Source organism: Streptomyces sp. NPDC026589, assembly GCF_040638385.1.
GTDB lineage: Bacteria > Actinomycetota > Actinomycetes > Streptomycetales > Streptomycetaceae > Streptomyces.
Window position 1 is genome coordinate 169,050 of the sequence record NZ_JBEZYG010000011.1, and the last position, 57,671, is coordinate 226,720.

A 57,671-nucleotide genomic window follows, 5' to 3' on the forward strand; every position below is an offset into this window, starting at 1 on the left:
ACTGGCGGACTCCTCGGATCAGAGCCAGGCATCGAGCCCGCCACTGAGATAGAGCCGCCGGGTCTCGCCGCGCTGGACCTTTCCGCTCGTGGTCCGCGGGAGGCGGCCCGGGTTGAGGAGCACGACGTCGCTCAGCCCGACCTGGTGTTCCTCGGCCACCTCACGGCGCACCGCCAGCACCACATCGCGGCGTGCCGGTGTGTCCGCTGTTCCGGCCGGTTCCGTCGTGCGGCGCCGCTGCGCCATCTCGGCCACGGCGATCACCCGCGTCTCCTCCTCACCCGGAACCATGAACACCGCCGCCACGGCGGCATTGACGGCCGGGTGGCTCGCGGTCACGGTCAGCTCGACGTCGTGCGGGTAGATGTTGCGCCCGTCGACGATGATCAGATCGTCCGCGCGTCCCGTGACGTAGAGCTGACCGTCCCGCAGGAAGCCGAGATCGCCGGTCCGCAGGAAGGCGTCTTCTTCCCCGCGCAGCACCCCGCCGAACGCGGACCGGGTGGCCTCCGGGTTGCGCCAGTAACTCCGGGCCACGTTCGCACCCGCCAGCCAGATCTCGCCCACACGCTCGGGCGAGCACGGCTGTCCGGTCTCCCGGTCGACGATCCGGAGGATGGCGTTTCCGGGTGGGCGACCGCAGGAGACTACGCTCCGGGCCGGCCGGCCGTCCTCGGCCTCGCGTGCCAGCCCTTGCTGTTCCAGCGCCTCCACGTCGAGACGGGCGACCTCGTGGGTGCCGTGCGTACCGGTCGCGAAGACGTTGGCCTCGGCAAGCCCGTAACTCGGCATGAACACGGACGTACGGAAGCCGTGGGGGGCGAAGGCCTGGGTGAACCGGGCCAGCGTCGAGGAGCGGACGGGCTCGGCGCCGCAGATGGCCACCTCCCAGCTGCTCAGGTCGAGGCCGGCCCGGTCGGCCGGCGCGATCCGGTCCACACACAGGTCGAAGGCGAAGTTGGGGCCCGTGGTCATCTGGGCCCGGTAGGACGACATCACCTCCAGCCACCGCGCCGGGCGCATCAGGAAGGTGGTGGGGGACATCAGGACGCAGCGGCCGCCGACGAGAACCGGGAAGATCAGGGTGGCCAGGCCCATGTCGTGGAAAGGCGGCAGCCAGGTGACGCTGGTGAAGTCGGAGCCGTTGCCGGAGAGCCAGGTGTGCCGTGCGAGGCTGCCCGTAAGTCCGGCGAAGTTGTCCGTCACGTTGCTCTGGGTCAGCACGACCCCTTTGGGGTCGCTCGTCGACCCCGACGTGTACTGCAGCAGCGCCACCGTCTCCGCCGTGCTCAGCGGGTCCTGCCACTTGTCGGCGAGTTCCGTTGCGACGGCCGGCACGCCGATCGCCCTCGCGGCGGTACCCAGGGATCCGTCCTCGGCCTCGGCGGTGTCCTTGGACGTGGTGAGGATCACGGACGGGGCGGCGTCCTTCACGATCTGCCGGAGCCGGTGTTCCTGCCGCCGGTTGCTGAACGGCGAGTCCGGATACGGCACGGGGACCGCGATGACGCCTGCGAAGGAGCAGGCGAAGAAGGCCGTGATGAAGTCCAGCCCGGGCGGCAGGAACACCAGGGCCCGTTCCCCGGGCCGACTGGTCTGCTGGATATCCGCAGCCACGGCTCTCACACGCCGTTCGAATGCGCCATAGGTGATGCTCGCGCGTTCGCTGCCGTCCTGCGCCAGCTCCGTGTACACGACCCGGGCGGGTGAGGCGGCAGCCTGGTGGCGCAGCACCCCGGTGAGGGTGTCGCCGTAGGGGTGCCGGTGGACCGGGGGAGTGGTGGACGTCATCTCTCATCCCTCCTGGGCCGTGACGGCGGGCGATTCGGGCCTTGCGGTGAGGGCGTCGACCAGTTCGACGAACCGGAGCTGCATCCGCCTGACCGTTGCCTCGTCGAAGAGTTCGGCGTCGTACTCCCAGAACGCGTCGATGCCCGCACGGTCCTCCCGTAGTCGGACGGTCAGGTCGAACCGGCTGGTGTCGGCGATGTCGACCACGAACGGTTCGACCTCCAGGCCGGGCAGGCCCTCCTGGTGCCGAGGTGTGTTGTCCAGTGTGAGCTTCAGCTGGAAGAGCGGGCTCTGATTGCTTCCGCGCCGTGGGTTCAGCGCCTTGACGACGTCCTCGAAGGGCAGGTCCTGGTGGGCGTAGGCGTCCACGGTGAGGGCCTTCGTCCGCCGCAGCAGCTCCCGCCAGGTGGGTTCGCCGGACAGATCGCCTCGCAGGACCACCTGGTTGACGAAGAACCCGATCAGATTCTCCACGGCGGCGTCCGAGCGGCCGGCGACATCCGCACCCACGACGATGTCCGTCCCTCCGGTCGACTCGGCCAGCAATGTGTGGGTGACGGCCAGGAACGCCATGAAGAGGGTGACGTCCTCCTCCTTGCACAGCGCCCGCAACCGGTCCGCCACCGCTGCGTCGATCCGGAACGGCAGAGACCCGCCCCGGTGGGTGGCGCCGGCCGGCCGGGGACGGTCCAGGGGCACGGTGGGGAGGGACAGGATCCCGTCCAGCTGCGTTTGCCAGTAGGAGAGCATGCGGTCGTACTGACCGCCGTCGCGCAGCGAGCGCTGCCACACCGCATAGTCCGCGTACTGCACGGGGAGCGCGGCCGGTTCCTGCGTACGGCCCTCGCACAGGGCCGCATAGCACTCCGTGATCTCCCGCATGAGCAGCCCCACCGACCAACCGTCCAGCACGATGTGATGGGCCGTCAGCACCAGGACGTGTTCGTCTGCGGCGAGCCGGAGCAGACTCACCCGCACGACCGGTGGGTGCGCCAGGTCGATCCGCTGGTCGTACTGCTCATGGGCGAGCCGCAGCGCAACCTGCTCGCGCGTGTCGTCCGGAAGCCCGGTGAGGTCCAGGACGGGCAGAGTGACAGGGGCCGGAGGCATGACCATCTGGTAGGGGACACCTTCGTCCGACCTGATGAGGGTGCGCAGCACCTCGTGCCGGCCCGTCACCTGGTTAAGGGCGTGCTCCAGATGACCGATGTGCAGCACACCGGTCAGCAGCAGATAGGTACCGTAGTTGTACTGCCTGCTGTCGGGAGCCAGTTGGGTGACGAACCACATGCGTTCCTGCGCGAAGGAGGGCACCGTCCGCTCGGCGCGCGGCACCGGTACCAGCGGGGGCAGGGCCGAGGTCTCAGGAGAGGGAACCGTCCCCCCCAGTCCGTCCAGCATCCGGCCGAGGTCACGCAGGACCGGTGTCTCGAAGGGGGCGCGGATGGGCACGCCGGTCCCGAACTCCTCGCGGAGCCGGGAGACCAACTGGAAGCTGAGCAGCGAGTGACCTCCGAGGTCGAAGAAGTCGGAGTCGGACCTGATACCGTCGCGGCCGAGTATCTCGGTCCAGATCCGGGCGATCCGTACCTCGGTGGGGGTCAGCGGCTCCACCGCGGGCGCCGGACCGGTCGTCGTTCCGATCGCCAGGGCCAGGTCCTGCCGCAGCTCGGCCCGGTCGACCTTGCCGTTCCGGGTGAGTGGGAACCGCGGCAGCGGCAGGAAGCGAGTAGGAACAAGAGCAGGCGGGAGGACCTCCCGCAACCTTGACTCGACCGCCGAGAGCCGTACCGCGCTCCTGGCTTGCCACAGCGGATCGTTGGCCGTGGTCCGCTGCGCCGGGACCCTGCCGGTGACGGGCGCCGGGGCCGGACTGACGGTCCGCTCGCCGGCCGGCCGGCCCAGCACGACGTCGAAGCTGCCGTCGACGCTCCCGGTGTCCCAGGTCACCCTGGCCTTGACCCCGTACCGTTCGGCGAGCTCCCACAGGTCCTCGGGATGCACTCCCGGTTCCCCCGCGGCGTCTTCGGCGCGGGCGCGGACCTCCTCCACGGGGGCCTGCGGGAGTGCGTCGGCAAGGGCGTCACGGAAGGCGATCGCCGTACGGGTACGGGCGTTCGGCACGCCGGAGAACGCGAGCACGCCATCGGTGGGCCAGCCCTCGGACAGCTGCTTCTCCAGTGCCGTCAGGTCCATTCCGGCCGCACCCCAGTCGGTGCCCGCCGCAGGCGGCCGGGGAGCGCCGTCGACGGTGAGTACGACGTCGTACCGGAACGCGCTGAGTTCGTTGTCGTACCGCCCCCTCTTCGGCAGGACGCTGACCCCGGTGATCCGCGGCAGTGTCCCGCGCAGATCCTGGAAGAAGCCCGGTTCCAGGCAGAGTTCGGGTTCCAGCGCGATCTGGCGTCGCAGTTCCGCCCGCAACCGGCCGGCCTTGGTGCCGGGCTGGGCGCGGTGGGCGAGGACCGACGCGTGGAAGGCGTCCAGGAGCCCGAGGCTTCTGACGTCGCCGACGAACACCCGGCCGCCCTCGGACAGCGCGGACACCGCCTCTGCCAGCACCTCGCGCAGATAGTCGGCCGACGGGAAATACTGGACAACGGAGTTGAGGATGACGGTGTCGTACCGCCGCCCCGCCTGGATGCTCTCGTGCGCGGGTGCCGCGGTGAGCGACACCGTGCCGTCGGCAATCGGGACGGCGGGGACGACCGTGTCCCGCACGTACCGGATGGCCGGTGCGGACTGGTCGGTGCCGTGGAACGTCTCGCAGGCCGGGGCGACGCGGGAGAGGACCATGCCGGTTCCGCAGCCGATCTCCAGGGCGTGCCTGGGTTCCAGCGCCGTGATCCGGGCCACCGTCGAGTCCAGCCACTCCGACATCTCCGGCGGATCGATGGGGCCGCCCGTGTAGCTGCTGGTCCACCCGGCGAGGTTGAACGACGGGTCGGCGTCCGGGGAAGTACCGAGGTCCGCGTAGGTGTCCTGGTACAAGTCGCGCCAGCGGTCCAAGAGGCCGTCGGCCGAGTCGCCGCCGTCCGCCGTGGCGGGATCCGCGGGGGCAATCTCGAGGAACGCCACGAGTTCCGCGTTACCGGGAGCACGCCGGTCCACGTCCACGAGCGCCTGTCGTACGCCGGGCAGGGCCGACAACACGGACGTGACCTCGCCGAGCTCGATCCGGTGGCCTCGGATCTTCACCTGGTCGTCCAGACGGCCGAGGTACTCCAGCGAACCATCCTGCAGGACGCGGGCCAGGTCGCCCGTCTTGTAGAGGCGGGCTCCGGAGTCTCCCCCGAAGGGGTCCGGGACGAACCGTTCGGCCGTCAGCCCGGGGCGCTTCCAGTAACCGTACGAGACGCCGGCTCCGCCCACATGGAGCTCGCCGGGCGCACCCACGGGAACCGGGTTCATATGGGGGTCGAGAACATACAGCTGCGTGTGGTGGATCGGCCGTCCGATGGGAATGGTCCCCAAGGGCGTTGTCCGGCCGTCGTCCTCGTGCGCCGCGCAGGCGACAGCGGTCTCGGTGGGGCCGTATTCGTTGAACAGGCGGCGAATCGTTCCGCCTGCCCGCCAGGCCGCGATCTGCTCCTCACGCAGTTCCTCGCCGCCGATCACCGCGATGTGCGACCAGGGCCCGCCCCGGTTCGGGTCCGCGGTGTCCTCGAGCAACTTGAGGTGGGACGGCGTCAGCTTGACGAAACTCAGGCCCCGCGCGGATTCCGCCGAACGCACCAGCGCCTCGCCCGGAGCCCCCTCCTCGTCGAGCAGGATCAGGCGCTGGCCGCGCAGCAGCGGAGCGAACAGGCTGGTGACCGTCAGGTCGAATCCGATCGAGGAGTGGACGGGCACCCCGCTGCCCCCGGCCGTGCCGAAGGTGTCAGCGGCCCAGAGAAGATAGTTGGCGACCTGCCGGTGGGAGAGCACCGCGGCCTTGGGAACGCCGGTGGAACCGGACGTATAGATCAGGTACATGACGTCCGCGTCGTGGCCCGCCGCCGTCGGCGCGGGCTCCGCGTCAGGCGAAGTCCGCGCCCCCGGCGTGACGGCCGACAGCGCCGCCGCAGCCACGGCCGGCACCCCGGCCAGGGTCTCCTCGCCGGCGTCCGTCACCACCAGGACGGCCCCGCTGTCCTGGAGCATCTGCTCCGTACGCGCCGTCGGATGGCCGGGATCGACCGGCAGGTAGGCGGCACCCGCCTTGAGGATGCCGAGGAGCGCCGCGACGAGTGCCGGCGAACGCCGCATCCGGACCGCGGCGGTCGTCCCGCCGCGCACGCCCAACTCCGCGAGGCGGGTGGCCGCACGGTCGGAGGCGGCGTCCAGTTCCGCGTACGTCATCTCCCCGAGATCGCAGGACACGGCGACGGCGTCCGGGGTGCGCCGGGCCTGTTCACCGAACAGCCGGTGAACCCGCATGTCGGCCGGACGGTCCGCCTCTGCCCCGTACAGACCGGCGGCGATGCCCCCGGTGGTGCCGGGAGAGGTCATCGGCAGCGTTGCCAGCGGTGCGGCCGGGTCCGCCAGCACTCCGTCCACGAGCACACGCAGCGACTCCAGGACGCGTTCCGCGGTCACTCCGTCGAACAAGTCCACCGCGTGGATCAGCTGACAGTCGAGGCCCTCGGCGCCGTCCCAGACATTGAGGTCGAGATCGAAACGGGCCGCATCCAGGTCCAGCGTCAGCGGGGAGAGCGTGAGCCCGCCCACCGTGTCGACGGGCTCGGGGGTGTTGTGCAGCGTGAAGTTCACCTGGTACAGCGGGTTGCGGCCGAGGTCACGCTCCGGATGCAGCCGCTGGGCCAGTAGATCCAGCGGCATGTCCTGGTGGTCGTACGCCGCCAGGCAGGTCTCGCGCACCTGTCCCAGGAACTCGCCGAACGGCAGCCGCGGGTCGACCTCGGACCGCAGCGCCACCGAGTTCGCGAAGAACCCGACGAGATTCTGCAGGTGGTTGCCGCGGCGGGCGGCTACCGGGGTTCCCACGACGATGTCCTGCTGGCCGCTGTAGCGGCTAAGTGTTGTCTGGAACGCGGCGAGGAGGACCATGAAAAGGGTGCAGCCCGACCGCGTGGCCAGGTCGGCAAGGCCGTCGCGGACCGACGGGGGAAGGAGCACACGCACGCTCGCGCCGACGGTGCTGGGCCGTGCCGGACGCCGCCGGTCCAGCGGCAGGGACAGCAGCTCGGGGGCGCCGGCCAGGCGGTCCACCCAGTAGTCCAGCTGGGCCTTGGCCTCGTCGCTCTCGACCCACTCCCGCTGCCACAGCGCGTACTCGGCGTAGTCCGGGCCCAGCGGAGCGAGCGCTGCCGCCCTCCCGCTCGAGCGGGCCTCGTAGCAGTGGGCCACGTCCTGGACGAACACACTGATCGACCAGCCGTCGAACACGGCATGGTGGAAGGTCAGGAGCAGCACCGCCTCCTGTTCGGCGACCAGGAGCAGGCGAAAGCGCACCAACGGCCCGGTCGCCAGGTTGAAGGGGGCCTGTTGTTCGAGCCCGGCCAGCCGGATGCTCTCGGCGCGCGCCGCATCCGGCCCGAGCCCGGTGAGGTCGGTCACGGGGAGCTCGCGAGGGGTGGGCGCGTCGATCTGCTGGACCACCTCCCCGTCGCGGACGGGGAGGCTGGTGCGCAGGACGGCCTGCCGGACCAGTACGTCGTTCAGGGCCCCTTCCAGGGCCACGGGGTCGAGTGGCCCGGTCAGACGGCAGGACATCGGGCTGTTGTAGGCCGCGCTCTCAGGCGTGAGTTCCTGGAGGAAGGCCAGACGGCGCTGAGTGAAGGAGGCCGGGAGTGCCTCGTCGGGCTTCCTGAGGGCGGCCGTCGGGATACCGCGCTCCCACAGGAGTTCACGGAGCTCGGCGCGCTTGCCGACGGGCAGCGAAGCGATGCGGTCGGTCAGATCGTTCACTGGGGTTCCCTCGTGTGTGTGGCGTCTCCGTCATTGGCGGAGAGCCGGCTCAACTCGGCGGCGAGCGCATCGAGCCGGCTGTCCGCCGCCGGGGCCGGGCCGGCGGCGACGAGCGGTGCCAGTTCGGCGATGGTGGGGCGGTCGAAGAGGTTCCGCAAACCGAGATCGACACCCAGCCGTGTGCGTACGGCGATGACGGCGCGGCTGGCGAGCAGGGAGTGACCGCCGATCGCGAAGAAGTCGTCGTGCACGCCGAACCCCTGGATCTCCAGCAGCTCGGACCAGATCTGCCAGAGGGCGCGCTCGGTCGCGTTCCGCGGCGGGGTCACGGCCGCCGGCCGGTCCTCGGCAGCCTCCAGTCCGGGGAGAGCGCCGGCGTCGAGCTTGCCGCTGGACGTGACCGGGAGCGTGTCGAGGATGACGAAGTGATTGGGTATCAGATGAGCGGGCAGGCGTGTGCCGAGCTCGGAGCGCAGAGCGGCCGGATCCGCCGATCGGAGGCCCTGCGGGACCAGGTAGGCGACCAGACGCTTGTCCCCGGAGACATCCACGACCTGCACCGATGCTTCCGCGACCTGGCCGGTCGCGGCGAGAGCGGCCTCGATCTCGCCGGGTTCGATGCGGTACCCGCGGATCTTGACCTGGTTGTCCACCCGCCCCAGGAACTCCATTTCGCCCGTGGGCAGACGCCGGACCAGGTCCCCGGTCCGGTACAGCCGCTCACCGGGCATGTCGGGGAACGGGTGGGGGACGAACCGTTCGGCGGTCAGTTCCGGCCGGCCGGCGTATCCGCGGGCGAGGCCCGAGCCACCGACGTAGAGCTCGCCGGGCGCCCCGATGGGAAGCGGGCGGAGACCGGCGTCCAGGACATGCAGGGTCGTGTTCGTGACGGCCGTGCCGATGGGGATGTTCGCCAAGGGTTCCGGCGGCGTCCGGATCAGGTGGCACGCGGAGAAGGTGGTGTTCTCGGAAGGCCCGTACCCGTTGAGGAGGTGCTGCGGAGCGCCCTGTTCCATGAGCCGCCGGGTAACCGCGGGGTTCATCACCTCCCCGACGACGAAAAGGAAACGGAGCGAGGCCATGGCCGTGGCATCGGTCTCCACCACGCGGTTGAACAGCATGCCGGTCAGACAGAGCGTCGTGGGGCGGTGGGTCCGCACGGCGGCTATGACCTCGTCCGGCCCGAGCGGCTCGGCACCGGGGAGTACGACCAGTTTCGCGCCGTTGCAGAGAGCTCCCCACACCTCCAGCGTGGTGATGTCGAACGACGGGTCGCCGAGGTGCACCAGGACGTCTTCCGGGCCCAGTGACACGTAGTCGGTGTCCCGGATGAGCCGGGCGACGGCTCTGTGGGGTACAGCGACCCCCTTGGGGCGGCCGGTGGATCCGGAGGTGAAGACGATGTTCGCCAGCCCGTCGGGATCGCTGTGCCGGCGCGGCCCGGCGACGTGCACAGCGTCAGGGGAACGGAGGGCCACAGCAGGGATGCCCGAGGCGGCCGGCCAGCCGGGCGGATCACCCTCGTACAGCACGGCGGCCGTTCCGACGTCCTCGGCCATCAGCCGGAGCCGGTCGTCGGGGTAGCGGGGGTCCAGTACGAGGTAGCAGGCGCCGGCCTTCAGCACTCCCAGCATGGCGGCCACCATGGCGGCCGAACGGTGCAGGTGGACACCGACGGGGCGGTCCGGGGAGACGCTCGCTGTCCGCAGCGACTCGGCGATGCCGTCCGACCACCGGTCGAGATCCGCGTAGGTCCACTGTCCCGTGCCGTCCTGGAGCGCGACGGCCGTGGGACGTTCGAGCGCTCGGTCCCGGAACAGTCCGTCGATGGTCGGCGGACCGGTCTGCGGGCGCGCGGTGCGGTTCCACCCGGCGATCTTCCGGAGGTGCTCGGGAGGGGTGAGGGAAACGGAGCCGACGGGCCGGTCGGGGCCCTCGGCCACGGCGCGAAGGGCCTGGAGCCACATCTCGGCCTGGGCCGCGGCCGTCTCGGCGCCCCAGGCACCGGACCGCAGGCTCACCTGGCCGCTCAGCGTTTCCCCGGTGGGGGTCTCGACCGTCCAGGTGAGACTGGCGCCGGGGTCCCGGTGAGCCAGGGCCGGTATCCGGCTGAGCGCTCCCTCGAAGTGCGGCAGGGGAGGGGCCGGGAGCATGCGGAACGCGATGTCGCCCGCGCCGGCGAAGTGCTCGGCTTCCTCGACGGCGGTGTCCAGGACGTGGTGCCGGGAAACGGCCCGGTGCTTCTCGACCTCTCGGCGCAGCTCCGCGACGCGCCGGACGAGAGCACGGAAGGATTCGTTCCGGTCGATACGCAATCGCAGGGGGAGCACGTCGGTGTACGGGCCGATCGTGCTCCGGGACACGGGGTCGGCGGGAGCGGCGCAGTGCAGCAGGACATCCCCCTCCGGTCCCGCGAACGGCGCAGCCGCGAGGTACACCGCGGTCAGCAGATGATCGGAGAGATCGACACCGTCCGCGGAGGCGAGGCCGCGCAGGCGGGCCACCAGGCCGGGCTCGAGCCGGAACGGGATCGCCCGGACGGGACCGAGGGCGGGCTCGTCCGGGGCCGCGTGCCGTGCCGGAGCCAGGGGCGAGAAGTCCGTCTGACCTCCACGCCGTAACTCTGCTGCGGAGGGGCCGGGTGAGCCGTGCGTGAGGCGTCCCTCGCCGGACGGCCCGGAGTCGGCCGGCAGGGGCGGAAGGGACCGGCCCGCGTCGGCGTAGGCCACCGACAGGTCGCGGGCCAGCACGGCGACCGATTCCTCATCGGCGATCAGGGAGTGCAGGACGATCTGCAGGATGTACCGCTCCTGCCCGGTCCGTACGAGCCTGGCCCGGACGAGTGGTGCCCGGTCCGGCGCGAAGGGGCTCCTGCGGTCCTCGTCGAGCAGACGCGCGAGATCCTCCTCGGCGCCGTCGGCACGGAATCGCTCGCGCAGGTCGGTCAGGACCAGCGGACAGGTGACACCGACCGGTGCCGTCCGCAGCCGGAGCTTGCCCTCGACACCCTCGAAGGCGGCGCGCAGGAAGGCATGCCGGCCTACGCAGGCGTTGAGTGCCTGCTCGACAGCGACGGGGTCCAGGGCGCCCTCGACCTCGACGGTCAGGCAGGGGTGCCCGATCTGATCGCTGGCACTTCGGTCGGGCAGCCAGGTGTGTTCCTGGGACAAGGGCAGAGGGCGATGGGTCCCCAGCAAGGGTCCGCTTCCTTCGGGTCGGTGGGCAGGGAGGGCCGCGTAGGGGCGAAGCGTCCGACAGCCGGAACGCCCAGGGGTCAGAGGGGCGTTGCGAGGTTCGCGCTGCCGGTGAAGCCCAGGGAATCGGTGCAGAACGCTTCCCACGGCGGGTTCACCGTGTCCCACAGCACCTCTGCCTCGGTGTTGACCGGACTGCGCACCACGGTGAAGTCGTCCCAGAGGAAGACCACCTCGTCCGGGTCCAGGCCGGAGGCGGCCTCGGCCGCGTGATCGGACCATCCCTCGAACGCGTGCAGCCGGCCCAGGGGATAGGCCCTGCAGTAGGCCTTCACTGGGCGGAGCCTTCGGCCCGCGACTCCTGTTCGGCCATGCGGCGGCGCAGGCTGAGCGGCCGCATGTCGGTCCAGACCCGCCCGATGTGCGCGAGGCACTCGGCCTTGGGGCCGCTGACGCCCACATCTGACCAGCCGGGGGCGTTCTCCTTGCCGAGCGGCCAGACGGAGAACTGCTCCTCGTGGTTCACGACCACCTTGTACGGGGTGTGGTCGCTCGTTGCGTCGGTTGTCATGGGACGCCCCTCCTATCGCAGGTCGCTGGATGGCTCGGCCATGGCGACGGCAACGACGCGCGGGCCGGTGAACGGCTCACGGCCGTGGGCGGTGAGCATGTTGTCGACGAGGACGACGTCGTCCTTGCGGTAGTCGAAGCGGGTGGAAGCGCTCCGGTAGGAATCCCGCACATGGTCGAGCACCGAACCGGGGATCGGTGCTCCGTCGCCGTAGTAGGTATTGCTGGGGAGGTTTTCCTCACCGCACATCTCCAGCAATCCGTGCTGGACGACCGCCGGGAGCGTGGAGACGTGGAAAACCGTCGCATGGTTGAACCAGACAGCGTCCCCGGTAACCGGGTGACGGTGCACGGCATCCCGCACGGCTTTCGTACGGAGTCGGTGAGGACCGAGCCATTCGACGGCAATCCCATTTCGGGCGCACTGCTGTTCCACGGCTTCCCGGCTGTTCGTTCCGAAGACCTCCTGCCAGGGAAGTCCGAGTGCATCCGAGTAGTTGCGGACGACCAGCCACTTGCGCCGGATGAACTCGGCGCGCACGTCGGGGTGGATGAGGTCGTGGATTCTCCGGGTGTCGGCGAGGGGCGTGGCGCCGAGGGTGGTGGGCGGCTGCGCGCAGTGGAAGAACAGCAGTCTTGGCCATACGGCCTGGTAGGAGTTCTCGTTGTGCAAGAAGATTTCCTCGCCGGCGGGGTACTCCGTCGAGGTGTAGACGTGGCCGTGGATGGGCTTCCTCGGCGAGGAGCGTTCGGTGTAGTCGAGAGGCGCCGAGCCGGCGAACTGCCGCACGACGGCGTCCAGCCCTTTCGCACCGCCGACGGCGAAACCACGGAGGAGAATCGCTCCGTGTTTGTGCAGTGCCGTTCGCAGAGCGTCCCTCTCCCGCCCCACATACTCGGCGAGCGGCACGGGAGCATCCGCTTCGATGACATGAGCAAGGGTGGTATTGGCGTTCATGGGCAGGTCCGCCTTTTCGCGGGAGCGAACGCTGCCCCTAATAAGGGCTGTGGCATCGGAATAACCCCTGAAGGAGTGTTGGTAAACCGAGGACGATGAAGAGCCGGAAAGCAGCCAGAGTATAGTTTCGCCAGTCGACGGATTGGATATCGCCGACGAAAGTGGCACGCTAGTTCCTCACCTTGACTCACCTGCACCCGCCGGGTCAAGTGGCAATGTTGGAACGTTCAGCGTATCGCGCGAAAATGGAGCGAGGTGCTCCACTTTTACGCTGCGGAACAATTAGAATCAGCTTGCTCTCGCCGAGAGGACCTGCCTAGGCTCTCCCTCGGTTCCCGCTATCGACCTTGAGGTGGAGTGTGTCAAGCATGGACGAGGGTGCCTCGGCGGGCGATTCTGAATTACCTCGACAGCTGCGTAAAAATCGGGCATTCAATATCTTTTGGCTCGGTCAGGGGCTGTCCCTCCTCGGCGGCTCCATGACGCTGCTGGCCCTGCCCATTCTGATCCTGGACGCGACCGGCTCCATCGCGCAGATGGGTGCACTCACGGCGGTTTCCGCGGCCTTCGGTATCGGTGCTGGAACCTTCGCCGGTCACATCGTGGACCGGATGGACCGGCGCAACATCATGATCTTTTCTGAAGTGGCCAGGGCTGTGGCACTCGGCCTGGTTCCTCTGATCTGGCTGATTGAGCCACAAATATGGCTCCTTTATGTCGTTACCGCCGTCGCGGCAGTCCTGAAAACAGTCTTTGATGTTGCGTATGTGACCGCGGTGCCCAATCTGGTGGACGCGGATGACCTCACCGCGGCGAATAGCCGGCTTCAAGGCACCTATGCGGTGGCCGGAATTCTCGGCCCCGTCCTCGCCGGAATCATGGCCGCCGGAGTGGGGCCCGCCTGGGCGCTCGGCGTCAATGGGGCGACCTTCCTGGTCTCGGCCGTGACCCTCGTGTTCGTACGCCTGCGCAAGACTGATGAGCTGAAGAGAGCCACGGAGGAGGACCCCAGGGGGCCGGTTCGAGACAACTTCCTCGTCGGTTTCACGTTTCTGTGGAACCACTCCGCGATGCGGGCTCTCACCCTCTTGCTCACCGCCCTGACGTTCCTCACACTCGGCGCCACCGACCTGCTCATCTTCAGGGTTCAGCAGGACCTGGAGCAGGGAGCAGACGTCCTCGGCTACGTCATCGCGGTCAGCGGCCTCGGGTCGATCGTGGCGGCGGTCCTGGCCAGCGTGCTCCGACGTGTCGTCGGGTTCGGCGCCTGCTGGCTGGCCTCGGTGCTCCTGATCGGTGCCGCCGTGGCGCTGATCGGGAACAGCCGGAATCTCGTGATCATCGCCCTGATGTCCGCCGTCTTCATGTTCGGCATCACCCTCGCCGGGATCCTCTCCATGACCCTGCGTCAGCAGGTCACTCCCGACCATCTGCTCGGCCGGGTGACCGCGGCCTTCTGGACCGTGCACAACGCGTCGGGACCCGTGGGCGCGGCCGTGGTCACGGTCGGCGCGGCGCGACTGGGCGTGCCATCGGTCAGCCTGATGGGCGGTCTGTTCTGTCTGGCGATCTTCCTCGTCGGGATCTTCACGCCCCTGCGCGTGGCACGTCCTGAACTGATTCCGCCGGGATCCCCCTCGAAGCCCGGCAGCGTGCCGGCCCCGGGGCCGGCCAAGCCATCTTTGGAGAAGGACAGATGAGCCCCCTGCGTGACAGCGGCGCCGGATCATTCGCCGAGCTGGTCTCATGGATGACCGACCGCATCGCACGGCGGACGGGCATCCTGGCGGCGGACATCCGCCCGGACGACCGGTTCGCCGAGTTGGGCCTCTCCTCACGAGTAGCGGTCGGTCTCCTGGGAGAGGTCCAGGACCGCCTCGGCCGGGATCTCTCTCCTGCCCTCCTCTGGGAGTACCCGAGCATCGAGGACCTGTGCCGCCACCTCGTTCCGGAACCACCTCAGCCCCGGGTGGCCGTGGGCGCACACCGGCAGGAGGAATCACCCAGGAGCTCCGTGCCCGATGAGCAACCGCCGGAGGGGATCGCCGTCATCGGTCTCGGCTGCCGGTTCCCCGGCGCCGACGGCCCGGACGCGTTCTGGCGGCTGCTCTCCTCCGGAACCGACGCCGTCACCGATGCCAGGCCGGATCCCCCCGCTGGGCTGGTGCCGCTCGGCCGGCAGGGTCACCTGTCCGGCGTCGACAGGTTCGATGCCGAGTTCTTCGGCATCAACCCCCATGAGGCACGCCGCATGGACCCGCAGCAGCGGATCCTGCTGGAGGTGGCCTGGCAGGCGTTGGAGGACGCGGGAATCGCTCCCGGTCTACTGAAGGGCACCTCGGCCGGGGTGTTCGTCGGAATCAGCAACGCGGACTACGGCCGCCTCACGCCGGCCGGCCCCACCGCCGCGAATACGTACTCGGGCACCGGTCAGGCGCTGAGCATCGCGGCCAACCGGATCTCCTACGCGCTGGACCTGCGCGGCCCCAGCATCGCCGTGGATACGGCCTGCTCCTCCTCCCTGGTGGCTGTGGACCAGGCGTGCCGGGCGCTGCGCGACGGAGAGGCGGAACTGGCTCTGGCCGGCGGGGTGAACCTCGTCCTCGACGGCTTCGCCACCGAGATCTTCTCGCAGGCGGGCATGCTCGCTGCCGATGGCCGGTGCAAGACGTTCGACAGCTCGGCCGACGGATACGTCCGCGCCGAGGGCTGCGGTGTCGTCGTCCTCAAACAGCTTGCGGCGGCGCGCCGCGACGGCGACCGCGTCCTTGCCGTCGTCCGCGGTACGGCAGTCAACCAGGACGGCCGCAGCAACGGGCTGACCGCCCCCAACGGCCTCGCCCAGCAGGACGTCGTCGCCACCGCCCTGGCCCGCGCGGGCGTGCACCCGTCCGAGGTCGGCTATGTCGAAGCGCATGGCACCGGGACCCCGTTGGGCGATCCGATCGAGCTCCGGGCATTGTCCGCGGCCCTCGGGGAAGACCGTACGGACGACAGCCGGTGCCTGGTCGGCTCGGTCAAGACCAACATCGGCCACGCCGAGTCCGCCGCCGGCATCGCCGGACTGATCAAGGCGGTGCTCGTCCTCCGGCACGGTGTGGTGCCCCCGCATCTGCACCTGCACCAGCTCAACCCGAGGATCGAGCTACCGGCCTGGATGTCCGTGCCCACGGCAGCGGTGCCCTGGCCGGCCGGTGACCGCCGCCGTGTCGTCGGCGTGAGCTCCTTCGGATTCGGCGGAACCAACGCGCACGTCGTTATCTCCGACCCGCCACCGGGCCCGTCCGAACGGCCGGGGGCCGCGGTGCCGCCCCGACCGGTACAGATCCTGACGCTCAGTGCCCGGACGCCGAGTGCCCTGCGCCGGCTCGCGCGGTCCCACGCCGATGCCCTTTCGGGACAGACCGGCACCGGCGGGACAGCCGACATCTGCCACACGGCGAACACCGGTCGGGACCTCCATGCCTGGCGGGCCGCCCTCGTCGCGGACAACGTCACCGCCCTGCGCGAGAGCGCCGAGGCCCTCTCGGCAGGCGGAACCCACCCCGGGGTGATCACCGGGAACGGCGATCCCACGACCGGAGGCGTCGCCTTCCTCTTCACCGGACAGGGATCCCAGTACGCCGGAATGAGCCGCGGACTCCACTCGGCGGAACCGGTGTTCCGGGACGCGCTGGAGGAATCCGCGGCGCATGCCGACCCCTTACTGGAACGCCCGCTCCTGGAGGTGCTGTTCGCTGAGGAGGACGGGGCCCGGCTGCTCGACCGTACGGAGTACGCCCAGCCGGCTCTGTTCGCGGTGGAATACGCCCTCGCCTGCCTCTGGCGGTCCTGGGGCGTCGAGCCCGCCGCACTGCTCGGGCACAGTGTGGGCGAACTGGTCGCGGCATGCGTGGCCGGGGTCATGGACCCCGCGGACGGCATCCGGCTGGCCGCCGCCCGCGGCCGGCTGATGCAGCGTCTCCCGGAGGGCGGGGGCATGCTCGCCGTGCTCGCCGGTGAGGACGAGGTGCTCCGCGCCATCGGTGACGCACCGCTGGACATCGCCGCCGTCAACAGCCGCACCGACACGGTCGTTTCCGGGCACCACGCCGCGTTGCGAGCGCTGGCGGACCGGCTGGAACAGCACGGCGTCCTGTCCAGACCCCTGCGGACGAGCCATGCCTTCCACTCCCGGTTGATGGAGCCGGCAGCCGCGGAACTGGCCCAGGAGGCAGCCGGGATCGCCTACCGGGAGCCGGCCATCCCCCTGGTCTCCGATCTCGACGGCGAGATGTTCACCGGGACCCGGCTGCCGGACGCCGGGTACTGGGAACGCCACGTACGGCAGCCGATCAAATTCGCCGACGCCCTGCGCACGCTGACCGGACTGGGCTGCCACACCTTCGTGGAGATCGGTCCGGGCCGCACCCTGACCGGACTTGTCCGTGCCGAATCGCCGGGCTCCACCGTCGTCTCCTCACTGAACCGGGACACCGGGGATCAGACACACGTCCTGACCGGACTGGCCCGGCTCCACGTGGCGGGCGTCCGGGTCGACTGGACCTCGTTCGAGAAGGGCCTGCACGTGCGGAAGACCGCTCTCCCCACCTATCCCTTCGAGGGTGACCGCTACTGGCATCCCACCGTCACCGCGGAACAGCCCGCGCCCGCCGCAGCCCCCGCCGCTGTCCCGGACACCCGCCCGGCCGGCGCCGAGGCCGTCGTACGTGAACTGCTGCTCGACCTTCTCGGCCTCGAACCCGGCGAGCTTTCGCTCGACCGCCCGTTCGTCGAGCTGGGCGCGGACTCCATCATGCTGATCCACGCTCTGCAGAAGATCCGGTCCACATACCAGGTGGACATTCCTGTCAGCAGATTCTTCGAGAACCTCGACACCGTGCGGAAACTCGTGGCACACATCGAGGAACACGCACCGCCCCAGGCGCTCGCTGCGGCGTTGCCCGAGGACCCGGCTGTTCCACCGGCCCCGCACAGCCTGCTCCTCGTGGAACCGCAGGTCTCCTCCGGGGCCGAGGGAGCAGGCCCGGCCGAACGGTCACTGGCCCAGCTCCTCGACGTCCACAACAACGTGATGACCCAGGCGATGGCCCTGCTGCGCGGCGACGGCCCGGCCCCGGTCGGCCTCGCCGAACGGGCCGCGCCCGCTCCGGCCGAACCCCCGGACGCACGGACCGCGCGGAGCGACGACACGTACGTGGCCTTCCACACCGGTCCCCCCACCACCTCCAGCCGCCTCAGGCCGGTACAACAGGACTTCCTGCGGGCGGCCGTCACCCGTCACGAGCAGCGCACGGCACGATCCAGGGAGCACGCCCGACGCGAACGCGGCGTCCACGCCGACATCCGGCATGTCCTCAACGTGCCGGACAGCCTGCGCGGGACGCGCTACCCGCTGACCGTGGTCGGCTCTTCCGGATCGCGGCTCCGGGACGCCGACGGCAACGAGTACATCGACCTCACCATGGGCTTCGGGGTCAACTTCTTCGGTCACGGTGAATCCTTCGTCAACGAGGCGGTCTCGGCGCAGCTCGCGGAAGGCATGCAGCTGGGGCCGCAGTCACCCCTCGCGGTGGAGCTGGCCGAACTGATCTGCGAGATGACCGGGGCCGAGCGCGCGGTGTTCTGCAACACCGGGTCCGAAGCCGTGATGACGGCCGTCCGACTGGCCAGGGCGGCCACCGGCCGCAGCCGCATCGCACTGTTCGCCGGCTCCTACCACGGCTCCTCGGACCCCATCCTCGTCCGGTCCGCGGTATCCGGTCCGCTCGGTGAGGCGACGCCGCTCGCCCCCGGCATCACCGAGGGGATCGGCCGGGACACACTGGTCCTGCCCTACGGCAGCCCCGCGGCCCTGCGCGTGCTGCGCGAGCACGCCCACGAGTTGGCGGGCGTACTCGTCGAACCGGTGCAGAGCCGCAAACCGGACCTGATTCCACGGGAGTTCCTCCACGATCTGAGGGAACTGCTGACGGAGATGGACGTCCCGCTCATCGTGGACGAAGTCATCACGGGCTTCCGCATGCACCCGGGGGGAGCGCAGGCCCTGTTAGGAGTCCGGGGCGACATCGCCACCTACGGCAAGGTCGTCGGGGGCGGTCTGCCCATCGGCGTAGTGGCCGGGAGCCGTCGCTACATCGACGCCGTCGACGGCGGCGCATGGCAGTTCGACGACTCGACCGACGTGGAGAGCACCAGGACGTTCTTCAGTGGGACCTTCTGCAAGCACCCCCTCTCCCTCGCCGCCGGTCTGGCCGTCCTCAGGCGCATGCGCGAAGCGGGACCCGATCTGCAGAGCGGGCTCAACGCCCGTACCGCGGAACTGACCAGCCGGCTGGAAGCGGCTGCCGCACGCCACGGTGCACCGATGAGGGTGATGACCTTCGGTTCGCTGTTCCGGTTCCACTTCACCACCGAGGCGCCGCTCGGATCGGAGCTGGTGGAACTCTTCTATCTGCTCCTCGGCGAGCAGGGCATCTACCTGTGGGAGGGGCGGAACTGTTTCCTCTCCACTGCCCACACCGACGCGGACTGCGACGCCATCGAGGCCGCGGTGGACGCCGTGCTCACGGCGATGGCCGGGACCGGATTCTTCATGGACCTGCCGGGCGTGCCCGAGGGCGCGGACACGGAAACCGCGACGGTCCCCCGCCCGCTGCCGACGGCCACCGGTGACCGTCAGCTGTCGGACGTGCAGCGGGAGATCTGGTTCCTCGACCAGCTCGGTGCCGAATATTCGCTCGCCTACACCGAGATGATCGCGGTGGACTTTACCGGGGAGCTGAACCGCGACGCCCTGTCACGGGCGCTCATTGCGCTGATGGACCGTCACGAGAGTCTCCGCTCGGTTCTCCTGCCGGACGGCAGCGGTCGGCGTATCCTGCCGGCGGACCGCTTCCCCCTTCACCACGCCGACCTCACCGAGGGCGACGGGGATTCCCCCGAGGAGCGGGCCGAGGCGTGGATGGCGGACGCGGCGGCCACCCCGTTCGAACTGTTCCAGGGCCCCCTGGTACGGATGACGTTGCTGAGGCTGGGGCCTTCCCGGCACCGGCTCGTACTGGGCGCCCACCACGCCGTTGTCGACGGCTGGTCCTTCAGCGTCCTCCTGCCCGACCTCGCCGAGCTGTACCGGTCGCAGCTCACCGGCGCCGCCCCGTCCCTGCCTCCCGCGGTTCCCTACGACGACCACGTCGCCGCCCTGGCCGGGGACACCGCTTCGCGGGACGCGGACGACGCGTACTGGCGCCGGAGGCTCGCCGACGGGATACCCGCGGTCGAGCTGCCCGCCGACCGGCCCCGCGGCCCGAGGGTCACCCACCGCGGGGCAAGTCTCTCCTTCAGCCTGGACCGCGACACCCACACGCGCCTGCGCAAGGCGGCGGCGGCGCGCTCCGTGACCCCGTTCACCCTGATGCTCGGCGCCTTCGCCGGGCTGTTGCACCGGATCACCGGACAGGACGACCTGGTCGTCGGCGTGCCCGTGGCCCTGCGCACCCACCCGGGCGGAGAGCGGGTGGTGGGCAACTGTGCCAATGTGGTGCCCATCAGGTCGGGCACCTCGCCGGACCACACCGTCGCGGACTTCGTCGACGGCACCCGGCGCAGCCTCCTCGAAGGCCAGGACCACGTCCGTTTCCGGGCCTCGTCACTGGCGCGGGGAGACGGCGCGGGCCGCGGACAGCTCCTGCGCGTGCTGTTCAACCTCGATCAGGAGATGGCCGCTCCCGCATTCCCGGACCTCACCGCGACGGTGGTCGTTCCGGACCGCAGGTACGTCAAGTGCGACCTGTTCGCCGACATACGCGCCTCCCGCACAGGTCTGCACATCACCTTCGAGTACAACTCCGAGCTGTACGACGAGACCACGGTCCGGGGATTCGCCACGGCCTACCGCAGCGTGCTCGACGCGTTCACGGACGATCCGGCCGTGCGGCTCTCCGCGATCCCCCTCGTGGGCCCGGCCGAACAGGAGAGCCTCAGCCGACTGGGGCGCGGCGCGGTGCTGCCCGGTTCCGATCTGTCCGTGGTGGACCTGTTCGAGCGCCAGGCAGCCGAGACCCCGCAGGCCGAGGCGCTGGTGGATGGTGACACCCGGATCCGCTACGGGGAGCTGAACCGGGCCGCGAACCGGCTCGCCCATCACCTGCTCTCCCACGGGGTGGGTCCCGAGGTCCGGGTCGGCCTCGCGGTGGAGCGCTCGGCGCGCCTGGTCACCGCGGTGCTGGCCGTGCTGAAAGCGGGCGGTGCGTACGTACCGGTGGACGTGGCGGGCCCGCCCGAGCGCGGCCGCCGGATACTGGCCGACGCCGGGATCGCGGTGCTGATCACCGACGGGGGCCCGGACCGCACCGAGGGAACCGGGTCCGGTACCACCGTGGTGGACCTCGTCCGCGACCGAGCCGAGGTGGAGGAACGTCCGGACCACGACCCGGCGGTCGACATCCTGCCGGACAGCCTCTGCTACGTGCTCTTCACCTCGGGCTCCACGGGACGGCCAAAGGGCGTGATGGTCACTCACCGCGGCCTGGCCAACGCCTACGCCGGCTGGGACGCGGCCTACGGGCTGCGGGCCGACGGGATCCGCAGCCATCTGCAGATGGCCAACGTCACGTTCGACGTCTTCGCCGGCGACCTCGTCCGCGCCCTGCTGTCCGGTGGAAGGCTGGTGCTCTGCCCGAAGGAGACCCTGCTGCGTCCGGACAAGCTGCTGGAGCTGTTGGAGCGAGAGTCGGCCGAGTGTGCCGAGTTCGTCCCGGTGGTCGTACGCGGTCTGCTGGCTCACGTGGAGGACCAGGGGCGCGACCTTTCCTTCATGCGCCGCATCGTTCTCGGTTCGGACACCGTCACCTCCGAGGAGCTGGACGTGCTCGCCCGGGTCGCCGGTCCCGGATCGGTGGTCGTGAACTCCTACGGGCTGACCGAGGCGACCATCGACAGCACGTACGTGAGTTACCTGCCCGGCGACGAGAAGCAGTGGTCCGGCTCGGTGATCGGCGCCCCGTTCGGCAACGTGGCGGTCCACATCCTCGACTCCGGACTCCGGCCGGTGCCGCCCGGAGTGGTCGGCACCCTGTACGTCGCGGGGGACGGCGTCGCCCGCGGATACCTGTCGGCGCCCGGGCTGACCGCCGAGCTGTACGTACCGGACCCATGGGCCGACGTCCCGGGCGCCCGCATGTTCGACACCGGAGATCTCGCGCGGTTCCGGTGGGACGGCGACCGGGCCGTGGTGGAGTTCATCGGGCGTCAGGACGGCCAGGTGAAGATCCGCGGCAACCGGGTGGAGACGGGGGAGGTCGAGGCAGTTGTGACCGGCCTGCCCGGAGTCCGGGCGGCGGCGGTCGCGGTCGACCGCTCCGGCGGCGAACCGAGGCTGGTGGCCGGCCTCGTCCTCGAACCGGGGAGTCCGGGAGATCCGGAGACCGGGCCCGAGGGCTGGTACCACCGCTTGCGGTCCGCCCTGCCGATCCCCATGATTCCCGACCTCTTTCTGGCCCTCCCGGCCCTGCCGGTCACCGCGAACGGAAAGGTGGACCGGACGGCGCTCCTCCGTACTCCGGGCGAGGAGATCGTCCTGTCGGGCGGGGCCGAGGCGCCGCGGACACCGCTGGAAGCCGAACTGGCCGAGATCTGGAGCGAGGCGCTCGGCGCCGGCCCCCGGAGCGTCCACGACGAGTTCTTCGCCGTCGGTGGCAACTCGCTGACGGTCATCCGGATGCTGTCGCAGGTCAACTCCCGGTACGGGGCCGACGTGGCGATCGGCGACTTCTTCGGCCGCCCCACCCTTGCCGCACTCGCGGAGAGCATCGAGAAGCAGCGGACCGGCACCATCGCGCCGCCGCACGATCTAGCGCCTCCCGCACCGGAAGGCGGGGCACACGCCACGGTGCGGGCAGACGGAACGGTCCTGCTGTCCTCCGCCCAGAGCCGCTTCTGGTTTCTGGAGCAGCTGTGGAGCGGTACCCCCCTCTACACCGTCTCCAGCGCCGCGCATATCTCCGGTCCGCTCGACACCGACGCCTTGATCTGGAGCATCGGCAGGCTGGTGGCCCGGCACGAGGTCCTGCGCTCCCACTACCCCGTCACGGTCAAAGGGCCCGGGCTGCGCGTGCGGGAAGAGCTGGAGGTTTCCGTTCCCGTCGTCGACCTGACCGGTCTGACCGAGGCGGAGTGCGCGGCGGAGGCCGAGCGGCTGACCGCAGACCACGCCTACCGGCCCTTCGACCTGGAGAAGGGCCCTGTTCTACGGGTGTCTGTCCTGAGGATCGCCCCCGCGCGGTTCCGCATGCTGTTCACGATCCATCACATCGCGGCGGACTTCTGGTCCGTGAGGATCCTGCTGCACGAGCTCATGGAGCTGTACGCCGCCAGAACCGAAGGGCGCCCCGAGGCGCTGCCCCCGCTGATGACGAGGTTCGCGGACGCCGCGATCCGTCTCGACACCTGGCTGGAGAGCGGCACCGCGCAGGCCCAGCTGGCCTATTGGAAGGACCGGCTGGAAGGCATACCCGCCCGACGGTCGCTGACCCCCGACCGCCTCCCCGAGGAACACTGGAGCGCGGAGGCCGGCGTGGCCACGATCAGGCTCGGCGAGGAGCTCGGCGAGCGGATCGCCGCACTGGCCTCCCGGCGGGGCGCGACGACGCACATGGTGCTCGTCACTGCGCTGAAGGCGGTGCTCGCGGTGTCGGGTGCCGGTGACGACGTGGTCGTCGGCACCCCGGCCGCCCAGCGCCTCGACTCCGGCCTCCAAGGGCTCGTGGGGCCGTTCATCAACACGCTCGCCCTGCGCACCGACCTCGGGGGAGACCTGACCCTGGCCGAGGCGTTCGAACGGGTGGGCTCGGTGTGCCGGGCCGCCTACAACCACCAGGACGTGCCCTTCGACAAGGTGGTCGAGGCTGTCGGCGCCGGCCGCGGCCGGGGCAACCACCCGCTCTTCACCGTGATGTTCCAGTACCTGCCGGACAACTTGGAACATGCCCGCACGGGTGATGTGGAGATCACGTTCGACGAGGTCAAGACCCGGTTCGTGGAGTTCGACCTGCTCTTCGAAGCGGCCGGTACCCCACGCGGAATCGAAGCCGTCATCCGGTACAAGGCAGTGCTCTACGACAGCGCCACCATCGACACCCTGCTGCGTCGGTGGCAGGCGGTGCTGGTGGAGATGACTGAGTCGCCGGACCTGCTGCTGTCGCGGTCCTCACGCACCCGGACTGCCGCCGAACTGCCGGCGGTGGCCCCCGCCATGCGCAATCCGGTCCTCGGCGCGCCAGAAGCGGCCCGAGACCCGAAGGGAAACCAGCATGTCCGATGAAACACCCCTCAAGCCCAGTGGGATCAGGTCGCTCAGGCCGCGGAAGGTGACCATCGGCCGGCCGGAACCGGTGCGCCGTACCGTCATCGGAGGTGCCGGGACCACCCGTCTCGCCGTGTACGAATCGCACGCGGACGTGGCGCCGGCCGAATGGGCCGAGCACCACCGGGAACAGCTGACGGCGGACGTGCACGAGCACGGAGGCGTCTACTTCCGAGGGTTCGGCATCGACGCCCCGGAGGCCCTGGAACGGTTCGCCTCAGTGTTCGTGACGGACCTCTTCAGCGAGAACGGGGAGCATCCGCGGGTCTCCGGGAACGGCAGGATCTACACGCCCGTCTTCCATCCGCCCGAGGAGCGGCTGCTCTGGCACAACGAGAACACCTTCAACCTGTCCGGGCCGACGCGGATCTGGTTCGCCTGCGTCAGGCCGGCGGACCAGGGAGGCGAGACACCGGTCGCCGACAGCCGCACCGTGTACGAACGCGTCCCCCACGCGGTCCGCGAGCCGTTCGAGCGCAAAGGCGTCATGTACACCCGCAGCTACGGGACCGGCCTCGGCGTGCACTGGCGTGACGTGTTCCGGACGGACAGCAGATCCGCGGTGGAGGACCAGTGCCGCGCCGCCGGTCTCTCCTACACCTGGCGGGGAGAGACACTGCACACCAGCTGTGTGCGATCCGGAGTGATCGCGCATCCGGTTACCGGTCAGCCCACCTGGTTCAACCAGGCACAGCACTGGCACCCGTACTGCCTCGGTGCCGAGATACGCCAGGCCGTCACCGCGGTCTTCGACGAGGACGGCATGCCCCGCAACTGCTTCTACGGAGACGGCTCCGTGATCCCGGACGAGGACATGGCGGAGATTCTGCGGGTCTACGACGAGGCCGAACTCGCCCTGCCCTGGGCAGCCGGCGACGTGATGATGCTCGACAACCTCCTGATGGCGCACGGCCGCAACCCCTTCCAGGGCGAGCGTCGCCTGCTGGTGGCCATGGGCGGAATGACCACCTACCCGGTAGCGGAGGTGCGGCCGTGACCGACGTGACGGAAAGCGTCGAAGGCTACGGCGTCTCGAGTCGGCAGCGCAGCGTCCACCACTTCGGGCGGGCGGGATTCCACGCCACCGCGCAGGCCATGCTGGCGGTGGACCGGCCGCTCACCGGCCGGGAAGCCGCCCAGGCGGTCGACGCCCTTGTGGCCCGCCACGACATCCTGCGTACCGGCATCGCCGTTCCGCCCGGCACGGAGACCCCGCTGCAGGTGGTGGCGGACCGGTGCGAGGTCGGCTGGGACCACCACGACCTCCGCGCCACGGACGAGAAGACCCGGCGGGAGCGGCTGGCCGCGATCGCCGCGCACGCCCGGCATCACGTCCCTGCCCCGGACAAGGCCCCCGCTATGCATTGCGTTCTGGTCGACCTTCCCGGGGACCGCTGTGGCCTGCTGCTCACCACGCACGCCGTGCGCGCGGACCGGAGGAGCTTCGCGATCCTCGCCGAGGAACTGGCCGGCATCCTGCGCGGCGAGGGCCCGGCCGACGAACCCGTGCAATACGTCCAGTTCGCGGAATGGGAAGGGACGCTGGAGGTACGGTCCACCGCGTCGGCGCCGGACCCGGCCGGGGTGGCGGAGCACGGCCGGCCGGAATGGCCGGAGGCCGCCGGGGGCCACGACACCGGTCACGGCGTCGTACGCGTGCGCATGGACGACGGGCTCGCCACCCGGCTGAGGCGGTACGCGACCCGGCACGCGGTGTCTCCGCGGGCCGTTCTCTTCACCGCGTTCCGCGTCCTGCTGGGCCGGACCGCCGGAGCCGTGGGCTCCGAGGCCGCCTTCCTGATCGACGGCAGGGAACAGCACGAGGACCTCAAGGACGCGGTGGGCCCCTACACGGCGTGGGCAGGGAAGGCTCCTCTCTCCACGCTCGCCACGCCTTTCGGGCGGCTGGTCACCGAGACGGACGCCTGGTTGGACCGGGCGCTCCTGGGAGAGGAACCCGCCGTGGACGGCAGAACGGTCGCCTGGGACCACGCCTTCGAGTTCCACGACGGCGAACCCGCCACCACGGCCGTCTCCCTGGAGTGGACCGACGTGGTCCTGGAGCCGTATGTCCTGCGGCTGGTCGTCCGGGAATCCGGCGGCAGCCCTGCGGCGGAACTCGTCCTGGACTGGCACCACGACCGCGCCAGGCTCGCCGGGCGGTTCACCACCATGCTGGCGGAGCGGCTCTTCACCTTGCTGTCGGAGGCACTGGCCGATGACACACGGCCCGCCGGGGCCATCCGCCTCCTCGGTGCGGAGGAACTCCACTTCCTCACCGAGGAGTTCCACACCTCCGTCGGCTCCGGGAGCGGTGGCACCGGCCTTCCGGTCCACCGTGCCGTGCACGCCCGCGCGGCGGCGGATCCGGACCTGACCGCGGTCGTCGCCGCCGACCGGGCGCTGACGTACGGCCGACTCGACGGTATGGCGCGGCGGCTCGCGGCCGGCCTGCGGGAGTTCGGCGTCGGTCCCGAGACCCCCGTGGGTATCCGGCTGGAACACCTGGCCGCGCTACCCGTCGCCGTGCTGGGCGTGCTCAACGCCGGCGCCGCCTACGTACCCCTCGACCCCGGCCATCCCACGGAGCGGGCGGCCCGCCTCCTCGCCCACACTTCCTGCGAGGTGCTGCTCACCACCGACCGGCTGGACCGGCCCGAGTTCGACGGCACCGTCCTCGTGCTCGACGACCTCGACGCTCTCGCCGGACGGCCGGAGCCGGGCCGCCTGGCGGGGGACTCGGTCGGCGACGACCACCTCGCCTACATCATGCACACCTCCGGCTCCAGCGGTGTGCCCAAGGGCGTCATGGTCCAGCACGGAGCCCTGGCGAACTATCTGACGTGGAGTGCCGGGCATTACCTGGACGGCTCGGACGGAGGCTCCGTGGTCCACTCGTCCATCGCCTTCGACCTCACCGTCACCAGCCTGCTGAGCCCGCTGGTCGCGGGGCGATCCGTCCGGCTCCTCGCACATGCGCAGACGGACCCGCTGGAGCTCGCCCGTGTCATCGAGGCGGACCCGACAGCCACCCTGATCAAGCTCACCCCGTCCCATCTGCGCATCCTCAACCAGGCGCGGAAAGACCTGCCGTTCCCGGTCGCCGGACGGACCCTCGTCGTCGGCGGTGAGGCGCTGACCGCGGATCTCCTCGAGAACTGGAAGGACTGCCGGATCGTCAACGAGTACGGACCGACCGAGACGGTCGTGGGGTGCTGCGTGCACGAGGCCGTGCCGGGCGGTGAGCCGTCCCTGTCCGTCCCCATCGGCAGCCCGATCAGCGGTGCCAGGCTCCACGTGCTGGACGAGGAGATGGAACCGGTCCCCGTGGCGTCCCCGGGAGAGCTGTACATCGGAGGGGACGTGGTGTCCCGCGGGTACTTCGGCGCCCCGGATCTCACGGCGGAGCGGTTCGTGCCCGACCCCTTCGCGACCCGGCCCGGCAGCCGGCTCTACCGGACCGGAGACCTGGTCTGTCACCTCCCCGAGGGCGGACTTCGCTACCTCGGCCGTTCGGACGCCCAGCTCAAGCTCCGCGGCTTCCGGATCGAGCCGGGCGAGGTGGAGGCGGTGCTGCGCCGGCACGAAGCGGTGGCCGACGCCGCGGTGACCCTGACGGGCCCGCCGGAGGCACCGGAACTCTGCGCCTACCTGGTCCAGGCCGGTGACATGCCCCCATCCGCCGAATCCGTACACCGACATGCGGCGGAGCAGCTGCCGGAGCATATGGTGCCGACGCGATGGCAGTGGCTGGGCACCCTGCCGCTGACCCGGAACGGCAAGGTGGACACCGCCGCGCTTCCCACGCCCGGCCCGGCCGCGGCCGGCACCGCCGATGACGTGGACGCAACGGCGTCGGTCGTGGCGGCGCCCAAGGACTCGGTCGAACTGACGCTGCTCCTCATCTGCGAGGAGCTGCTGGGCCGGACCGGGCTGGGCGTGCGGGACGACTTCTTCGACGCGGGCGGACACTCCCTGCTCGCGGTACGGCTGGTCGCGAAGGCGGAGGCTGTCCTCGGGGTGAGCATCCCGCTGAGCGCGCTGTTCAAGGACGAAGTGGTCAGCGTCGAGCGGCTGGCCGCGATGGTACGCGAGCGTTCCACGCCCGGCGGCCGGCCGGACCCCCTGGTCAGGCTGTCCTCCGCGAAAGGCCCCCGCCCCCCGCTGTTCCTCGTCCACCCCGGTGGCGGGCACGTGCTCGGCTATCGGGATCTCGCCCTCGCGGTCGGCGCGGACCGGCCCGTGTACGCCTTCCAGGACCCCTCCGTGGGCTCCGGGCCGCACCAGAGCGTCCCGGAGCTGGCCGAGACGTACCGTACGCGGCTGCTCGAGGCCTGCCCGGACGGTCCGTTCCTGCTGGCCGGCTGGTCCTTCGGGGGACTCGTCGCCTTCGAGTTGGCCCGGCGGCTGACGGCTGGAGGCCGTGCACCACAGGGCCTCGTCCTCGTCGACAGCTACCCGGCACAGCCTGCGGCGACCGGTGCCGAACTGGTCCGCGGGTTCGCGGAAGAGGCCGGCCGGGTTCTCGGCATCGATCTGGACCCCACCGGCGCGGATCTCGACGGTCTTGCCGCCGAGGAAGCCGTGCACACCATGATGACCCGGGCAATACGGGAAGGACGCGTACCCGGGGACCTCGGAGTTCGGCACGTGACCGGGATGTTCCGGCTCCACGTGGCCCACCTCCGTGCGGCCGAGGCGTTCTCTCCCACCGGGGCGGCCCAGGTGGGAGAGACCCATCTCGTGCAGGCCGCCGCCCAGGACCTGGCCGAGCGAGACCGCGCGGCACGGCTCTGGCAGGAAATGACGGACGGCCCGGTCGTTCGGCACCTGCTGCCCGGCGGCCACTACTCCCTGCTGCGGGCACCCCAGGTGCGAGCGTTGGCCGAACTGATCGCCGCCCTGGGCGGCGCCGGGTCCGCCTCGTGATGCCGGCCTGCGTCGTGGAACGCGTCGCGGGATGGGTGCCGCCCCGGCGCGTCACCAACGACGACCTGCCCGCGTCCTGGCAGGTGACGGACGACTGGGTCCGCTCCCGCACCGGGATCGGGAGCCGGCACCGGGCGGACCCGGGGATGGCCACGTCGGACGTTGCGCTGGAGGCGGCCGCGCGGGTGCTGGAGGGCGCCGAGACGGTCGACACCGTGCTCCTCGCCTCGTCCACCCCCGACCATCCGATTCCCGCCAGCGCGCCCGCTGTGGCCGCCCGCCTCGGGCTCGGACCGGTCGCGGCATTCGACATCGCGGCCGTGTGCAGCGGATTCGTGTACGGCCTGGCGACCGGGGCCGGGCTGATCGCTTCCGGGGTGTCCCGCAGGATCCTGCTGGTGGGAGCCGACGTGTACTCCAACCTCCTCGATCCGGCGGACCGCTCGTCCGGGATCCTCTTCGGGGACGGTGCCGGAGCGATGCTGCTACGGGCGGGCGAACCAGGGGAGCCCGGTGAGCTGCTGGGCTGCGACCTGGGAAGCGACGGCGGCAACGCCGGGCTGATCACCGTTCCGGACGGCGGCGCACGTTCCCGGGCGTCCGGCGTCCCGCCCGGCCAAGGCGACCACCACTTCCGGATGCAGGGGGCGGACGTCTACAAGCATGCTGTCGTGCGGATGACACAGTCGGCCAGGAGCCTGCTCGATCGGCTCGGCTGGGAACCGCTGAATGTGGACCACTTCGTTCCGCACCAGGCCAACACCCGCATCCTTGAGGCCGTCTCCTTGCGGTTGGGGATCCCGTACGAGCGGTGCGTTCTCAACCTCGCCGAGGTCGGCAACACCGGGGCCGCGTCCATACCGCTGGCCCTTGCCGATGCCCAGGAAGCCGGCCGGCTCCGGGAGGGCGAGCGGGTACTCATCACCGCCTTCGGCGGCGGCCTGACCTGGGGTTCCGCCGCTTTCACCTGGCCTTCGGCTCCAGCCGGGCCCACCACTTTGACCACTGCGCGAAGGGAACGATCATGACTGCGACCTACGAGGACGTGTACGGCCTGATCCAGGGCGCTCTGACGGAGACCTTCCAGGTGCCCGCCGAGGACGTGCGTCCCGACGCGGCCATCAGCACTCTCGAACTCGACTCCCTGGCCGTCGCGGAACTCACGGTGATGCTCAGCGAGCAACTCGGCGTCGCCGTCATCGAGGGCGAAGTGACCGCCGAAACCACACTGGCCGAGTTCGCGCAGCAGATCGAGAGCGCCGCCGCGGGCCAGGACCCCGCGGGGCACCTGGAGAACCGGTGACGAAGACCCCGACGATCGCTGTGACCGGCCTGGGGATGATCACCCCGGCCGGGGACGGCGTCGAGGCGACGTGGAACCGGGTGTGCGAGGGCCTGCCGACAGCCACGCCGGACCCAGCTCTCGCCGGACTGCCCGTGGACTTCTCCTGTCGGCTTCCGGCGGACGTGGACGGGAACCGGGCCGTCGGAAGGCGGGACGCCTGGCGGATGAGCCGGGTTACCAAGGTCGCGGTCGCCGCCGCCCGTGATGCGGTAGGCGATGCCGGCCATGATCCGGAGACATGGGAATCCAGGCGCGTGGCCGTGGTGATGGGCTGTGGCGTCGGGGACCTCGGGCTCTGGGCGGACCAGACGCACCGCCTGCGGGACAAGGGACCGGGCAGCGTCTCCCCGACCTCGATGCCGCGGGCGCTGGCCAACATGCCGGCCGGCGAGGTCGCCCTCGCGCTCGGCGCGCGCGGACCGAGCATGGCCGCGGTGACCGCCTGCGCGTCCGGTGCCACGGCACTGGCGACGGCACGGAGACTGCTGCAACTCGGCTTGTGTGACATCGCGGTGGCGGGGGGCGTGGAAATGGCAATCGCCCCGCTTCCGGTGACCGCCTTCCACCAGATGGGGGCCCTGTCCGTGCGCCGCGACGACGTGGCTGGGGCGTCCCGGCCGTTCGCCGCCACCCGGGACGGATTCGTGATGGGCGAAGGAGCCGCGGTGCTCGTCCTGGAACGCGCCGAGGACGCGGCAGCCCGCGGGGGCCGCGCCCGGGCCGTGCTCGCGGGCTCCGGGGAGACGACGGACGCCCACCACCCCACGACGCCCCACCCGGACGGGCTCGGCTCCGAGGACGCGCTGAGGCTCGCGCTGGAGGACGCCGGACTGGCGCCCGGAGACGTGGACCACGTCAACGCCCATGCCACGTCGACGCCCGCGGGCGACGCCGCGGAAGCCACCATGATCGCCCGAGTCCTGTCGCACGCGCCCAGTGTCACGGCCGTCAAGGGTGTGCTCGGACACACCCTCGGCGCGGCGGGGGCCATCGAGGCCGCGCTGACCGTGCTCAGCGTCGAACGCGGCATCGCGCCGCCGATCGCCAACCTCACCGACGACACGGTCGAGTTCGACCTCGACTACGTGACGAAGGCCTCCCGGACCCAGCGGATCCGCACCGCCGTGACCAACTCCTTCGGATTCGGCGGCCACAACGTCGTACTGGTCCTCACTTCGGGAGCCACCCGATGAACCGCCCGGCGTGCGCGACCGCGCGATTCTGTACGCCCTCATCGGCCTGCCCTTCGCCGCGGTCCTTGCCGCCGTATCGGTGGCCTGGGGGTGGGGCATCGGTTGGACCGACGTGCTGATCGCCGTGGAGATGTACTGACATCACTGTGCCGGGCGTCAGCATGGGCTTCCACCGGTACTTCACCCATGGCGCGTTCAAGGCCGACAAGGCCCTGCACACCGGGCTCGCCTTCTCCCGCCGGACGTGGAGGTCTGGCAGCATCCTGGACGACTGCGGCGACACCATCCGGTGGGTCGGCGATGACAGCCGAGGCTGCGTGGCTGGCTGCATGCGGGGATGTGGACGGCCACCGTGACGCTGTCCGGCCGCGCTCCGACCGGATGTGCCCAGCTGCGGGCGACGGCCCTGGTCGGGTGTGCGGGGCTTGGCTGCGGATGACTCATCTGCGCTCTGCCGGTGGCTCAGACAGAGAGCCTCTCTCGCTAGCGTCTGAAAACCTGTGCTGGCTGAGGTAGACATTGGGGTGCGGGGTGGTTATGTTTTCTCTCGTAAGCAAGAAGGACAGCAGGGCCTGGCAGAGATGAACCGCCAGGCAGCAGTACTCAGCAGTTGCAGTGCGCAGGTCGGTGCGGTGGTGGAGTTCCGAAGCCAGGGTTCTTGCAGGATGGCGACGGGGCTGGCGACCGGACCGGGCAGCCCGCCGTTTTCAGGGGCTGCCGTGAGCAGGACCGCAGGAAGCAAGTGCAGTCCGCAGTACCAGTGGTCCCTCGGTAAATGGCGTCAGGCTGCGGCGCGCGTACCGGGAAGTTCGGCAGTGGGGTTCCAAGCCAGAGCAGATGCAGGACGGGCGACGGGGCCGGCTGCCGGAGTGGCGCTGTGAGAGGCCACCAGGAGTACAGAAGTAGTTTGTCCAGAGGGAAGAACGGAGGAGTTGGGCGCCATCAGGATCGCCCGGGCGAACGACGTGTGCCCGGGTACCGCAGGACATCGATAGTGAGGTGGTCTCCGGTCAAGCAACCGCGATCCCCGCAGCCCCCGGACCTCTTCCCGGCAGGCATGCGGAAACACAGAGCCGGCGTAGCCGATCAAGGCCGGCTGATGGTGTAGCAGTTCCTTCGGGGCCCGGGTGCCGTATGGCACCCGGGCCCCTCCAACACGTTTTCCACAGGACGCCCCTGCGCTCCGCGGGCGGCCATCGCCGCTACTCCCGTTACCAGCTCCGCATCGCCGCACGCGCCCGCGAGCTCGTCGACGGCGGCACCCCGATCGAGGCGGCCTGCCGCATCGTCATCCTTGAGGACCAACTCGAGGAAGCCCAGCGGATCAACGCCGAACACCACCGAGGCACCAAGCCGCCCGGCACGCCGACCTCGGCCTGAAGCGCTGCGGCATCCCGCGCTGTGACGGGTGAGGACCCTTCCGGCAATGCTGCGCTCGGGGCGGACCGATATCTATGGCCACGACGTGAGGGTTCAATGCGCCGCGCGGGGAATGTTTTTACCGCAGCGAAGAGGCTGGAATTTTTCACCGTACGCGGACCATTACGGCATGCTACTGTCGATCTCGGTTGCAGTTGTGGTTCCCAAAACTTCAAGCTTCTGCGTGGGTGTTTTCGACCATGGAGAAGCTTCATTGTATATCCGGGTTTCTCCGGGCGGGGCATCATCGCGGCGACGCGGAATCCGTACATGACGGATCCCGACGTACCTGCCCCGAAGGAGATATGACATGGCGACAGGCACTGTGAAGTGGTTCAACGCAGCCAAGGGTTTCGGCTTCATCGAGCAGGACGGTGGCGGCGCTGACGCGTTCGCCCACTTCTCGAACATAGCCGCCCAGGGCTTCCGTGAGCTGCTCGAAGGCCAGAAAGTCACCTTCGACATCGCACCGGGCCAGAAGGGCCCGACGGCCGAGAACATCGTTCCCGCCTGACGCTGACGCGCACTTCGTAGCTGGGGCCCGCATCCTTAGGGGTGCGGGCCCCAGCTACGGGCATTCTTCCGAGTGGTGCCCCCTGCGGTGAAACATTCGCCCGCAGAGTTTTCTCGCTGCCCACTCTTTCCGAGTCCTGCCTACCGGTGGGACCGGTTCCCCGCCGCAATGGCGTCGCCCTTTCCATGGCCTGCGTCCCTGTCCGGAATCATCCGCAGGTTTTATGTGATTCCCCATTCTGCTCGGCCCGTTCTTGTGATTCCCCGCGCTGTTCTTCCGCTGCGGGAATTCCTTGATACGTGCCGTATCAAGGAAGGTTCTGAATGAACCCCACACGTACGAACAATCGCTCTTCCCGTGCCCGCAGCCGTACCGCCGACTCCGGCCGGGGCGGTAGCCGTTTCAACTCGACCGCCCCGGCCCGTTCCGCTGCCCCGGCCCGTTCCGGCGGTTCGGGCCGCTCGGGTGGCCATGGGCGGCGGCCCGCCGCGGTCCAGGGCGAGTTCGCCCTGCCGGTCACGGTCACTCCCGCGCTGTCGGCGGTCGAGGCGTTCGCCGACCTCGACATGCCGGCACAGCTGCTGGCGGCGCTGACCGCGCAGGGGGTGAGCGTTCCGTTCCCGATCCAGGGGGCGACCCTGCCCAACACCCTCGCGGGCCGCGACGCCCTGGGACGCGGGCGCACCGGCTCGGGCAAGACCCTCGCCTTCGGACTGGCCCTGTTGGCTCGCACCGCCGGTCAGCGTGCCGAGCCCCGTCAGCCTCTGGCCCTGGTCCTCGTGCCGACGCGCGAGTTGGCCCAGCAGGTGACCGACGCCCTGGCCCCCTATGCCCGCTCGGTGAGACTGCGCATGGCCACCGTCGTCGGCGGCATGTCGATCGGAAGGCAGGCCAACGCGCTGCGTGGTGGTGCCGAGGTCGTCGTGGCGACGCCGGGCCGGCTCAAGGACCTCATCGACCGCGGTGACTGCCGACTCGACCAGGTCGCGATCACGGTGCTGGACGAGGCCGACCAGATGGCCGACATGGGCTTCATGCCCCAGGTCACCGCGCTTCTGGACCAGGTCCGCCCCGAGGGCCAGCGGATGCTGTTCTCCGCCACCCTGGACCGTAACGTCGACCGCCTGGTCCGCCGCTATCTCAGCGACCCGGTCGTCCACTCCGTCGACCCCTCCGCCGGTGCGGTCACCACGATGGAGCACCACGTGCTCCACGTGCACGGCGCGGACAAGAACCGTACGACCACCGAGATCGCCGCCCGCGACGGTCGGGTGATCATGTTCCTGGACACCAAGCGGGCCGTGGACAAGCTCACCGACCACCTGCTGGCCAGCGGAGTGAGGGCCGCGGCTCTGCACGGCGGGAAGGCGCAGTCCCAGCGCACCCGGACCCTGACCCAGTTCAAGACCGGGCACGTCACCGTACTCGTGGCCACGAACGTGGCGGCTCGCGGCATCCACGTCGACAACCTCGACCTCGTCGTCAACGTCGACCCGCCGACCGACCACAAGGACTACCTCCACCGCGGCGGCCGGACCGCCCGGGCAGGGGAGTCCGGCAGCGTCGTCACCCTGGTCACCCCCAACCAGCGCCGCGACATGACCCGTCTCATGACCGCCGCCGGCATCGTGCCCCAGACCACCCAGGTCCGATCCGGCGAAGAGGCGCTCGGCCGCATCACCGGCGCCCAGGCCCCCTCCGGTGTTCCCGTGACGATCACCGCGCCGGTGGCCGCGCGGCGTGAGCGCAGCCGCAGCGCATCCTCTCGCGGCCGGCGCAGCCCCGCCTCCGCGGCCCGGCGCGTGACCGCACATCAGTCCTCCTTCGACGCCGCAGCCTGAGAACCAGAACCGCTCCTCTTCGTTCCTCTTCCTGTGAGGCATCATGCGCTGTGTCATCGCCCGTTTCCCGTTCGACCTCAGCAGGAGCGGCGTCCTGGAATCGATGAAGGGCATCAAGCCCGAGCACGCTTCCGGCGAGTCCGTGATCATCGGCCGACGCACCTACCCCGTCAAGCAGGTCGGACAGGTCATCACACGGCAGGACCGCCGCGACTTCAGCGCCGGAGAAGTCCTGCGGGCCATGGCCCGGCTCGGCTTCACCTGCCGCGACCTGGCCCCGGCCCCCGCACCCACTCGGGTGGTCAACCCGTTGCCGCAGGCTTCCGCGATGCTCGGGGCTCCTGTGGCCGCTTGAGCGACGGGCAGGCCTGAGCCGCCGACGAACTCGGCCGGGCTACTTCAGCTTGCAGGTCCAGCGGGCTCCGGGGGAGAGGTGTGCCGGCTGACCGTTGGGGATGCTTCGGAGACGTCGGCGCCGTGGTCGGCGTCGCGGCGGGTGACGCCGGTGCCGTACCAGTCCAGGCACATCACGGTGGCGTCGTCGTCCAGGCGCCCGTCATGGGCACGGACGACGTGCTCGATCAGGACACGGGCGGCCTCCCGCGGGTGCAGGTCCTGGGTGCTTTCGATGAGGGCCGGCAGATCGAGATCCGCAGCGCTGCGCTCCAACATTCCGTCGGTGAGCATGACCAGCCGGTCGCCGGCTTGCAGGTCCAGCTCCTGGACCGAGTAGGTGTGGGGCGCCAGGAAGCCGAAGGGCATGTCGACGGCCGGTGTGATCTCCTCGACCTTCCCGCCGCGCAGGCGCAGGGGCCAGGGGTGGCCGGCGTTGATGAACTCGGTTCGACCGTCGTGCAGGCCGATCCGCAGCAGTTGTCCGGTGACGTAGCGGCCGCCGCTGTGCTCGACCACGGCCCGGTCGGCGCTCTGCGCCTGTTCGGCGAGGCGGGCCCCCTGCCTGCGGGCGCGGCGGAGTGCGCCTACGAGGAGAGTGGCCAGGAGCGCGGCGTCCACGTTACTGGACCGGGGAAGCACCCGAGCGGTGGGGCGTGGCCCGGCTACACCCGGCTAGACCGGGTATGGACCGCCGTCGGCACCGGTAAGGTAGGTGTGCCGGATTTGCTCAGGCTGACTGTCGACTGGAGGTTCCACCGTGGCTGAACCGTGGCTGTCCGCCGACGATATCGCCGCCCACCTAGGCATCACAAAAGACACGGTCTATGAGTGGATCGCCCTGAAGGGCATGCCAGCTCACAAGCTCGGACGACTCTGGAAATTCCAGACCACCGAAATCGATGAGTGGGTGCGCAGCGGCGGTGCCGCGTCATCCGAGCGATCACGCGGAACCAGGCTGACCTGACGGGTCACCCGCAGCCAGGAGGGTGGTGTCGGTGGGGCGCCGTATCCTGATCGACTTGCCCAATTCCCGAAGGAGGTGCCCCGTGGCGGAAGGGATCGCCCCCGCGTCGCGCTATGCGCTCTCGTTCACCAGCGGCGCCCTCCTCATACGCGAAGCTGTCATCGTCGCGCCGTTGTACCTGCGCGTGCACGACTGGTCGAAGGTGCGAGCGGTGATCGAGCAGGACAATCTGCTGCAGGCTCGCACGGTCGCGTCGGGGCGGCGCTTCGCCCGCGAGGTCGCCCAGCGGCTCGCCGTGCTCACCGACGACGAGATCGAGCTACTCATCGACGCGACGGCCACCGAGCGCGGACACCTGCTGTGGGCAGCTGCCTGCCGTCGCTACGACCTGATCGGCGAGTTCGCCGAGGAGGTGGTGCGCGAGCGGTTCCTCCTGTTGGCATCGACGCTCACGTACGAGGACTTCGACAGCTTCGTGCGCGGCAAGGCTCTGTGGCACCCCGAGCTGGACGAAGTCAAGGACTCGACGCTGCGCAAGCTGCGCTCGAACGTGTTTCGGATGCTTAACGAGGCCGGCCTGCACTCTGACCGCGGGCACCTGCTCCAAGCTGTGCCATCACAGCGGGTCGCCAGCGCCTTGTCCACGCGGACCCCGAGCGATCTGCGGTTCTTCCCGACCAATGATCACGATACAGGGAGGGCTGAGCGGTGACGCCGACCGAGCTGTCCAAGCAGGAAGAGCGCCTGTTCCAGGTGCTCAGCGGCAAGCGGTTCCTCCAGATGGAGGGCCTGGGCAACGAGGTGCCGTTCTTCATCTACCCCCACGACCCCGAGGACGCCCTTGTGGTCGCGGGGGCCAAGAAGCGCATCAAAAACCGACTGGCCAACAAGGGGATCGAGGTCCGTGAGATCAATCTCTACGACCTGTCGGTGGAGATGCTCAAAGAGCGCGGAGTCTGGGATCGCCTGCTCGCCCTCGAACCGGAACAGGACAAAGCCGACTTCCGCGAGCTGCTTCAGGCGATGCTCGACCCGCAGCTCCACATCGCGCCCGCGGTCCGCGCCAAGCTCGCCGAGGGCAACTTCGACATCCTCTTCCTCACCGGCATCGGCGAGGTCTTCCCGTACATCCGCTCGCACAACGTGCTCAATAACTTGCAGAGCGTCGTGACGGGCAAGCCGATGCTCATGTTCTTCCCCGGCCGCTACGAGCAGTCCGACACGTTGGGGTCCTCGCTCGTGCTGTTCGGGCGAATCAAAGACGACCAGTACTACCGAGCCAAGAACATCTTGGAACAGGAGGCTTGACTCGATGAAGCTGACCGGGATCTTCGCCAAGGATGTCCAGCGTCCGATCGAGGGCGTCATCAAGGCTGACGATACCGCGCACCTGGGTACCGAGGTAGGCGAGTACGTTGTGACCAACGAGGCTGCTAAGGGCCTCGGACTCTTGCTTGAGGCGTACACGAATTACACCAACGCGAACGGTGTGTGGATCTCGGGCTTCTTCGGCTCCGGTAAGTCCCACTTGCTAAAGATGCTCGCCCACTTGCTCGGCGACGTAGACGGGCAGGAGTTCCCGCGGGAGCTTGTGTCCGAGAGCTTCCAGTCCAAGGCACAGGATGCGTTCCTCCCGGCTTTGTTGACCAAGGCCGACCGTATCCCCGCCAAGAGCCTGCTATTCAATATCGACCAGAAAGCCACGCTCATCACGAAGGACCAGGCCGACGCGCTGTTGAAGGTGTTCGTCAAGGTCTTCGACGAGAGCCGCGGCTACTACGGCAACCAGGGCCACGTGGCACGGTTCGAGCGGGACCTGGACAACCGTGGCCAGTACGGGATGTTCAAGGCTGCGTACGCACGGATCGCGGGACGCGACTGGGTGCATGGCCGGGAGGAGGGCGTGCTCGAAGAGGCCAATGTGGCCTCGGCGTACGCCGAGGTCAGCGGCCTGACCGAGGGGACGCCGACCAACATCCTGACGAAGTACCGCAACGAGTACTCGGTGTCGATCGAGGACTTCGCCAACGACGTCAAGGCATGGCTCGACAAGCAGGACGAGGGCTTCCGGCTGAACTTCTTCGTGGACGAGGCCGGCCAGTTCATCGGGACGAACACGCACCTGATGCTGAACCTCCAGACGATCGCCGAGTCTCTGAACACCAAGTGCCAGGGGCGCGCGTGGGTGTTCGTCACCTCCCAGGAGGACATGGACAAGGTCGTCGGCGACCGCACCAAGCAACAGGGCAACGACTTCTCCAAGATCCAGGCGCGATTCAGGACTCGGGTGAAACTCACCAGTGCCGATGTCGAGGAGGTCATCCGCAAGCGTCTTCTGGAGAAGAACGAGGCAGGCGAGTCCGCGCTGGCGAAGATTTACGCCGAGCAGCACGCGAACTTCAAGACGCTGTTCGACTTCGTTGACGGTGCGAAGACCTACCGCAACTACACCGACGAGGCGCACTTTGCCGGCACGTACCCATTCGTCAGTTACCAGTTCCCGCTCTTCCAGGCGGCGATAGAAGGCGTTTCGGACCACAACGTGTTCGAGGGACGCAACAGCTCGGTCGGCGAGCGCTCCATGCTCGGCGTCGTGCAACAGGTCGTCAAGGACGTCGGCGATGTCGAGGTCGGCAGGCTCGCGACGTTCGACCACATGTTCGCGGGCATCCGCGCCTCGCTGAAGTCCGCAGCGCAGCGCTCGATCGACGTCGCCGAGCGCAACCTCGACAACGAGCTTGCCGTCCGCCTGCTCAAGGCGCTCTTCCTGGTCAAGTACGTCGATGGCTTCCACGCGACCTCGCGCAACCTGACCGTGCTGGTCTACGACCGGTTCGGGCTTGACCTGCCCGCGTTGTCCAAGCAGGTACAGGAGGCTCTGACGCTGCTGGAGACGCAGACGTACGTGCAGCGGAACGGCAACGTCTACGAGTACCTGACCAACGAAGAACAGGTCATCGAGGAAGAGATCAAGAACGTCGACATCGACGCCTCCGAGGTCAGTGGTCGCTTGTTCAGGGTCCTCTCGGGTGACGTTATCCGTACCGGCAAGCTGCGGTACGCCAAGAACGGCCAGGACTTCCCGTTCGGCTACAAGCTCGACGACCAGGTGTACGGGCAGCAGCGCGAGCTGACGGTGCACTTCATCACCCCTGAGTACCCGTTCGGCCCTGTAGAGACCCGGATGCACAGCGCCGGCAAAGATGAGCTGCGCGTCATCCTGGAACCCGACGAGCGCGCCCTGTCCGATCTGCGGCTGCTCATCAAGACGGAGAAGTACACCAAGCGCAAGCAGACGACCTCGCTCACGGCGATCGAGGACCAGATCCTGCGCTCCAAGGCGGCGCGGAACGTCGAGCGCGAGAAGGAACTCGCCGTGCGCATCCGCCGGGCGGTCGGCAAGGCGGAGCTCGTGATCAACGCCGCCGACGTGACCTCCGCATCGCAGGACGCCGTTACCCGTGTGACCGACGGGTTCCAAGACCTCGTCAGCCGCACCTACACCCAGCTCAGCCTGCTCGGCGGGGCGACCTACAGCGAGCAGCAGGTCGCCACGTTCGCCAACCCCGACCGGTCGGGCATGTTCGACAACCCGTCGCAGTCAACGCTCGCCGCCCCGGGCGACGAGGTGCTGTCGTTCGTTATGCAACGTGACCGGCTCGGCGAGCAGGCGACCGTCAAGACGATCGTGAGTGCGTTCCAAGCAAAGCCCTACGGTTGGGACCTCGCCTCGATCGAGGTCGTCATCGCGTGGCTCGTCGGCACCTCGAAGCTCACGATCATCCTCGATGGGAACGCCCTGAAGCGCACCGAGGTCGCGGTGGTGCTGCGCAACACGCAGAAGCACTCGCACGCGGTGGTGGCTCTCCAGAAGGTCTTCGACGAGCGCAAGGTCGCGACGCTCCGCAAGTTCTGCACCGACTTCTTCGACGAGGCGACCGCGCCGAAGGACGCGATGGAGCTGGCCCGGCACGGCAGCGACAAGCTGCGCGGCAAGCTCGACGAGCTGAAGGCGCGTGTGAACGGGTCGAAGTACGCGTTCGTGGCGCAGTTGGCCGCCCCGATCGCGCTGCTCGAAAGGGTCGTCGGCAAGCCCGACGAGTGGTACCTGACCGAGTTCGATCTTGGCGACGAGCTGCTCGACGCCAAGGACTCCGTGATTGACCCGATCCAGTCGTTCCTCAACGGAGGACAGCGCGCCATCTACGACGAGGCCGTCACCCTGCTCACGGCGAGCACGAACAACCTCGGCTACCTGCCCGCCGGCAGCGACGCCGAGGTGAAGCGGCTACTCGAAGACCCCAACGCGTTCCGCGGCAACCGCATGATCCAGCTCAAGCAAGCCGCAGAGGCGCTCGGCAAGCAGGTCGACGAAGCACTCGCGACCAGCCGTGCCACGGTGATTGAGGCCATTGAGGGACGCAGGACCGACGTGCTCGGCAGCCCCTACTACGAGAACGCCGCGGAGGACGCACAGCAGGGGATCGTTCGCACGATCGACCAGATCATCGACCGAGTCAGCACCGAGAGGCAGATCGCGCTCATCCGCGAGCAGGGGAACAGCTTCGAGGAGAAGACCTACCCTGCGCTGCTCGATCAGCTCGTCTCTTCCGCCCGCCCCACTGGCGGCACCGACGATCCCGAGCCCGCGCCGGTCAAGCAGACCATCTCGGTCAAGACGATCATGGTGCCGGGTGCTCACGGTGTGCTGGAGACCATCGAGGACGTCGACCGGTACCTCGAAGCGGTCCGTAGTGCCCTGCTGTCCACGCTCAACGACGGAAAGCGAATCGCACTCTGATGGAAACCGCTCCGCTCAAGTCCTTCGCCGCCTGGGCGCGCACCGCACTGATCCGGGAGGTGGCGGCTCGCATCGCGGTCGTGCTCGCCCCTGCCTCGCCCGAGCGGGTCGAGCAGCGCAGCGCCGTCGCGGCACTGGAGAAGGCCGTCAAGGCGAACGGCGGCGATGACAGGGGCCGCGCCGCCGTAGCGGACAAGGTTGCCTACACCTGGTTCAACCGCATCATCGCGCTGCGGTTCATGGACGCCAACGGCTACACCGGCGTCAATGTCGTCTCACCCGAACGAGGACGCAAGGGCGGCCAGCCGGAGATCCTTGCCGAAGCCAAGCGCGGGAACACCGACAGCACGGTCGTCACCAACAAGCGCACCGTCGAGACCGTGACGAGCCTGCTCAACGGCACGCGCCGCAGCGACGACCCGCAGGGCGAGGCGTACTCGCTGCTGCTCGCGGAGTGCTGCCGTCACTGGAACGGCTCGATGCCGTTCATGTTCGGGCGCGAAGGCGACTACACCGAGTTGCTCATCCCCGCGAACCTGCTCGCAGACGACTCCGTGCTGGCCCGGGCCGTCACCGTGCTGACCGAAGACGTCTGCAAGGACGTCGAGGTCATCGGCTGGCTGTACCAGTTCTACATCTCCGAGCGTAAGGCTGAGGTCTTCGCCGGGTTCAAGAAGAACAAGAAGGCCGGCGCTGCCGAGATCCCCGCTGCCACCCAGCTCTTCACCCCCCACTGGATCGTCCGCTACCTCGTTGAGAACTCCCTCGGACGGCTCTGGCTGCTCAACCGGCCCACCTCGCGGCTCGCCGACCAGATGGACTACTACATCGCCCCGGCCGACGAGGAAACCGACTACCTCAAGGTCGCCAGCCCCGAAGAGCTGAAGATCATCGACCCCGCATGCGGCTCCGGCCACATGCTCACCTACGCGTTCGACCTGCTCTACGCCATATATGAGGAAGAGGGCTACGCGCCGTCTGATATCCCCGGGCTGATCCTCGCCAACAACCTCTACGGGACCGAGATCGATCCCCGCGCCGGCGCGATGGCCGCGTTCGCGCTCACGATGAAGGCGCGCGCCCGACAGCGCACGTTCTTCAACAAGCAGGTCGAGCCGAACGTCTGCGTGCTCGAACCGCTCTCGTTCAACCCGGGTGAGCTGGACGTCCTCGTCACCGCCGGCGGCGACCGGGTCGATGAAGAGCAATTCTGGAATCAGTTCCGGCACGCCGACACGTCCGGAGCGCTCATCCGGCCGCGCGAGGAGCTGATCGAACCGCTCCACCGAAGTCTCGACGTCCACGCTCAGGGTGAGGAGGACCTCTTCGGCGGTGAACTCTTCGATCGTGCTCGTAGGGTTGTCCGTCAAGCCGGGTACTTGTCGGGGCGATACCACGTCGTAGTGGCCAATCCGCCTTACATGGGCAGTGGGAGCATGGATGCCCACCTTGCCGCACTGGCGAAGCGCGAATACCCGGCTTCGAAGATGGACCTGTATGCCATGTTCATCGAGCGGAGTCTGGAGCTCCTCCGTCCCGCTGGGTTCCTTTCCATGGTCACCATGGACAGCTGGATGTTCCTGGGCGCGTACTCCCGGTACCGCGATTCGCTGCTGAGGCGTGCGCGGATCGCGACTTTGGCGCACCTCGGCACGGGGGCATTCGATACGATCGGCGGCGAGGTCGTCTCGACCGTGGCCTTCGCCGCACAGGCCGCACCGCCGGGAACGTCCCGGTCGACGTTTGTTCGAGTTGTGGACGGCGAAGGCTCCGCCAAGGCGGATGCGATCGCAGGTGCCAAACAAGGGGGACGCCCTGATCTGCTGTGGGTGAGGGGCGTCGCCGAGTTCCTTGAGGTGCCCAACACCCCGGTCATTTACTGGGCAACGGAGAAGGAGATCGCCGCACTCGGACAAGGGCCCAATCTCGGCGCCCTGCTGCAGGCGCGGGAAGGGCTCACGACAGGAAACAACGACCGGTACCTCCGCCGATGGTTCGAGGTTTCGCTCGCCGATATCGCATTCGGTATCGACTCGAATGAGGCGAGCGTCGAGAGTGGAGCTCGATGGTTTCCCTACCACAAGGGCGGCTCCTCGCGCCGGTGGTACGGAAACTTCGAGTACGTCGTCGACTGGGAGCGCGACGGAGCAAGGTGCCGCGAAAACATCGACCCGTTGACGGGAAGGATCCGTTCGCACAACTACAACGGAAGCTTCGCGTTCAGGCGAGGCATCACATGGTCGAGCATCTCTGGTGACGGATTCGCGGTCCGCCACATTGAGGGCGGGTTCATGTTCGACACGAAGAGCCCCATGGCGTTCGCGCATCGCGAGGAGGACCTCCTCGTCCTCGAAGGCTTCATGAACAGCTCCACGGCCACCCGCTTCATGCGCCTTCTCGCACCTCGCCTGGACTTCAAGCTCGGGCATGTCCTGAGCCTTCCCGTGCGGGTACGCGAGAGCGTGGAAGTCGAGACGCTCGTGCGGAGCTGCATCTCAGAGGCCACATCGGAGTGGGATTCGCGCGAGCTGTCGGCGGATTTCACGGGCTCCCCGGTCTGCGGCCTGGCAACCAGCATGTTGGATGCCTTTGGGCAGGCGCTCCAGAACGAGGACGACCGTGCGGGTCGATTGGCGCGCGCCGAGGAAGCGATCGACGCCTTTTTCGCCGCGGCGTATCTGGGCTCTGCTCCCTCCGGAGAAGCAGCATCAAGGCGACCGGATCAAGGTGAACGCGCGGGTCGGATCCGTACAGCCGTGGAAGACTTCGTCTCCTACGCGGTCGGCTGCATGTTCGGGCGCTACAGCCTCGACGAACCCGGCCTGATCCTCGCGGATCAAGGTGACACGCTCCAGGACTATCTGGCGAAGGTACCGCATCCTTCGTTCACGCCCGACAAGGACAACGTGCTCCCCATCGTGGATGGCGATTGGTTCGAGGGCGACATCGTGGCACGCTTTCGCCAGTTCCTGCGGGTTACGTTCGGGGAGAAGGACTTCGAGGACAACCTGCGGTTCGTCACCGAGTCTCTCGGCGTGAAGGACGTGCGCGACTACTTCGTGAAGTCCTTTTACAAGAACCATGTGCAGCGATACAAGAAGCGCCCCATTTACTGGTTGTTCTCCAGCCCCAAGGGATCGTTCAACGCCCTCATCTACATGCACCGCTACACACCGTCCACGGCCTCGACCGTGCTGAACGAGTACCTGCGGGAGTTCAAGGCGAAGCTGGAGGCCAGCCGTCAGCACCATGAGCGCTTCGCCGTAGGAACGGGCACGCCCCGGGAGAAGGCTGCCGCACAGAAGGAGGTCGACCGTCTGCGCAAGGTCCTGCTTGAGCTTGACGAGTACGAACACGACGTGCTGTACCCGCTGGCGACCCAGCAGGTGCAGATCGACCTCGATGACGGAGTGAAGGCCAACTATGCGAAGCTCGGTGCCGCACTGAAGAAGATTCCCGGCCTTGAGGCAAGCAATGACTGAGACATCCGCTATTCGGTCTCACCTGGAGCGTCGCTTCGAGACCCACCGGGTGGTGTTCTGGCACGACCCCGAGGGCGAGTACGCCGCTGACCTTGACTCACTTGCCTTGGATGGCGTCGAGATCGTGAGTGTCGCCGACGACGAGTACGCGGTCAAGAACCGGCTGCTGCACTTGGAGCCCGAGGCGAAATTCCTCGTCTACCGCCCGGGCATCGTGCCGGCGGGAATCGGCAATTGGCTGCTCGACCTGGAGCTGGCCTACGGGGTGTTCACCGCAGACCGCGCTTCGTTGGTGCAGCAGGAACTGGGGCTCACTGCCGACGGCATTGGTGAGATCGTGCAGTCGCACGAGAAGTTCTACCGGGCGCCCAAGCGAGTGCAGAGCCTCAAGGCGCTGCTCGACGCTGACGATGATGTCCGGTTGCTGCAAGCCAAGATGTCGGTGGTACTGCTCGGCCAGCGAGAGCACAGCCTGCTGGAAATCACCCGCACCCTGCTCATCGAGAACGCCGGTGGTGCGAACGCGAAATACGGCGCGCTCGTCGAGTACGGCCTCGACCATTTCTACTGGCAGGGAGTCGGGTCGATCTACGGGTACACGTCGTCGAGCCCGAGCCTCGACGACTTCGTGCTGTGGGTGTTCCGGCGGGCCATCGACGGGTTCAAGTCGGAACGACCCGGAGGGCTACGGAACATCCAGCTCGACTTCGCCAGTCTGCGCAATGACCGGCGGAGCGAGAAGGCGATGACCACGCTTGCGAGGCGGGCAGCCGGAGACCTGGACTACGCGAGCACCATCCAGGACGCAAGCTTCCGAGACCTGCTGGGTAACGACCTGTTCGAGGAGGTCGACCAGAAGATCATCAGGGATCTTGCGCACGCCGTAGCCGACCGGGCGGTCACGGCTCGCGAAGTCACTGAGGTCGTTCGCGGGCGTCAGAGCAGCTTCTGGATCGACGGGTATCGCCGACTGTATGCCGCGATCGGTAGCGCCTCTGACCTGCTGACCGCGCTCAGCGCGGTCAGCCTGTCCATGCAGTCGTTCGATGAGGGCTTGGAACGGTACCGGAGCGAATGGTTCCGTATTGATCAGTTCTACCGGCAGTTCACCTACGCGGCCCGCACCGCCGAGCACACCGGCCCGCTGGAAGGGCTGCGGGCACAGGTCGAGTCGTTCTATGCGAACAAGTTCCTGTACACCCTCGGCGCGGCATGGCAGCAGCATGTTGATGGCGTCGACCGGTGGCGTTCCGCCCTGCTCCGGCCGCAGACCTCGTTCTTCGCCGACCACGTCAGGCCCATCACGCGGGACGGTCGGCGTAAGGCCGTCGTCATCGTTTCCGACGCCCTGCGCTACGAGGTTGCCGACGAGCTGGGTTCGCGTATTCGCCAGGAGGACCGTTTCGACGCGACCCTTGATGCCGTTCTGGGTGTGTTGCCGAGCTACACCCAGCTGGGGATGGCCGCGCTCTTGCCGCACACCACGATCGGGCATTCCAGCAAGGGCGATCTCGTCGATGTAAACGGCCAATCATCGGCAGGCACTGACAACCGCAGCAAGATCCTCGCCGGCGTGCGGGGGACGGCGATCTCCGCCGAGAACCTGCTCGGCATGACCCGCGATGAGATTCGCGAGCTCTACCGGCAGCACCAGGTGCTGTACGTCTACCACAACCGCATCGACGCGACCGGCGACAAGCAGGGCACCGAGCGGCAGGTTTTCGAGGCCGCAGAGAAGACGCTGGAGGAGCTTGTCGACCTGGTCAAGCGCCTTGCAAGCGCCGACGCCACCAACATCCTCGTGACCGCCGACCACGGCTTCCTCTTCCAGGACTCCGCACTCGACGAGGCCGGCTACCTGTCGGTCGCCCCGCAGGGCGACGACATCGTCGTGCAGGCGCGCCGCTATGTGCTGGGCACAGGGCTGAAAGCCGACCCGGCGTTCAAGACGTTCACCTCTGCTCAACTCGGGCTCGACAGCAACTACGAGGTGCAGATCCCCAAGTCGATCCACCGACTGCGGCTCAGAGGCTCCGGCGCGAGGTTCGTCCACGGCGGCGCGGCTCTCCAGGAGATCGTCGTGCCCGTGCTGGCGATCAACAAGAAGCGTAAGAGCGACACACGCTTGGTCAACGTGGAGATTTTGCCCGAGTCGGACAAGATCACGACCGGGCAGTTGGTGGTTAAGCTCTTCCAGACCGAGCCGGTGAGCGAGAAGGTCCAGCCACGCACGGTACGGGCGGGCCTCTACGTTGGCGAGACCCTCATCTCGAACCACGCCTTGCTGGTGTTCGACCAGGAGTCGACTGACAAGCGAGACCGCTACCAGAGCGCGATCATGCTGCTCAGCCGGGATGCGAACGACTACAACAACCGGGCGGTCGAGTTCCGCCTGGAGGAACTGATCCCCAACACCAGCCAGTGGCGCGTCTATGCCAAGGCGATGTACACGCTGAAGCGCTCATTCGCCTCGGACTTCGATTTCTAGGGAGGGTGCAGCCATGGGCGAAGTGGGTGAGGTCAGCCAGGAGGCATCCGTCGCCGGCCCGGACACGCCAGTCGAGGCCGCACCGACGCTGAGCGAGCTGGACCGCAAGATCAACCGGCACTACCCGGGCGCTGTCGTGCGCAAGGACTTGGTCAAGGCCGTCAAGGGCAACGCCATCGTGCCGACCTATGTGCTGGAGTATCTGCTCGGCCAGTACGCGGCCTCTGACGACGAGGCCACCATCCAGGCGGGCATCGACACGGTGCGCAAGATCCTGGCCGACCACTACGTACACCGGAACCAGTCCGAGCTGGTGAAGTCCACGATCCGCGAGCGCGGACGGCACCGTGTCATCGACAAGGTCACTGCCACGCTCAATGAGAAGGACGACGTCTACCAGGCCGAGTTCGCCAACCTCGGTATCAAGGGTGTGCTTGTTGAGCCCGCCACGATCAAGGCCCACCCGAAGCTGCTCGTCGGAGGGGTCTGGTGCATCTGCGACATCGAGTACTTCCACAGTGACGACCCGAGGGCTGTGCCGTGGATACTCGGGTCGATCAAACCCATCCAGTTGTCGAACTTCGACGTTGAGGGCTACCTGGCGGCTCGGCGAGCGTTCACCACCGACGAGTGGATCGACCTGCTGGTGCAGTCCATCGGGTTCGATCCCGAGTTGTTCGGGAGGAGGGCGAAGCTCATCCAGCTCGTGCGGCTCATCCCGTTCGTGGAGCGTAACTACAACCTCGTCGAGCTTGGCCCCAAGGGCACCGGCAAGTCCCATATCTTCTCGGAGTTCTCGCCCCACGGCATGCTCATCTCCGGTGGCGAGGTCACCGTGCCGAAGCTGTTCGTCAACAACGCCAACGGGCGCATCGGCCTGGTCGGCTACTGGGATGTCGTCGCGTTCGATGAGTTCGCCGGCAAGAAGAAGCGCACCGACAGGGCGCTCGTCGACATCATGAAGAACTACATGGCGAATAAGTCGTTCTCCCGCGGCGTCGAGACGCTCGGTGCCGAGGCATCGATGGTGTTCGTCGGCAACACCTCCCACACCGTGCCGTACATGCTCAAGCACTCCGACCTGTTCGACGAGCTGCCCGAGAGCTACCACGACTCCGCCTACCTCGACCGGCTGCACCACTGCATCCCTGGGTGGGAGGTCGACACCATCCGCGGAGAGATGTTCTCGAACGGTTACGGGTTCGTCGTCGACTACATCGCCGAAGTGCTCAAGTCGATGCGATCCCACGACTATTCGGACCGCTACCAGCAGTACTTCTCGCTCTCGTCGGACATGTCGACCCGTGACCGCGACGGGATCCACAAGACGTTCTCCGGGCTGATGAAGATCCTCTACCCGCACGGGGAGGCAGCACCCGAGGAGATCGAGGAGATCCTGCGGTTCGCGATCGAGGGCCGCAAGCGCGTCAAGGACCAGATCCTGCGGATCGACTCGACGATGGCCGACGTCAAGTTCGGCTACCTGGACGGGAGCAGAGCCTGGCACTCGGTCTCGACTCTGGAAGAGGACGAGTACCCGGCGTATTACCACCGAGAGCGCTGCGAGAGTTCCGAGGCTGCGGATAGCGCGGTCGAACCGAGGGCGGCCGCTGTGGTGTCCACCGGGCACGATGGGACTGCGGGTGAGTACGTGCAGGTCGCGGAGGCTCCGCTGTTCGAGGGGCACCGTGAGTTCCAGGAGAACCAGCGCGGCGTCTCGTTCGGCACGCTGCTAACCCCTTACCTGCGCGGAGCCGGGCAGATCACGATCACGGACCCCTACATTCGCCAGTTCCACCAGGCCCGCAACCTCATGGAACTCATCGAGGGGATCGCCGCCGTCAAGGACTCCGCCGACGAGGTCAATGTCAAGCTCATCACCTCGGAGAGCAACGGCGGCGAGGACAAGGTCCGCAAGCAACTTGAGTTCCTGCTCAAGGTCAAGCAGGGAGCGGCAGCCGGCGGCATCAACCTCGACGTCTCGTTCGCCGACACGATCCACGACCGTTCGATCGTCACCGACACCGGCTGGAAGATCTTGCTCGGCCGCGGCCTCGACATCTTCCAGTACGTCACCGGCGACGTGTTCGACCTCGCTACCAGGCTCCAGGAGTACCGCCAGGTCAAGGCGTTCGGCGTGACCTACATCCGCGAGCGCACGTGAACTGAGGTGAAGTTGCAGGCGACTGCCCGCAAGGCGGTCTGTGGAAGTCCGACAACCCCGGTGATCCGGTTCCTTGCCACCAGCGGTGTCCGTCTCGGTGGCCAGCCGGTGGCCGGACGCCTTTGGACGGTGCATCACGAGGTAGCAGGGGCCAACCCTTCATATGCGCTCTGATCAGGCAGGACATCACCCTGCGGCATCACGCGGCACCCCGCGGCATGATCGCTCACGGTCTCTCCTCGCCCGCCTGCACCCCGCCGACGACGGCCCGCGCTTTCCCTGACCCTGCCCCCGCCGGGATCCGCTTGAAGCGCCGGCCTCCGGGGCTCCTATCCTGGGCGGGCGCGCATGGCTCCGGCCGGGCGTGAACGACCGCAGGGGACAAGGCCATCGGGGGATCGGGTCAGCATGGGCGAGGGCACGGGCAAGGACAGCGGGCGGTACACGGCGATGGAGGGCATACGTCCGCTCGCGGCCGGTGATCCGGCCCGGATCGGGCCGTATTCCCTGCTCGGGCGGCTCGGTGCGGGCGGGATGGGACGGGTGTATCTGGCCCGCTCGGCGGGCGGGCGGACCGTGGCCGTGAAGGTGGTGCACGAGGAGCACATCGCGAACGGGGAGTTCCGGGCCCGTTTCCGGCGGGAGATCGCGGCGGCCCGGCGGGTCGGCGGGCGCTACACCGCCCCCGTGCTCGACGCGGACGCGGACGCCGAGCCGCCGTGGGTGGCCACCGGCTATGTGCCCGGCCCCTCGCTCGAACAGGCCGTCCGGGAGCACGGGCCGCTGCCCGCCGACTCGGTGTACGCCCTGGCCGACGGGCTGTTGCGGGCGCTCGGCGGCATCCATGCCGCCGGGATCGTCCACCGGGACCTGAAGCCGTCCAACGTCCTGCTCACCGTCGACGGCCCCCGCGTCATCGACTTCGGCATCGCCCGCGCGCTCCAGGTCTCCGTGGAGTCCCTGCTCACCAGCACCGGCATGGTCATCGGCTCGCCGGGTTTCATGGCGCCCGAGCAGATCCTCGGCGAGGAGACCGGGCCCGGGGCGGACGTCTTCTCCCTGGGCTGTGTGCTGATGTACGCGGCCACGGGGCGCCTGCCGTTCGGGGCCGGTGTGAGCAACCAGCACGCGGTGATGTTCCGGATCGTCCAGTCCCCGCCGGACCTCGCCGCGGTGACGGACACCTCCCTGCGCGAGCTGATCGAACGCTGCCTGACCAAGAGCGCCGCCGAACGCCCGGGTGTGGACGCGCTGTTGGAGGCGCTGGCTCCCGCGCCGTCCTCGGCCGTCCTGCGCGGTGCCTGGCTGCCGCCGGTGCTCCTGGCCCGGCTGGCACAGCAGTCGGCACTGCTGCTCGACGCGGAGGTGCCGGAGGCGCCGGAGGACGTGGGGGTGCCGGAGGACGTGGGGGTGCCGGAGGCCGGGGATGACGCGGAGGGCGCGGAGGGCGCGGAGGGCGCTGCGGTCGCTGACGCCGCGGGGCGGCCGGTGGGTCTGGACGTACGGCGTGCCCCGGAGGCCTCGGACGCCCCGGAGGTGCCGCGAGGTGCGGACGCGCCGGTGGCCGAAGACGCCGTGGCCGCCATACCGCGGAGTGCCGAGCCCCCGGCCGCCTCCGCCCCCGCTTCCGGCTCCGCCTCCGCTCCTCGTGACCTCGGCACCGTCGATCTGCGGCCGGCTTCGGCGAAGGGTGACGGTCCAGGTGCGCCGACGGCCGGCTCGACGCCCGCTCTCCCGCCCGCTCCGGCCGGGGACCGGGCTCGGCATCGCCGTCGGCGTACCTGGATCGTCGCGGCGGTCGTCGTCGCCGTGCTGGCGGCCGGCGGCACGACGGCCTTCCTCAGCCGCGACCCCGGTGGCGCCACCGACGCCCGGGGCGGAGGAGCCGCCGCGCTGCCCGCCGCCAGTGGCGCCCCCTCCGGCCCTGACGTCTCGCCCTCCGGGAAGAGCGACGACGCGGACGGCAAGGACAGCGCGAAGGACGGCGAGAAGGTGAAGGAGAAGGGGAAGGAGAACGGGGAGGAGAACGGGGAGGAGAAGGGCCAGGGCGGCGACGGCGGTGACGGTCAGGACGCCGGTAGCGGGGGTGGCTCCGCCTCGGGAAGCGGCGGGTCGTCCGGGGGCGACGGGGCGGCTGCCTCCGGCGGGGGCGCCGCGCAGGGCGGGACCGGTTCGTCGGGTTCGGGCGGCTCCGGGGGTGCCGCGAAACCGCCCGCCCCGGACCCGGATCCCGCCGCCCCGGACGGCCGGGTGCCGCAGCACTTCGCCGGGACCTGGACCATCGCGTCCCAGTACAACGCCCTGCAGCCCCACACCGTGGTCGTCCGGCGGGTGTCGCCGGGGCAGAGCGCGGTGACCCTCGTCGCCGACGTACAGGGCTCCGGGCACTGCGAGTACACGGCGAAGCTGACGTCCGTGGCGGACGGCGGGCAGCGGATCAACGTCGGTACGGCCGTGGTTGACCAGGCCCGTTCCACCGGTATGTGCCGCGACACCGACGCCTCGTTCTTCGCCGTCGCAGGCTCCGGCATCCAGCACGACGTCGGCCCGGCCCACGGCAGCGGCTACCGCTACAACCGCGCCTGACCCACGCCGGTCGGTCCGGCGCCGGTCAGGCCGGGGCGGTGCGGCGCCGGCCGGTCCGGCGCGGGTCAGGCGCGGCCGGTCGGTCCCGGTCGGTCAGTCCGGCGCCTCGCCCGGGTACGCGCTCTCGAACGCCGCGTGGAACAGGGCCGTGACGTCCTGCCCGGTGAGGCCCTCGGCGCGGGCCCGGTCCAGCCATTCGGCGAGGGCGGAGCGCAGCGGTGAGCCGGGGCCGGACTGGGGCTGGGCGAGGGAGCGGGTGATGAACGTGCCCGCTCCCTGGCGCACCTCGGCGAGGCCCATGCGTTCCAGTTCGCGGTAGGCCTTCAGGGTCGTGTTCGGGTTGACCTTGGTGGTCGCGGCGACCTGGGCGGCGGTGGGCAGCCGGTCACCCTCCTCCAGCGCGCCCATGCGCAGCGCCTGCTCGACCTGCCGGACGATCTGGAGATAGGTCGCCACTCCACTGCGCCGGTCGATGCGGAACACGACCACGGTCTTCACCTTCCGCTCGCTTGCGACATTTTACGTAGGAGGAGAGGGCGGTCTTCACAGCGGGCGGCGGGTGACCCGCCACAGGGTGAACGCCGTGAGCAGGGCTGTCCCGGCGAGCAGGATGGCTGCGGCGGTCCACTGCATCGGCGCCATCTGGCTGTAGTCGAGGTATTCGATCACGTCGTTGACGATGCCGTGTTCCTTGATGCACGCGTTCTGCGCTTTTTCGGTCGCCTCGGCGCAGGTGCCCCAGCCGTACAGGGTCCCGTCGGCGCTGCCGACCCAGCGGTCCACCTCGTACGACTCGGCGTAGCGGGCCGGGAGTTCGCTGCCCATCGGGTAGGTGAAGAGGTGCGTGTCGCCGAGGCGTCGGCGCACCTCGTCCCAGACGAACATGGTGGTGACCGCCGTGAAGAGGAACGTGACCACCATGGCCGGGAGCGTCCGGCGGATCAGGGTGCCGATGGTGATGCCGGCCGCGGTGAGGAAGAGGAGGAACGCGGGCAGGACGGGCCCGGTGTTGTCGAAGATGACGCCGTCGATCCAGTCGCTGGGGAAGACCGAGCGGTACGGCTTCCACCACCAGGTGAACAGCGCCGAGAGCACCACGCCGGAGACCAGCGCGAGGGTGTAGGCCAGGCCCAGCTTGGTGATCAGCCACTGGCGGCGGGTCGCCGACTGGGTGGTGACGAGCTGGGCGGTGCCGTTCTCCTGGTCGCCCGCGATCAGCGGGGCGCCGATGAAGACGGCGAGGATCAGGGGGAGGCCGCCGAGGATGGAGGTGATGTACTTGTAGCCGCGGTTGTCCTCCAGCGGCTGGCCCGCGTCCTTCTCCGGCCAGCCCCTCGCGTCGAGCAGCTGGACCAGCTCGTTGCGCTCGTACACGATCCAGAGCGCGGTCAGCAGCGTGAGGCCGAGGACGCAGACCAGCGCGGTCCGGTGCTGGCGTACGACGAGCCACGGCATCCCGCGCAGCAGGCGGCGTCCGGAGCCGGTTTCGGCGGGCTTCTCGGTGAGGGTGGTGCTCATGCGGCCTGGGTCCCTTCGGCCTCGACGCGGGCGCCCTGGGTGTAGAGGGAGGGCGCGTCCGGGGAGCGGAGATGGGCGAGGAGGACTTCCTCCAGGGAGGGTTCGGCGCTCTCCCAGCCGGCCGGGAGCGGAGCCTTCGGCCGGATCATCGCCTGGAACTGCCGCCCCTGGAGGCGGGTTTCGACGACGGTGTGGTCGGCCAGCTCGGGCGGCAGCGAGCCGTCCCGGGCCACCCCCGTGACCAGCGCGTGGGCCGGGACCAGCGCGTCGGCGTCACCGGCCATCCGGATCCGGCCCTCGGAGACGACCAGCAGGTAGTCGCACATGTCCTCCAGCTCGGTCAGCATGTGCGAGGACATCACCACCGTGGTGCCGCGCTCGACGGCCTCCGCCATCAGCAGGGTGCTCATCTCGTCGCGGGCCAGCGGGTCGAGGTCCGACATCGGCTCGTCCAGGAGCAGCAGGTCCGGCCGCTTGCCGAAGGCGAGCGCGAAGGCCACGCGGGTGCGCTGACCGCCGGAGAGCGTGCCGACCCGCGCGTGCGGCGAGATGTTGCCCGAGCGGACGATCCGTGTCGCCGCGGCCGCGTCCCAGGCGGGGTTCAGCTCGGCGCCCATGCGCAGGGTGTCGGCCACGGTGAACCGCTTGAACAGCGGCTTCTCCTGGCCGAGGAACGCGAAGGTGGGCAGCACGGCGGGGTCGTCGACCGGTACGCCGAAGATCCGCAGCTCGCCGGTGGTCGGCTGCACCTGTCGGGTCGCCAGTCCGAGCAGGGTGCTCTTGCCCGCCCCGTTCGGGCCGACCAGACCGCAGATGCGGCCGGCCGGGATCCGGAAGGAGCAGTCGCGCAGTGCCCAGCCGCGTCGGTAGCGCTTGCCCAGGCCGCGGGCTTCCAGCGCCCAGCTGCCGGACGTCGCGTTCGGGATGCTCGTGTCTGCCACGCGCCTCGCCTCGATTCCATTAGTCAATTAATGGAATCATGGACTCGTGGGGGAATGGCTGTCAAGCCTGACGAGCGGGAGGGAGAGGTGGCGGGCTCAGCCGCGCAGGAACGCCAGGACCGCGAGCACCCGGCGGTTGGTGGCGTCCGAGACGTCGAGGTCGAGCTTGGCGAGGATCGACCCGAAGTGCTTGCTGACCGTGCCCTCGCCGACGTGCAGGGCCTCGGCGACGGACGCGTTGGACCGGCCCTCGGCCATCAGCGCGAGCACCTCCACCTCGCGGGCGGTGAGCCGGGCGAGCGGGTCGCGGCGGCGCCGGATCAGCTGCCGTACGACCTCGGGGTCCACCACCGTGGCGCCCTCGGCCACCCGGCGCAGCGCGTCGGCGAACTCCTCGACGTGGCCGATGCGTTCCTTGAGGAGGTAGCCCACCCCCGTACCGTCCGAGGCGTCCAGCAGGTCCTCGGCGTAGGTGCGCTGGACGTACTGGCTGAGCACCAGCACCGGCAGCCCCGGCAGCTTCTCGCGCAGCCCGACCGCGGCCCGCAGGCCCTCGTCCGAGAAGCCGGGCGGCATCCGGACGTCGGTCACCACGATGTCCGGGCGGTGCTCCAGGGCGGCGGCCGTCAGCTCATCGGCGGTGCCCACCGCGGCGAGGACCCGGTGCCCGAAGCGTTCCAGCAGGCCGACCAGGCCCTCGCGCAGGAGCACGCTGTCCTCGGCCAGTACGACGCGCAGCATCAGGTCCTCGAATCCGCGGGCGGGCAGGGAACCTCCAGCCGGAACACCGTCGGCCCCCCGGGCGGACTGGACAGTAGCAGGGTGCCGCCCAGCACCGAGAGGCGATCGGCGACGCCCTGGAGGCCCGTCCCGCCCCCGCCCCCGAGCCCGTCGTCCTCGGCGCCCGCCGTCCCGCCCAGCCGCGCGCCTCCGTGCCCGTCGTCCTCGACCTCCACCGTCAGCCACTTCCGCACGGTCGCGCCGGTCACCGTCACGCGGCTCGCCCCGCTGTGCTTCGCCACGTTCGTCAGCGCCTCGCTGACCGCGAAGTAGACCGCGGTCTCCACGGCCCCGGGCAGCCGGCCCGGTACGGCCATGAGCACCTCGACCGGGACCGGCGAACGGTCCGCCAGATCCTCGACGGCGGCCTCCAGGCCCCGGTCGGTGAGGATGTGGGGGTGGATCCCGTGGATCAGCTCGCGGATCTCCACCAGGGCGACCGACGCCTCCTCGTGCGCCCGGTCCAGCAGCCCGCCCAGCGGTTCGGCGGGTCGCTCCAGCCGGGCGAGGCCCAACGTCATGGAGAGGGCCACGAGCCGCTGCTGCGCCCCGTCGTGCAGGTCGCGCTCGATACGGCGCCGTTCCGCCTCGAACGCGTCCACCAGCCGCGTCCGCGACCGGTCCAGCTCCGCGATCCGGGAGTCGAGCGCGGAGTCCGGCGGCGAGAGCAGCGTCCGGGTCAGTACGGCCCGGCCCCGGACCACCACCCCCAGCGGCCAGGTCAGCAACGGCAGCAGCACCACCCCCGCCAGCAGCACCGCGAACGCCTCCGGCCAGGAGTCGGCGAGCCAGAGCTTCAGGACCCGCGCCTCCCCGTCCCCGCCCGCCGCCATCATCACCGGCGTCCCGATCAGCCCGCCGCACACCAGCAGTACGCTGCCGACGGCCAGCGCCTCCAGCGGCCACAGGACGAACGCGAAGAGCAGCGCGTACGCCAACTCCCGCCAGGTGCACCGCTCCTGGAGCCGGGTCCGCAGCCAGGACGTCAGGCCCGGCTCGGGCGGGTCGCGGTGCGGGTCGAGGAGGGGGGCCGGGTCGATCAGCCGGAGCCTGCGCCGCTCCAGCGCGGCCAGCGGAATCCCGGCGAGGACGAGCGTCAGCAGCAGCGGCACCCCGATGACGAGGACGGTCAGCGCGCTGCCCACGACAGCCAGCAGGAGCAGCGCCACCAGCGTCGTGACGCCGAGGGGCACGCTGGTCAGGAGGTAGAGCGCGGCACGCCACGGCCGGCCGCCGAGGAGCCGGCGGGACAGTGCCCGTGGCAGGGCTCGGGGGATGGCCTGGCGGGTGGCCCGGGGGTGGGTGGGCCAGGGCTCCGGCGACGAAGGCGGCGGGCTGGGGGAGAGCATGCCGGGCACGCTACGAGACCGTCCCCCGGGCGGGCCACCCCGTTCTCTGCCCCTCCCATGGTGGAGCTGGCTCCACCATGGGAGCCCCCTCTCGCTGCGATGTGCCGTGCGAGCGCCGCCGGTTGAGTGGACCCCATGAATCCAGCAGCAAGCCCCGACCGGGTACCGGCCGTTCGGCTCCGGTCCGTGACCCGCTCCTACGGCCGCGAAGGCCGCGAAGGCCGCGAAGGCCGCGAAGGCCGCACGGTGAAAGCACTCGACGACGTCAGCCTGACCATTCGCCGAGGCACGTTCACCGCGGTCATGGGGCCCTCCGGCTCCGGCAAGTCGACGCTCCTGCACTGTGTCGCGGGCCTGGACCGGCCGACCGGCGGCCGGGTGCTGCTGGGCGACACCGATCTGACCGGGCTGAGCGAGGCCCGGCTGACCCGGCTGCGCCGGGGGCGGATCGGCTTCGTCTTCCAGGCGTTCAACCTGCTGCCCTCCCTGACCGCAGCGCAGAACGTGGCCCTGCCCCTGAGGCTCGCCGGCCGACGGCCGCGCAAGGCCGAGGTCCTCCACGCGCTGGACCAGGTGGGGCTGCGTGACCGGGCCGGCCACCGGCCCGGCGAGCTCTCCGGCGGCCAGCAGCAGCGGGTGGCCATCGCCCGCGCCCTGGTGACCCGGCCCGAGGTGCTCTTCGGCGACGAACCGACCGGAGCCCTGGACTCCACCGCCGGGCGCGTGGTGCTCGGCCTGCTGCGCGCGATGACCGACGAGGGGCGCACCGTGATCATGGTGACCCACGACCCGGTCGCCGCCTCCTTCGCCGACCGGGTCGTCTTCCTCGCCGACGGCCGCATCCGGGACGAGCTGGACGCGCCCACGGTGGAGCGCGTCGCCGCCCGCATGGCGGCGGGCGCGGCCCCGGCTTCCCGGACAGCCCCGTCGACTCTCTCCGCCTCCCCGGCGGTGGTCCCGTGCTGATGCCGGCACTGAACGGGATGCGCACGCGCTGGGTCACCTTCGTCGGGTCGTTCGTCGCCCTGGCCCTGGGGGTGGGCCTGATCGCGGCCACCGGACTCGCCCTCGCCGCGACGTTCGACGCCCCGGAGCGGGGGCCCGAACGGTTCGCCGCCGCCCCCGTCGTCGTCCGGGCCGCCGATCACCTGCGGGTCGACACCCCGACCGGGACCC

32 protein-coding genes and 2 pseudogenes (1 of these 34 only partly in view) are annotated in these 57,671 nt (G+C 69.3%); 22 read left to right on the forward strand and 12 right to left on the reverse strand.

Going from position 1 to position 57,671, the window contains the following annotated elements; translation table 11 throughout:
- Nucleotides 1–18: 18 nt before the first annotated feature.
- The 6 genes from AB0F29_RS20595 to AB0F29_RS20620 form a co-directional block, all read right to left on the reverse strand.
- Complete coding sequence (locus AB0F29_RS20595) at nucleotides 19–1,791, reverse strand: fatty acyl-AMP ligase (RefSeq protein ID WP_361873946.1); 1,773 nt, start codon at nucleotides 1,789–1,791, stop codon at nucleotides 19–21.
- A gap of 3 nt (nucleotides 1,792–1,794) precedes the next feature.
- Complete coding sequence (locus tag AB0F29_RS20600; RefSeq protein WP_361873948.1) at nucleotides 1,795–7,701, reverse strand: amino acid adenylation domain-containing protein; 5,907 nt, start codon at nucleotides 7,699–7,701, stop codon at nucleotides 1,795–1,797.
- On the reverse strand, nucleotides 7,698–10,871 hold the full coding sequence (locus AB0F29_RS20605; RefSeq protein WP_361873950.1) for an amino acid adenylation domain-containing protein: 3,174 nt from the start codon (nucleotides 10,869–10,871) through the stop codon (nucleotides 7,698–7,700). Before AB0F29_RS20605 ends, AB0F29_RS20600 begins: the two co-directional genes overlap by 4 nt.
- Before the next feature lie 104 nt (nucleotides 10,872–10,975).
- The gene (locus AB0F29_RS20610; RefSeq protein WP_361873952.1) at nucleotides 10,976–11,230 is read right to left on the reverse strand and encodes a hypothetical protein; all 255 of its coding nucleotides are present in this window, start codon (nucleotides 11,228–11,230) and stop codon (nucleotides 10,976–10,978) included.
- A complete protein-coding gene (locus AB0F29_RS20615; protein ID WP_361873954.1) occupies nucleotides 11,227–11,466 on the reverse strand; it encodes an MbtH family NRPS accessory protein in 240 nt (79 codons plus the stop codon). The genes AB0F29_RS20610 and AB0F29_RS20615 overlap by 4 nt, the downstream gene beginning before the upstream one ends.
- A 12-nt stretch (nucleotides 11,467–11,478) precedes the next feature.
- Complete coding sequence (locus tag AB0F29_RS20620; protein ID WP_361873956.1) at nucleotides 11,479–12,423, reverse strand: TauD/TfdA family dioxygenase; 945 nt, start codon at nucleotides 12,421–12,423, stop codon at nucleotides 11,479–11,481.
- A 368-nt stretch (nucleotides 12,424–12,791) separates the two neighbouring features.
- Here AB0F29_RS20620 and AB0F29_RS20625 point away from each other — a divergent pair, with 368 nt between their 5' ends.
- The 12 genes and pseudogenes from AB0F29_RS20625 (at nucleotide 12,792) to AB0F29_RS20680 (ending at nucleotide 35,381) form a co-directional block, all read left to right on the forward strand.
- Complete coding sequence (locus tag AB0F29_RS20625; RefSeq protein ID WP_361873958.1) at nucleotides 12,792–14,123, forward strand: MFS transporter; 1,332 nt, start codon at nucleotides 12,792–12,794, stop codon at nucleotides 14,121–14,123.
- Nucleotides 14,120–23,743, forward strand: coding sequence for an amino acid adenylation domain-containing protein (locus AB0F29_RS20630; protein WP_361873960.1), 9,624 nt, complete (start codon nucleotides 14,120–14,122; stop codon nucleotides 23,741–23,743). Before AB0F29_RS20625 ends, AB0F29_RS20630 begins: the two co-directional genes overlap by 4 nt.
- Complete coding sequence (locus AB0F29_RS20635) at nucleotides 23,733–24,782, forward strand: TauD/TfdA family dioxygenase (RefSeq protein ID WP_361873962.1); 1,050 nt, start codon at nucleotides 23,733–23,735, stop codon at nucleotides 24,780–24,782. Before AB0F29_RS20630 ends, AB0F29_RS20635 begins: the two co-directional genes overlap by 11 nt.
- A complete protein-coding gene (locus tag AB0F29_RS20640; protein WP_361873964.1) occupies nucleotides 24,779–28,714 on the forward strand; it encodes an amino acid adenylation domain-containing protein in 3,936 nt (1,311 codons plus the stop codon). The genes AB0F29_RS20635 and AB0F29_RS20640 overlap by 4 nt, the downstream gene beginning before the upstream one ends.
- Entirely contained in the window at nucleotides 28,714–29,742 is a 1,029-nt protein-coding gene (locus AB0F29_RS20645) for a beta-ketoacyl-ACP synthase III (RefSeq protein WP_361873966.1), read from the forward strand. The genes AB0F29_RS20640 and AB0F29_RS20645 overlap by 1 nt, the downstream gene beginning before the upstream one ends.
- Nucleotides 29,739–30,017, forward strand: coding sequence for an acyl carrier protein (locus AB0F29_RS20650; RefSeq protein ID WP_361873968.1), 279 nt, complete (start codon nucleotides 29,739–29,741; stop codon nucleotides 30,015–30,017). The genes AB0F29_RS20645 and AB0F29_RS20650 overlap by 4 nt, the downstream gene beginning before the upstream one ends.
- 35 nt (nucleotides 30,018–30,052) lie before the next feature.
- A complete protein-coding gene (locus AB0F29_RS20655) occupies nucleotides 30,053–31,252 on the forward strand; it encodes a beta-ketoacyl-[acyl-carrier-protein] synthase family protein (protein WP_361874105.1) in 1,200 nt (399 codons plus the stop codon).
- 10 nt (nucleotides 31,253–31,262) lie between these two features.
- Nucleotides 31,263–31,391, forward strand: coding sequence for a hypothetical protein (locus AB0F29_RS20660; protein WP_361873969.1), 129 nt, complete (start codon nucleotides 31,263–31,265; stop codon nucleotides 31,389–31,391).
- Between the two features lie 1,031 nt (nucleotides 31,392–32,422).
- A pseudogene (locus AB0F29_RS20665) lies at nucleotides 32,423–32,632 on the forward strand (MerR family transcriptional regulator); the annotation flags it as partial.
- A 349-nt stretch (nucleotides 32,633–32,981) separates the two neighbouring features.
- Nucleotides 32,982–33,185 (forward strand): cold-shock protein, encoded by a 204-nt coding sequence (locus tag AB0F29_RS20670; protein ID WP_361873970.1) that lies wholly within the window; start codon nucleotides 32,982–32,984, stop codon nucleotides 33,183–33,185.
- 323 nt (nucleotides 33,186–33,508) lie between these two features.
- On the forward strand, nucleotides 33,509–35,026 hold the full coding sequence (locus AB0F29_RS20675; RefSeq protein ID WP_361873972.1) for a DEAD/DEAH box helicase: 1,518 nt from the start codon (nucleotides 33,509–33,511) through the stop codon (nucleotides 35,024–35,026).
- Between the two features lie 43 nt (nucleotides 35,027–35,069).
- The gene (locus tag AB0F29_RS20680; RefSeq protein ID WP_361873974.1) at nucleotides 35,070–35,381 is read left to right on the forward strand and encodes an SCO5918 family protein; all 312 of its coding nucleotides are present in this window, start codon (nucleotides 35,070–35,072) and stop codon (nucleotides 35,379–35,381) included.
- Nucleotides 35,382–35,425: 44 nt separating this feature from the next.
- On the opposite strand, the pseudogene AB0F29_RS20685 reads toward AB0F29_RS20680, so the two are convergent.
- Nucleotides 35,426–36,043: pseudogene (locus AB0F29_RS20685) on the reverse strand (PP2C family protein-serine/threonine phosphatase); the annotation flags it as partial.
- A 136-nt stretch (nucleotides 36,044–36,179) separates the two neighbouring features.
- Between AB0F29_RS20685 and AB0F29_RS20690 the strand changes: the two are divergent.
- The 8 genes from AB0F29_RS20690 (at nucleotide 36,180) to AB0F29_RS20725 (ending at nucleotide 51,907) form a co-directional block, all read left to right on the forward strand.
- Nucleotides 36,180–36,386: a helix-turn-helix domain-containing protein gene (locus AB0F29_RS20690; RefSeq protein WP_361873976.1), complete on the forward strand. Its 207-nt coding sequence runs from the start codon at nucleotides 36,180–36,182 to the stop codon at nucleotides 36,384–36,386.
- Between the two features lie 82 nt (nucleotides 36,387–36,468).
- Nucleotides 36,469–37,098 (forward strand): DUF1819 family protein, encoded by a 630-nt coding sequence (locus AB0F29_RS20695; RefSeq protein ID WP_361873978.1) that lies wholly within the window; start codon nucleotides 36,469–36,471, stop codon nucleotides 37,096–37,098.
- Nucleotides 37,095–37,694, forward strand: a complete 600-nt coding sequence (locus tag AB0F29_RS20700) for a DUF1788 domain-containing protein (RefSeq protein WP_361873980.1) — start codon at nucleotides 37,095–37,097, stop codon at nucleotides 37,692–37,694. The genes AB0F29_RS20695 and AB0F29_RS20700 overlap by 4 nt, the downstream gene beginning before the upstream one ends.
- 4 nt (nucleotides 37,695–37,698) lie before the next feature.
- Complete coding sequence (gene brxC, locus AB0F29_RS20705; RefSeq protein WP_361873982.1) at nucleotides 37,699–41,187, forward strand: BREX system P-loop protein BrxC; 3,489 nt, start codon at nucleotides 37,699–37,701, stop codon at nucleotides 41,185–41,187.
- A complete protein-coding gene (pglX, locus tag AB0F29_RS20710; protein WP_361873984.1) occupies nucleotides 41,187–44,669 on the forward strand; it encodes a BREX-1 system adenine-specific DNA-methyltransferase PglX in 3,483 nt (1,160 codons plus the stop codon). Before brxC ends, pglX begins: the two co-directional genes overlap by 1 nt.
- Nucleotides 44,662–47,157, forward strand: coding sequence for a BREX-1 system phosphatase PglZ type A (pglZ, locus tag AB0F29_RS20715; RefSeq protein ID WP_361873986.1), 2,496 nt, complete (start codon nucleotides 44,662–44,664; stop codon nucleotides 47,155–47,157). Before pglX ends, pglZ begins: the two co-directional genes overlap by 8 nt.
- Nucleotides 47,158–47,170: 13 nt before the next feature.
- Nucleotides 47,171–49,321, forward strand: coding sequence for a BREX system Lon protease-like protein BrxL (brxL, locus tag AB0F29_RS20720; RefSeq protein ID WP_361873988.1), 2,151 nt, complete (start codon nucleotides 47,171–47,173; stop codon nucleotides 49,319–49,321).
- Nucleotides 49,322–49,729: 408 nt separating this feature from the next.
- A complete protein-coding gene (locus tag AB0F29_RS20725) occupies nucleotides 49,730–51,907 on the forward strand; it encodes a serine/threonine-protein kinase (RefSeq protein WP_361873990.1) in 2,178 nt (725 codons plus the stop codon).
- Between the two features lie 93 nt (nucleotides 51,908–52,000).
- Here the strand turns inward: AB0F29_RS20725 and AB0F29_RS20730 are convergent, their stop codons facing one another.
- The 5 genes from AB0F29_RS20730 to AB0F29_RS20750 form a co-directional block, all read right to left on the reverse strand.
- Nucleotides 52,001–52,405: a GntR family transcriptional regulator gene (locus AB0F29_RS20730; protein ID WP_018958817.1), complete on the reverse strand. Its 405-nt coding sequence runs from the start codon at nucleotides 52,403–52,405 to the stop codon at nucleotides 52,001–52,003.
- Between the two features lie 45 nt (nucleotides 52,406–52,450).
- Nucleotides 52,451–53,425 (reverse strand): ABC transporter permease, encoded by a 975-nt coding sequence (locus tag AB0F29_RS20735; protein WP_361873992.1) that lies wholly within the window; start codon nucleotides 53,423–53,425, stop codon nucleotides 52,451–52,453.
- Entirely contained in the window at nucleotides 53,422–54,366 is a 945-nt protein-coding gene (locus AB0F29_RS20740; protein ID WP_361873994.1) for an ABC transporter ATP-binding protein, read from the reverse strand. The genes AB0F29_RS20735 and AB0F29_RS20740 overlap by 4 nt, the downstream gene beginning before the upstream one ends.
- A 96-nt stretch (nucleotides 54,367–54,462) precedes the next feature.
- Nucleotides 54,463–55,107, reverse strand: a complete 645-nt coding sequence (locus AB0F29_RS20745; RefSeq protein WP_097963578.1) for a response regulator transcription factor — start codon at nucleotides 55,105–55,107, stop codon at nucleotides 54,463–54,465.
- Nucleotides 55,107–56,495, reverse strand: coding sequence for a sensor domain-containing protein (locus AB0F29_RS20750; RefSeq protein ID WP_361873997.1), 1,389 nt, complete (start codon nucleotides 56,493–56,495; stop codon nucleotides 55,107–55,109). The genes AB0F29_RS20745 and AB0F29_RS20750 overlap by 1 nt, the downstream gene beginning before the upstream one ends.
- A gap of 135 nt (nucleotides 56,496–56,630) precedes the next feature.
- On the opposite strand from AB0F29_RS20750, the gene AB0F29_RS20755 reads away from it, so the two are divergent.
- Both AB0F29_RS20755 and AB0F29_RS20760 read left to right on the forward strand, forming a co-directional pair.
- Entirely contained in the window at nucleotides 56,631–57,461 is an 831-nt protein-coding gene (locus AB0F29_RS20755) for an ABC transporter ATP-binding protein (RefSeq protein WP_361873999.1), read from the forward strand.
- Nucleotides 57,455–57,671: the 5' portion of an FtsX-like permease family protein gene (locus AB0F29_RS20760; RefSeq protein ID WP_361874001.1), read on the forward strand. Its footprint extends 2,609 nt past the window's final position; 217 of the gene's 2,826 nt are visible here — the first part of the coding sequence; the start codon lies at nucleotides 57,455–57,457; its stop codon lies beyond the right edge, outside the window. The genes AB0F29_RS20755 and AB0F29_RS20760 overlap by 7 nt, the downstream gene beginning before the upstream one ends.

Bases quoted from the DNA above. Each gene is read 5' to 3' on its own strand.
- AB0F29_RS20650 (WP_361873968.1), top strand. From the start codon at position 29,739: ATGACTGCGACCTACGAGGACGTGTACGGCCTGATCCAGGGCGCTCTG.
- AB0F29_RS20750 (WP_361873997.1), bottom strand. From the start codon at position 56,495: ATGCTCTCCCCCAGCCCGCCGCCTTCGTCGCCGGAGCCCTGGCCCACC.
- AB0F29_RS20620 (WP_361873956.1), bottom strand. From the start codon at position 12,423: ATGAACGCCAATACCACCCTTGCTCATGTCATCGAAGCGGATGCTCCC.
- pglZ (WP_361873986.1), top strand. From the start codon at position 44,662: ATGACTGAGACATCCGCTATTCGGTCTCACCTGGAGCGTCGCTTCGAG.
- brxL (WP_361873988.1), top strand. From the start codon at position 47,171: ATGGGCGAAGTGGGTGAGGTCAGCCAGGAGGCATCCGTCGCCGGCCCG.
- AB0F29_RS20615 (WP_361873954.1), bottom strand. From the start codon at position 11,466: ATGACAACCGACGCAACGAGCGACCACACCCCGTACAAGGTGGTCGTG.
- AB0F29_RS20625 (WP_361873958.1), top strand. From the start codon at position 12,792: ATGGACGAGGGTGCCTCGGCGGGCGATTCTGAATTACCTCGACAGCTG.
- AB0F29_RS20745 (WP_097963578.1), bottom strand. From the start codon at position 55,107: ATGCTGCGCGTCGTACTGGCCGAGGACAGCGTGCTCCTGCGCGAGGGC.
- brxC (WP_361873982.1), top strand. From the start codon at position 37,699: ATGAAGCTGACCGGGATCTTCGCCAAGGATGTCCAGCGTCCGATCGAG.
- AB0F29_RS20675 (WP_361873972.1), top strand. From the start codon at position 33,509: ATGAACCCCACACGTACGAACAATCGCTCTTCCCGTGCCCGCAGCCGT.
- AB0F29_RS20655 (WP_361874105.1), top strand. From the start codon at position 30,053: ATGATCACCCCGGCCGGGGACGGCGTCGAGGCGACGTGGAACCGGGTG.
- AB0F29_RS20635 (WP_361873962.1), top strand. From the start codon at position 23,733: ATGTCCGATGAAACACCCCTCAAGCCCAGTGGGATCAGGTCGCTCAGG.
- AB0F29_RS20725 (WP_361873990.1), top strand. From the start codon at position 49,730: ATGGGCGAGGGCACGGGCAAGGACAGCGGGCGGTACACGGCGATGGAG.
- AB0F29_RS20595 (WP_361873946.1), bottom strand. From the start codon at position 1,791: ATGACGTCCACCACTCCCCCGGTCCACCGGCACCCCTACGGCGACACC.
- AB0F29_RS20645 (WP_361873966.1), top strand. From the start codon at position 28,714: ATGCCGGCCTGCGTCGTGGAACGCGTCGCGGGATGGGTGCCGCCCCGG.
- AB0F29_RS20755 (WP_361873999.1), top strand. From the start codon at position 56,631: ATGAATCCAGCAGCAAGCCCCGACCGGGTACCGGCCGTTCGGCTCCGG.
- AB0F29_RS20670 (WP_361873970.1), top strand. From the start codon at position 32,982: ATGGCGACAGGCACTGTGAAGTGGTTCAACGCAGCCAAGGGTTTCGGC.
- AB0F29_RS20630 (WP_361873960.1), top strand. From the start codon at position 14,120: ATGAGCCCCCTGCGTGACAGCGGCGCCGGATCATTCGCCGAGCTGGTC.
- AB0F29_RS20735 (WP_361873992.1), bottom strand. From the start codon at position 53,425: ATGAGCACCACCCTCACCGAGAAGCCCGCCGAAACCGGCTCCGGACGC.
- AB0F29_RS20680 (WP_361873974.1), top strand. From the start codon at position 35,070: ATGCGCTGTGTCATCGCCCGTTTCCCGTTCGACCTCAGCAGGAGCGGC.
- pglX (WP_361873984.1), top strand. From the start codon at position 41,187: ATGGAAACCGCTCCGCTCAAGTCCTTCGCCGCCTGGGCGCGCACCGCA.